This is a genomic window from Acinetobacter suaedae (assembly GCF_008630915.1).
Taxonomy (GTDB): domain Bacteria; phylum Pseudomonadota; class Gammaproteobacteria; order Pseudomonadales; family Moraxellaceae; genus Acinetobacter; species Acinetobacter suaedae.
This window is the reverse complement of the sequence record NZ_CP043909.1, coordinates 3170752-3228422: the sequence shown is the minus strand read 5'-3', so window position 1 is coordinate 3228422 and position 57671 is coordinate 3170752. Positions and strand designations below refer to the sequence as shown.

58 protein-coding genes and 2 tRNA genes (2 of these 60 only partly in view) are annotated in these 57671 nt (G+C 40.6%); 38 read left to right on the top strand and 22 right to left on the bottom strand.

What is annotated here, in order from left to right; translation table 11 throughout:
• The 3 genes from F2A31_RS15065 to F2A31_RS15055 form a co-directional block, all read left to right on the top strand.
• A protein-coding gene (locus F2A31_RS15065; protein WP_150027365.1) for an enoyl-CoA hydratase/isomerase family protein crosses the window boundary here: on the top strand, positions 1-548 show its 3' portion. 478 nt of this gene lie to the left of the window's left edge; 548 of the gene's 1026 nt are visible here — the last part of the coding sequence; its start codon lies off the left edge, out of view; it ends in the stop codon at positions 546-548.
• Between the two features lie 118 nt (positions 549-666).
• A complete protein-coding gene (locus tag F2A31_RS15060) occupies positions 667-2019 on the top strand; it encodes an MFS transporter (protein ID WP_150027363.1) in 1353 nt (450 codons plus the stop codon).
• A gap of 146 nt (positions 2020-2165) precedes the next feature.
• Positions 2166-2630, top strand: a complete 465-nt coding sequence (locus F2A31_RS15055; protein ID WP_150027361.1) for a GNAT family N-acetyltransferase — start codon at positions 2166-2168, stop codon at positions 2628-2630.
• Between the two features lie 46 nt (positions 2631-2676).
• Here the strand turns inward: F2A31_RS15055 and F2A31_RS15050 are convergent.
• Positions 2677-2752: transfer RNA gene (locus F2A31_RS15050), tRNA-Gly, on the bottom strand.
• A 45-nt stretch (positions 2753-2797) separates the two neighbouring features.
• A tRNA-Gly gene (locus F2A31_RS15045) sits at positions 2798-2873 on the bottom strand.
• Between the two features lie 190 nt (positions 2874-3063).
• Between F2A31_RS15045 and F2A31_RS15040 the strand changes: the two genes are divergently transcribed.
• The 5 genes from F2A31_RS15040 (at position 3064) to F2A31_RS15020 (ending at position 5897) form a co-directional block, all read left to right on the top strand.
• The gene (locus tag F2A31_RS15040) at positions 3064-3372 is read left to right on the top strand and encodes a BolA family protein (protein WP_017395392.1); all 309 of its coding nucleotides are present in this window, start codon (positions 3064-3066) and stop codon (positions 3370-3372) included.
• Between the two features lie 9 nt (positions 3373-3381).
• A complete protein-coding gene (locus F2A31_RS15035) occupies positions 3382-3774 on the top strand; it encodes a SirB2 family protein (protein WP_017395391.1) in 393 nt (130 codons plus the stop codon).
• A gap of 81 nt (positions 3775-3855) precedes the next feature.
• A complete protein-coding gene (locus F2A31_RS15030; protein ID WP_150027359.1) occupies positions 3856-4698 on the top strand; it encodes a ParA family protein in 843 nt (280 codons plus the stop codon).
• 9 nt (positions 4699-4707) lie between these two features.
• The gene (locus F2A31_RS15025) at positions 4708-5094 is read left to right on the top strand and encodes a hypothetical protein (RefSeq protein WP_150027357.1); all 387 of its coding nucleotides are present in this window, start codon (positions 4708-4710) and stop codon (positions 5092-5094) included.
• A 212-nt stretch (positions 5095-5306) separates the two neighbouring features.
• Entirely contained in the window at positions 5307-5897 is a 591-nt protein-coding gene (locus tag F2A31_RS15020; protein ID WP_150027355.1) for a LysE family translocator, read from the top strand.
• A gap of 30 nt (positions 5898-5927) precedes the next feature.
• Here the strand turns inward: F2A31_RS15020 and F2A31_RS15015 are convergent, their stop codons facing one another.
• On the bottom strand, positions 5928-6566 hold the full coding sequence (locus F2A31_RS15015; RefSeq protein WP_150027353.1) for a DedA family protein: 639 nt from the start codon (positions 6564-6566) through the stop codon (positions 5928-5930).
• A gap of 233 nt (positions 6567-6799) precedes the next feature.
• Here F2A31_RS15015 and F2A31_RS15010 point away from each other — a divergent pair, with 233 nt between their 5' ends.
• Entirely contained in the window at positions 6800-7222 is a 423-nt protein-coding gene (locus F2A31_RS15010; protein ID WP_150027351.1) for a DoxX family protein, read from the top strand.
• Between the two features lie 69 nt (positions 7223-7291).
• Here F2A31_RS15010 and F2A31_RS15005 read toward each other — a convergent pair whose 3' ends face one another.
• The gene (locus F2A31_RS15005) at positions 7292-8518 is read right to left on the bottom strand and encodes a DUF445 family protein (RefSeq protein WP_171490687.1); all 1227 of its coding nucleotides are present in this window, start codon (positions 8516-8518) and stop codon (positions 7292-7294) included.
• Positions 8519-8965: 447 nt separating this feature from the next.
• Here F2A31_RS15005 and guaA point away from each other — a divergent pair, with 447 nt between their 5' ends.
• Positions 8966-10534: a glutamine-hydrolyzing GMP synthase gene (guaA, locus tag F2A31_RS14995; protein WP_150027347.1), complete on the top strand. Its 1569-nt coding sequence runs from the start codon at positions 8966-8968 to the stop codon at positions 10532-10534.
• 218 nt (positions 10535-10752) lie between these two features.
• Here the strand turns inward: guaA and leuA are convergent, their stop codons facing one another.
• Entirely contained in the window at positions 10753-12447 is a 1695-nt protein-coding gene (gene leuA / locus F2A31_RS14990) for a 2-isopropylmalate synthase (RefSeq protein ID WP_150027346.1), read from the bottom strand.
• 96 nt (positions 12448-12543) lie between these two features.
• Positions 12544-13308: an AraC family transcriptional regulator gene (locus F2A31_RS14985; protein WP_150027344.1), complete on the bottom strand. Its 765-nt coding sequence runs from the start codon at positions 13306-13308 to the stop codon at positions 12544-12546.
• Between the two features lie 276 nt (positions 13309-13584).
• On the opposite strand from F2A31_RS14985, the gene F2A31_RS14980 reads away from it, so the two are divergent.
• From F2A31_RS14980 to F2A31_RS14950, 7 genes are all read left to right on the top strand, one after another.
• On the top strand, positions 13585-14568 hold the full coding sequence (locus F2A31_RS14980; protein WP_150027342.1) for a DUF1852 domain-containing protein: 984 nt from the start codon (positions 13585-13587) through the stop codon (positions 14566-14568).
• A gap of 27 nt (positions 14569-14595) precedes the next feature.
• The gene (locus tag F2A31_RS14975; RefSeq protein WP_150027340.1) at positions 14596-15639 is read left to right on the top strand and encodes a methionine synthase; all 1044 of its coding nucleotides are present in this window, start codon (positions 14596-14598) and stop codon (positions 15637-15639) included.
• A gap of 183 nt (positions 15640-15822) precedes the next feature.
• Positions 15823-16314 carry a flavin reductase gene (locus F2A31_RS14970; RefSeq protein WP_150027338.1) on the top strand — a complete coding sequence of 164 codons (492 nt, stop codon included), beginning with the start codon at positions 15823-15825 and terminating at the stop codon, positions 16312-16314.
• 183 nt (positions 16315-16497) lie between these two features.
• Entirely contained in the window at positions 16498-16743 is a 246-nt protein-coding gene (locus tag F2A31_RS14965) for a DUF2798 domain-containing protein (protein ID WP_228715635.1), read from the top strand.
• A 152-nt stretch (positions 16744-16895) separates the two neighbouring features.
• On the top strand, positions 16896-17843 hold the full coding sequence (locus tag F2A31_RS14960) for a pirin family protein (protein WP_150027336.1): 948 nt from the start codon (positions 16896-16898) through the stop codon (positions 17841-17843).
• Entirely contained in the window at positions 17840-18238 is a 399-nt protein-coding gene (locus tag F2A31_RS14955; protein ID WP_150027334.1) for an OsmC family protein, read from the top strand. Before F2A31_RS14960 ends, F2A31_RS14955 begins: the two co-directional genes overlap by 4 nt.
• Before the next feature lie 96 nt (positions 18239-18334).
• Positions 18335-18988 (top strand): glutathione S-transferase family protein, encoded by a 654-nt coding sequence (locus F2A31_RS14950; protein ID WP_150027830.1) that lies wholly within the window; start codon positions 18335-18337, stop codon positions 18986-18988.
• A 60-nt stretch (positions 18989-19048) separates the two neighbouring features.
• Here the strand turns inward: F2A31_RS14950 and F2A31_RS14945 are convergent, their stop codons facing one another.
• The 3 genes from F2A31_RS14945 to F2A31_RS14935 form a co-directional block, all read right to left on the bottom strand.
• Positions 19049-19660 carry an SPOR domain-containing protein gene (locus tag F2A31_RS14945; RefSeq protein WP_150027332.1) on the bottom strand — a complete coding sequence of 204 codons (612 nt, stop codon included), beginning with the start codon at positions 19658-19660 and terminating at the stop codon, positions 19049-19051.
• Between the two features lie 284 nt (positions 19661-19944).
• Positions 19945-21744, bottom strand: coding sequence for an arginine--tRNA ligase (argS, locus tag F2A31_RS14940; protein WP_150027331.1), 1800 nt, complete (start codon positions 21742-21744; stop codon positions 19945-19947).
• Between the two features lie 171 nt (positions 21745-21915).
• A complete protein-coding gene (locus F2A31_RS14935; RefSeq protein ID WP_150027329.1) occupies positions 21916-22836 on the bottom strand; it encodes a Dyp-type peroxidase in 921 nt (306 codons plus the stop codon).
• 159 nt (positions 22837-22995) lie between these two features.
• On the opposite strand from F2A31_RS14935, the gene F2A31_RS14930 reads away from it, so the two are divergent.
• Positions 22996-23622 carry a LysE family transporter gene (locus F2A31_RS14930; protein ID WP_004637473.1) on the top strand — a complete coding sequence of 209 codons (627 nt, stop codon included), beginning with the start codon at positions 22996-22998 and terminating at the stop codon, positions 23620-23622.
• Positions 23623-23632: 10 nt separating this feature from the next.
• Here F2A31_RS14930 and znuB read toward each other — a convergent pair whose 3' ends face one another.
• Genes znuB through F2A31_RS14915 form a run of 3 tightly spaced genes read right to left on the bottom strand, consistent with a single transcriptional unit; the run spans position 23633 to position 25704 of the window.
• The gene (znuB, locus tag F2A31_RS14925; RefSeq protein ID WP_125502719.1) at positions 23633-24442 is read right to left on the bottom strand and encodes a zinc ABC transporter permease subunit ZnuB; all 810 of its coding nucleotides are present in this window, start codon (positions 24440-24442) and stop codon (positions 23633-23635) included.
• Between the two features lie 3 nt (positions 24443-24445).
• Positions 24446-25234, bottom strand: coding sequence for a zinc ABC transporter ATP-binding protein ZnuC (gene znuC / locus F2A31_RS14920; RefSeq protein ID WP_150027327.1), 789 nt, complete (start codon positions 25232-25234; stop codon positions 24446-24448).
• Entirely contained in the window at positions 25207-25704 is a 498-nt protein-coding gene (locus F2A31_RS14915; RefSeq protein WP_150027325.1) for a transcriptional repressor, read from the bottom strand. Before F2A31_RS14915 ends, znuC begins: the two co-directional genes overlap by 28 nt.
• A 270-nt stretch (positions 25705-25974) precedes the next feature.
• Here F2A31_RS14915 and F2A31_RS14910 point away from each other — a divergent pair, with 270 nt between their 5' ends.
• The 12 genes from F2A31_RS14910 (at position 25975) to F2A31_RS14855 (ending at position 37102) form a co-directional block, all read left to right on the top strand.
• Complete coding sequence (locus F2A31_RS14910) at positions 25975-26814, top strand: metal ABC transporter substrate-binding protein (RefSeq protein ID WP_150027323.1); 840 nt, start codon at positions 25975-25977, stop codon at positions 26812-26814.
• A gap of 170 nt (positions 26815-26984) precedes the next feature.
• Positions 26985-27383: an ATP synthase subunit I gene (locus F2A31_RS14905; protein WP_150027321.1), complete on the top strand. Its 399-nt coding sequence runs from the start codon at positions 26985-26987 to the stop codon at positions 27381-27383.
• Between the two features lie 99 nt (positions 27384-27482).
• Positions 27483-28358 (top strand): F0F1 ATP synthase subunit A, encoded by an 876-nt coding sequence (gene atpB / locus F2A31_RS14900; protein WP_004637481.1) that lies wholly within the window; start codon positions 27483-27485, stop codon positions 28356-28358.
• Between the two features lie 83 nt (positions 28359-28441).
• Positions 28442-28687, top strand: coding sequence for a F0F1 ATP synthase subunit C (atpE, locus tag F2A31_RS14895; RefSeq protein WP_000424060.1), 246 nt, complete (start codon positions 28442-28444; stop codon positions 28685-28687).
• 39 nt (positions 28688-28726) lie between these two features.
• Complete coding sequence (locus F2A31_RS14890; RefSeq protein WP_004637483.1) at positions 28727-29197, top strand: F0F1 ATP synthase subunit B; 471 nt, start codon at positions 28727-28729, stop codon at positions 29195-29197.
• A gap of 11 nt (positions 29198-29208) precedes the next feature.
• Entirely contained in the window at positions 29209-29745 is a 537-nt protein-coding gene (locus tag F2A31_RS14885) for a F0F1 ATP synthase subunit delta (protein WP_150027319.1), read from the top strand.
• Positions 29746-29787: 42 nt separating this feature from the next.
• The gene (gene atpA, locus F2A31_RS14880; RefSeq protein ID WP_004637486.1) at positions 29788-31332 is read left to right on the top strand and encodes a F0F1 ATP synthase subunit alpha; all 1545 of its coding nucleotides are present in this window, start codon (positions 29788-29790) and stop codon (positions 31330-31332) included.
• Positions 31333-31409: 77 nt separating this feature from the next.
• On the top strand, positions 31410-32279 hold the full coding sequence (gene atpG / locus F2A31_RS14875; RefSeq protein ID WP_150027317.1) for a F0F1 ATP synthase subunit gamma: 870 nt from the start codon (positions 31410-31412) through the stop codon (positions 32277-32279).
• A gap of 30 nt (positions 32280-32309) precedes the next feature.
• Positions 32310-33704 (top strand): F0F1 ATP synthase subunit beta, encoded by a 1395-nt coding sequence (gene atpD, locus F2A31_RS14870; RefSeq protein ID WP_004637488.1) that lies wholly within the window; start codon positions 32310-32312, stop codon positions 33702-33704.
• Positions 33705-33731: 27 nt separating this feature from the next.
• Positions 33732-34151, top strand: coding sequence for a F0F1 ATP synthase subunit epsilon (locus tag F2A31_RS14865; protein WP_150027315.1), 420 nt, complete (start codon positions 33732-33734; stop codon positions 34149-34151).
• A 139-nt stretch (positions 34152-34290) separates the two neighbouring features.
• Positions 34291-34770, top strand: a complete 480-nt coding sequence (locus F2A31_RS14860; RefSeq protein WP_150027313.1) for a DUF2846 domain-containing protein — start codon at positions 34291-34293, stop codon at positions 34768-34770.
• 178 nt (positions 34771-34948) lie between these two features.
• Positions 34949-37102 (top strand): hypothetical protein, encoded by a 2154-nt coding sequence (locus F2A31_RS14855; protein WP_150027311.1) that lies wholly within the window; start codon positions 34949-34951, stop codon positions 37100-37102.
• 26 nt (positions 37103-37128) lie between these two features.
• On the opposite strand, the gene F2A31_RS14850 is transcribed toward F2A31_RS14855, so the two are convergent.
• The 4 genes from F2A31_RS14850 to F2A31_RS14835 form a co-directional block, all read right to left on the bottom strand.
• Entirely contained in the window at positions 37129-37731 is a 603-nt protein-coding gene (locus tag F2A31_RS14850) for a hypothetical protein (protein ID WP_150027309.1), read from the bottom strand.
• 165 nt (positions 37732-37896) lie between these two features.
• Complete coding sequence (locus F2A31_RS14845) at positions 37897-38442, bottom strand: glutathione peroxidase (protein ID WP_150027307.1); 546 nt, start codon at positions 38440-38442, stop codon at positions 37897-37899.
• 115 nt (positions 38443-38557) lie between these two features.
• Positions 38558-39331, bottom strand: coding sequence for a helix-turn-helix transcriptional regulator (locus F2A31_RS14840; protein WP_150027305.1), 774 nt, complete (start codon positions 39329-39331; stop codon positions 38558-38560).
• 11 nt (positions 39332-39342) lie between these two features.
• Positions 39343-40566: an MFS transporter gene (locus F2A31_RS14835; protein WP_150027303.1), complete on the bottom strand. Its 1224-nt coding sequence runs from the start codon at positions 40564-40566 to the stop codon at positions 39343-39345.
• 146 nt (positions 40567-40712) lie between these two features.
• Between F2A31_RS14835 and F2A31_RS14830 the strand changes: the two genes are divergently transcribed.
• Together F2A31_RS14830 and F2A31_RS14825 are read left to right on the top strand one after the other, a co-directional pair.
• The gene (locus F2A31_RS14830) at positions 40713-41360 is read left to right on the top strand and encodes a TetR/AcrR family transcriptional regulator (protein WP_150027301.1); all 648 of its coding nucleotides are present in this window, start codon (positions 40713-40715) and stop codon (positions 41358-41360) included.
• 102 nt (positions 41361-41462) lie between these two features.
• Positions 41463-42383: a DMT family transporter gene (locus F2A31_RS14825; protein WP_150027300.1), complete on the top strand. Its 921-nt coding sequence runs from the start codon at positions 41463-41465 to the stop codon at positions 42381-42383.
• A gap of 376 nt (positions 42384-42759) precedes the next feature.
• On the opposite strand, the gene F2A31_RS14820 is transcribed toward F2A31_RS14825, so the two are convergent.
• Genes F2A31_RS14820 through F2A31_RS14810 form a run of 3 tightly spaced genes read right to left on the bottom strand, consistent with a single transcriptional unit; the run spans position 42760 to position 45659 of the window.
• Positions 42760-43329, bottom strand: a complete 570-nt coding sequence (locus tag F2A31_RS14820; protein ID WP_150027298.1) for a Sua5/YciO/YrdC/YwlC family protein — start codon at positions 43327-43329, stop codon at positions 42760-42762.
• Between the two features lie 36 nt (positions 43330-43365).
• Positions 43366-44496 (bottom strand): DNA-processing protein DprA, encoded by a 1131-nt coding sequence (gene dprA, locus F2A31_RS14815; protein ID WP_150027296.1) that lies wholly within the window; start codon positions 44494-44496, stop codon positions 43366-43368.
• A gap of 11 nt (positions 44497-44507) precedes the next feature.
• A complete protein-coding gene (locus F2A31_RS14810) occupies positions 44508-45659 on the bottom strand; it encodes a LysM peptidoglycan-binding domain-containing protein (RefSeq protein ID WP_150027294.1) in 1152 nt (383 codons plus the stop codon).
• Positions 45660-45785: 126 nt separating this feature from the next.
• Here F2A31_RS14810 and def point away from each other — a divergent pair, with 126 nt between their 5' ends.
• The 3 genes from def (at position 45786) to F2A31_RS14795 (ending at position 48943) form a co-directional block, all read left to right on the top strand.
• Positions 45786-46316: a peptide deformylase gene (gene def / locus F2A31_RS14805; RefSeq protein ID WP_150027292.1), complete on the top strand. Its 531-nt coding sequence runs from the start codon at positions 45786-45788 to the stop codon at positions 46314-46316.
• A 20-nt stretch (positions 46317-46336) separates the two neighbouring features.
• Positions 46337-46774: a DUF2946 family protein gene (locus F2A31_RS14800; protein WP_150027290.1), complete on the top strand. Its 438-nt coding sequence runs from the start codon at positions 46337-46339 to the stop codon at positions 46772-46774.
• Between the two features lie 72 nt (positions 46775-46846).
• Positions 46847-48943 carry a TonB-dependent copper receptor gene (locus F2A31_RS14795; protein ID WP_150027288.1) on the top strand — a complete coding sequence of 699 codons (2097 nt, stop codon included), beginning with the start codon at positions 46847-46849 and terminating at the stop codon, positions 48941-48943.
• A gap of 43 nt (positions 48944-48986) precedes the next feature.
• Here F2A31_RS14795 and F2A31_RS14790 read toward each other — a convergent pair whose 3' ends face one another.
• Entirely contained in the window at positions 48987-49745 is a 759-nt protein-coding gene (locus F2A31_RS14790; RefSeq protein ID WP_150027286.1) for a hypothetical protein, read from the bottom strand.
• A gap of 371 nt (positions 49746-50116) precedes the next feature.
• Entirely contained in the window at positions 50117-53608 is a 3492-nt protein-coding gene (locus F2A31_RS14785) for a hybrid sensor histidine kinase/response regulator (protein WP_171490607.1), read from the bottom strand.
• 186 nt (positions 53609-53794) lie between these two features.
• Between F2A31_RS14785 and F2A31_RS14780 the strand changes: the two genes are divergently transcribed.
• Both F2A31_RS14780 and F2A31_RS14775 read left to right on the top strand, forming a co-directional pair.
• Positions 53795-54127 carry a DUF485 domain-containing protein gene (locus tag F2A31_RS14780; protein WP_004637510.1) on the top strand — a complete coding sequence of 111 codons (333 nt, stop codon included), beginning with the start codon at positions 53795-53797 and terminating at the stop codon, positions 54125-54127.
• A gap of 1 nt (position 54128) precedes the next feature.
• Positions 54129-55844, top strand: coding sequence for a cation acetate symporter (locus tag F2A31_RS14775; RefSeq protein ID WP_150027282.1), 1716 nt, complete (start codon positions 54129-54131; stop codon positions 55842-55844).
• 55 nt (positions 55845-55899) lie between these two features.
• Here F2A31_RS14775 and F2A31_RS14770 read toward each other — a convergent pair whose 3' ends face one another.
• Positions 55900-57108, bottom strand: coding sequence for an oxygenase MpaB family protein (locus F2A31_RS14770; RefSeq protein WP_150027280.1), 1209 nt, complete (start codon positions 57106-57108; stop codon positions 55900-55902).
• A gap of 85 nt (positions 57109-57193) precedes the next feature.
• Between F2A31_RS14770 and F2A31_RS14765 the strand changes: the two genes are divergently transcribed.
• A protein-coding gene (locus F2A31_RS14765; protein WP_150027278.1) for a TetR/AcrR family transcriptional regulator crosses the window boundary here: on the top strand, positions 57194-57671 show its 5' portion. It continues 119 nt past the right edge of the window; only the first 478 of its 597 coding nucleotides appear in the window; it begins with the start codon at positions 57194-57196; the stop codon falls past the right edge of the window.

The window sequence follows — 57671 nt, the reverse complement described above, 5'->3', positions numbered from 1 at the left end:
GTGTGTATATGGCGATTACAGGTGAGCAAATCAGTAGCAGTGATGCACTCTATCTAGATTTGATTGACTACCATGTGCCGAGCGAAAAGCTTCAAGCTTTGCAAGAAGCTTTGGTTGAGGCGTCAAGTTTAAGCAAAGAAGAAATTGAACACGTTATTGCTCAATTTATTACTCGTCCTGCTGAAAGTGAATTAAAGCAATTGGCTGAAGCGATTCGTAAACATTTTGGTTTCCAACATTTAGATGAGATTGAGCAGAGTCTTGCAAATGAACAAGATGAGCATTTAAAAGCATGGGCGGACAAGATGCTCAACATTTTGCAACAGCGTTCATTCAGCGCGAAACAAACCAGTTTGAAACTACAATATTTAGGTCGTGGACTTTCCTTGCAACAGTGTATGCAACTTGAGCGCGATCTACAGGATATTTGGTTTGAGCATGGTGACTTTATTGAAGGCGTGCGTGCACTGATTGTCGATAAAGATAAACAACCACAATGGAAACAAGCCAATCCAGAACTGGAGCAAATATTAGAAAAGCTGAGCTAAATTCACCTGATAAAAATAACAAAAGCTCACAGAACTATAGAGCGTTAAAACGCTTATGGTCAGGGTTGTCCATAAGCGTCAAAGTTAAAACAAAAAGATCTAAATAAGGATAATTGTGATGCAAGCAACAGATGGAAACGGTTCGTCCCCTAAAAAGTCGTCACATCGATTGGCAGGGATTTCTAGCATGGTTGGTACCACCATCGAGTGGTATGACTTTTTTATTTATGGTGCGGCAGCAGCACTGATTTTCAACAAATTGTTTTTTCCTAATCTTGATCCACTGACAGGTGTACTTGCTGCATTTGGTACTTATGCAGTGGGTTTCATCGGACGACCTTTAGGTGGCCTAGTATTTGGTCACTTTGGTGACAAGATCGGGCGTAAGTCCATGTTGTTACTGACTCTAATGTTGATGGGTATTCCCACCGTATTGATTGGATTGTTACCCACTTATGAAACAATCGGCTATTGGGCTGCGATTTGTTTAGTGATCTTGCGCTTTATTCAGGGTATGGCAATGGGTGGTGAGTGGGGCGGCGCAGTGCTGATGGCGGTTGAACATGCACCTGACGGCAAAAAAGGGTTTTGGGGCAGCTTGCCTCAAGCCAGTACCGGTGGTGGTTTAATGTTGGCCTCAATAGCGCTTGGCTTGGTGTCCTTACTGCCCGAACAAGCATTGTTTAGTTGGGGCTGGCGTATTCCATTCCTCGCAAGTATCGTTTTACTGGGTGTAGGATGGTATATCCGTGTCAAAGTGCCTGAATCTCCTGACTTTGAGAAGGTTAAGCAACACGCTGAAAATATTAAAGTTCCTGCTTTAAAAGTCTTTAAACAACATCCAAAACAGCTGATTACGATTATTGTGGCACGTGCTGCTGAAAACGCATGGTTTTATATTGCATCAACATTTACCTTGGCTTATACCACGACCCAATTGGGTATTCCGCGACAAGATATTTTGTTTGCTACCATTTGTGGTGCAGCCGTGATTTTGTTTATGACACCTTTATGTGGACATCTGTCCGATCGGGTTGGTCAACGCAATATGTTTATGTTTGGCTTATGTGTGCTGGCACTGTTTAGCTATCCATTCTTTAGTATGCTCAATACCAAAGACCCCGTACTGGTATGGACTGCGATTGTATTGGCAATTGGTGTGGTGTTCCCGATTATGTATGCGCCACAAGCTCAACTGTTTGCACGTCAGTTCCCTGCTGAAATTCGTTATAGTGGCATCTCGATCTCAGTGCAGTTGGCAGGCGTATTGGGTGGTGGTATTGCACCATTGATTGCAACCAAGTTATTGAGTGTCGGCGGTGGTAATCCATATTTGATTATGATTTATATTGGTTCGATGGCGATGGTTGCAATTATTGCGACAACTTTTATGCCACGCGATCGAATTGCGCAAACTTATCAGCAATCAAATGAACTAGATTTAAAAACGAAGATTACTGATCAATCCTAGTTGTGAAATCTATAGATAAGAAAAAAGCCCTAATCTTTCGACTAGGGCTTTTTAAATTTGACGTCGTAAACGTAATTTGAACTCATGATTACAAGTATGATTTATTGAATTAAACTTTAGTACTAAGAATTGTTTGAGTTTCAAATATGATCGAGATTGCTCAACAGCAAGATTCAAAAGAAATTTTAAATGTTATCAAGCAAAGTATAGAATCTTGCTCTTTAGATCATGATAATAATCAAAATGTTATTGATGAATGGTTATCGAATAAAACTGAAGAAAATATAATTAATTGGATAAACAACTCTTATTCGTATGTGTACAAAAAGGACAATAAGATTGTAGGTTTTATTTTGATGTCTAAAGGTGGAGTCATCCTTCTAAATTATGTTTTACCTGATTATCAAGGCGATGGTATAGGAAGTGCAATGGTTGATTTTATCATTTCTCTTTCTAGTTCTTATCAGATTGATAAAATTAAGCTTGAATCAACGCTCACCGCTAGGAAATTTTATGAAAGCAAAGAGTTTGTGATATTGGAAGAAACATATGAACATGAAAAATTGATAGGTTTTAAAATGGAACGAAGACTCAGTGAGAATTCAATTTAAACAATAAAAAAAAAGCCCTAATCTTTCGACTAGGGCTTTTTAAATTTGGAGCGGGAAACGAGACTCGAACTCGCGACCCCAACCTTGGCAAGGTTATGCTCTACCAACTGAGCTATTCCCGCATATTGAGCAGTTTTTACGAAAACTTACACTTAAAAAAACCAATCTGGAGCGGGAAACGAGACTCGAACTCGCGACCCCAACCTTGGCAAGGTTATGCTCTACCAACTGAGCTATTCCCGCGTGCCAGCTATAATACATTAAGCAAAATAAGGGTCAACAACTTTATGCAGAGAATTGGCTTAATTGCATAAAATAAAAGCATTTTCGTGATCAAAAATAGAAAAAAGCAAAATTTTGCACAAAAGTTTAACCAATCTATGGGTGATGTATACTAATGGGCAATCTAGATCTGACCTTAATAGAGTGACTGATGAACTTAGAACAACAATTGATTGAACGCTTACAAAGCCTTGCCCCAAGTCATCTTGAGGTAATCAATGAATCGGCTGGGCATGGAGGGTATTTTCCAGGGAAAGAGTCCCACTTTAAAGTGATTGTGGTGAGTGAAGCATTTCAAGGCTTACGTTTAGTTCAACGTCATCAGAAAATTTATGCGGTTGCTGCAGAATTAATGAGTCCTGGAAAAATACATGCACTTGCAATTCATGCCTATGTACCAAGTGAGTGGCAAGGACAAGCACCTGCAAGCCCAGACTGTGCACATGCACCTAAACAATAAGGATTGATCATGGACGCACATTTACTGACTAAAATTATTCATATGTCGGCAGTGAGTTTGTTAATCATTGCATTCGTGGCACGTGCTGCTACTTTATTTGTCGGTGTTAAAGACGAACAGCCGAATCCAATAGCACGTAAAAGTTTAGTGGCGATGCAGCATTTATCCTTGACTGTAATTTTGATTACGGGAGTGATTTTATTGGTAATGAAAAACTTTGATGTGCAACCTTGGTTTTATGCCAAAGTTATTTTATTCATCGTGTTATGTTCATCCTTGATCAAAGCTTTTCGTAAAGACGACAGTATTTTACTGGTACAACGCCGTGCAGGTATTATCATCGGTGCAGTTGCTTTGATAGGTACTTTAGGTTTAGTCATGATCAAACCTGTTTTTGCGTAATTGTTGGACATTGTTTTAGTAATTGTTTTGGCTCTAGGTTAAACTGCGTGCAGTTTACAAAAAATATTGTAGAGGGAAATCATGTTAACGCGTGTGGTATTTAACCAAAAAGGTGGTGTGGGGAAATCAAGTATTACAATCAATCTAGCTGCAATTAGCGCTCAACAAGGGCTTAGAACGCTGGTTATTGATCTTGATCCACAAGCAAACTCAAGCCAATACCTTTTGGGTGAAGATGCAACATATTCTGCAGATAAAGCAGCGCTAGAGCCAAATATTGAAAACTTCTTTGAAGATATATTGGGTGCAACCCAACAAAAAAGCTTGATTGGCAATGCCTTAGGTTCAATTCTGAAAGTGCCTCGTGGCAAAGGTCTAGACAGTTATGTACATCGTACATCCTTTGCAAATTTAGATGTGATTCCAGCAAGCCCAAGTTTGGGCACACTAGAACATGCACTAGAAAGTAAACACAAAATCTATAAATTGCGTGATTCGATTCAATCACTGAGCGCGCGTTATGATCGTATTTTTATCGATACTCCACCGGCATTCAATTTCTTTACTTTATCGGCATTGATTGCGGCCGATCGCGTGTTGATTCCATTTGATTGTGATGTATTTTCTAAACGTGCGTTACAAACTTTGATTGAAAATGTGATCGAAACCCAAGATGATCATAATGATCGCCTAGAGATTGAAGGGATTGTGGTCAATCAATATCAATCTCAAGCAAAATTACCACGTGAAGTGGTTCAACAGTTAAAAGATGATGGTTTGCCTGTACTTGAAAGTATGTTGCCACCATCTGTATTGATGAAAGAATCACATCAAAAGAATTTACCGTTGATTCATTTGGCATCTGAACACAAATTGACCCTTGCTTATGTCACTTTGTTCAATGAAATTGAATCGAAGCAATAAGAGAATATTATGAAACGCTTATATTGGATGCCAGTTTTGGCTGTCAGTTTGTTATTGGGTGCTTGTGCATCGACGGTTAAACCCGCTTATGTTTCTCCTACTCAATATCAAGCTTTGAACTGCCAACAATTGCAAGCTGAGTACAATCGTATCCAACACTATATTGATAATGGTGTGCAGACACCAAAACGTACAGGTGTTGGGGTTGGCGTTGGCCTTGGCGGTGGTTGGGGCAAAGGCGGTTGGGGCTTTGGTCCTTCTGTTTCTGTGAATATGGGGCAGTCAATGAATACCAAGAACACTGAATTGGCGAAAGTACTGGGTCAACAAGATGCAATCGTACAAGCCGCCCAATTTAAAGGTTGTCCGATTATTGTGAAACAACGCACAAATTAATTGGTTTTCGTCTATTTATCGCCATGGATGACTGTGGCGATAAAACTAAATATTAGCAAAATGTTTCATATAAAAATAATAAAAATCAAATGTTTATTGTTTATTTAATCCATTGTTTTCTCTTTCAGCCTTTATTGCCCATTGCTTAGCGCTTGTTTGTTAGCCCTAAATTCGTTTATCGTGGCGCCCATGTATGGCTGTTCGGTATATCTATGATTGAGAGTTGGTTTTTTGTTTTGGCGATGCTGGCGGTATTACTTATCCCTGGTCCAACCAATGCTATGCTTGCCAGTGCAACCCACCAACAAGGTGTTCCAAAGACGCTTGTTTTTATCCCCGTGGAATGGTTGGGGTATATTTACGGCATCAGTTTATGGGCGCTATTTATTCATCTCTTTGAACCGATTTGGCCTGCTTTTGATGTGATGCTGCATATTGGCAGCTTATTATATGTACTGTGGATGGCATTTCATCTTTGGAAAAGCTCTCATCTACAGAAACATGATCAACGCCACCAACACATTCGTCCTACTCAACTGTTTGTATCAACCTTAAAAAATCCAAAAACAGTATTGCTCGCTGCAGGAATTTTTCCAACAGAAGCATGGAGCTCTGTTCAAAATGCGGCTATCGTATTTGCGATCTTTAGTTTAATTCTCATTCCGGTTTCAATATTTTGGATGGTGTTTGGACGTGCTTTGTTGACCGGAAGTTTTGCTGGAATTAAAGCCGATCATTTATATAAAGGATCGGCGATGTTATTGATTATTTGTATGTTGCCTATGGTTTTCCGCGTATTTTAAACGCAAAGTGTAGTCATATGCATGATGGCATTAAGGGGTCTTACGTTGGCTTAGCTTTTGACGCACAAAGCCAATTACTCCAGGCAAAATACTAATAATGATGATACCAAAAATTAAATGGGTGAAATTATCTTTGACGATCGGCATGTTGCCAAATAAATAACCTAATGTGATAAATGAAGTAATCCAGCAGAACGCCCCAATCACATTGTAGGTCAGAAAATATTTATAATTCATACTTCCTGCACCTGCTACAAACGGAGCGAAGGTACGTGCAAAAGGCACAAAGCGAGCGAAAATAATGGTTTTTCCGCCATGACGTTCAAAGAACTGTTGGGTTTTCAGTAGGTGTTGTTTGTTAATAAATCTGGAATTGGTTTCAAATACTTTAGGACCAATATAGTGCCCAATATGATAATTAACAGTATCACCTAATACGGCTGCGATAAATAATAAAATACCAAGTACCCATGGATCCATTACACCCGTTGATGCGGCTAATGCACCCGCAGCGAAAAGGAGGCTATCCCCAGGCAAAAAAGGCATGACCACGAAGCCTGTTTCAACGAAGATAATTAAAAATAAAATGGCATATATCCATACGCCATAATTATTAATAAATTCGAGCAAGTGTTGGTCAACGTGTAGAATAAAATCAATGAGTTCCATGAAAATGTTAACGCTATAAATTTGAGCTAAATCCTAGCAGTGCGTAGGTGGAATGTCAGTATAAAAAGCAAGTTAATTGGTAACAGGGGTTGACGTAAAAGAAGGGAGTAGGAGTTGATTTCACTCTTTTGTTTCAAATATAGAACGATGCATTAACTAATATTATGTTTATTGCAAAATTAAACGTATATACACTGTTGCAATGTTAAAAAATAAACAGTGTGGAACCAATTATGTTTAATCCAAATGTTGTTGTCAAAAATATCGTGATGCAAACTGGTGTCGAGAATGTCGTGACTTTGATTGCGCGAATTCTCATGGCATATATCTTTATTGTTGCTGGCTGGGGCAAGCTTACTGCATATAGCGCGACAGCAGGTTATATGGAAGCAATGGGTGTACCTGCTGCCTTATTACCGTTGACCATTCTTGTTGAATTTGGTGGTGGTTTAGCGTTGTTATTTGGTTTCCAAGCGCGCTTTGCTGCCTTTGGTTTAGGTGTATTTAGTATTCTGACCGCTTTTATCTTTCATGGTGCAGATGATCAGGCACAACAAATCAACTTTATGAAGAATTTAGCGATGGCTGGTGGTTTATTTTATTTGATGTTGTATGGTGCTGGGCGTTTGAGCTTAGATCATAAAATAGAAAATTAATCTGTAACCCGCTTAAAATACAAAAAAGGAAGCAAAGCTTCCTTTTTTGTATTGCTTGGGTTTTTATGTTTAAAGCATAAACAAAATTTGCATTTCACCCACCATAAAGCCGAGTACTGCACCGACGACGATTAGTGCCCACTCATCTTCTTTAAAGGCAGGGCGGAGCATGCCTTCAAACTCTTCAGGACTGAGCTTTTGCATACGTTCAACCAAGGTATTCCGTACATTCATAGCATCTTCAGCATAAGATTCTACATAACGCATCGTTTCTGGTAGTTGTTGCAAAATACGTTCAGCAACGTCTGCTTTCAGGTTTTGATATTTCTCACCGCCAATTGCATACACCACTAGTGGGCGAACCACACCAGCTTGTAAATCAATTTCTTGTTTCACATGGCGGCTGACCAATTCAATCACTTTATCAGAATGTGTACCTGAAAAAAGCTCTTCCATCATGTTACGAGAGGTAAGTAATTGTTTAGAAATCAAGGCAGCATAATCTGCAGCAACTTCATTTTGGCGTTTAATGAATAAACCTTGCCATGTAAAGCCCATCACCTTCTTTGGGTGTAGGGGTCTAAACATCATTTGCAAAGCAATCCAATCACTAAAGAAACCGACGAATCCACCAAACAGTGGTAGCATCCAAGGATATTGACCTTGCGTTACGACCCAACAGAACATTTGGATTACACCAATCCCGAAACCAAAAATAAAGCCGACATTGCTAAAGAATTTAAATTCTTGTTTGCCGACTTTCTTAAAGATTTCGTTGAGTAAGCGTTTATCTTTGAGCAGGTTGTTGACCACCATATGTTTAATATCAAAGTACTTAGCCACATCTTTTTGTACTTCGCCCATAATATGTTCAACAATCTCAGGCGCTTTGGCTTGTACACGTTTAATGAGCTTTTGACGCGCAAACTCTGGCATACCTTCCCATAAACCAGGTTGGTATTGTTGTGCAACTTCACGGGTAATGTCTTCTGCCGCCGCCATGAGCGGTTTTTCAATTTCTTGTGCGATGCGTTTTGGATCGAGCCGAGCAAAAATCTCTTCTGGTTTGATCAGCTTTGAGGTCATTAGCTCAACAGCTGTGGTCGCCATTTTTTCAGCTTTGCGTGGAACAATCCCTTGCCACCCAATAGGTAAACCAAGTAATTTAAAGCCTTTAAATTCAAGTGGTGAAAACATCATTTGAACAGCAACGACTTTCGTCACATAGCCAATTAAACCACTGATAAATGGGATGGAAATATATAACCAGAAATTCTGTTGAAAATCCGCAATCATTTCTTGAAACATTATTTTATTGGTCCTTCAAGTCCTAATTGTTGCTTGTCATGAAGCAAGCCATAGATGATAGTGAATATGGTTGGGGTATTGGTCATTCACCAATAATAAAGTTAGGCTTTCAGTCCCCTTTAGTTTCCTTTTTCTCAAGGACATCGAAATCCGTTATTTAGAAGGAAACGATGACGATAATTGAGTACCTTTCCTTGGTAATGCAAATTTTCGCCACATCATCTTAGCACCAATTTTTGTTTTGTGTTGAGCAGAATTCGCTAGAAATGTTGATTTGGCTCTCTTTTTATCGGTTGGCTTGCAAATTTTTAACTTAAATATCAGGGCTAACAGTACGCAATAACTAAAAAAGCAGATAGGTGATGAATTGCGATGCGCCAAAGCGTGAAAAATGTTAGAATATGGCGCTTATTTCATTTGCCATTCTGATTAGCCATGACGACCAATACTCAAATTACTGAAGATCGTATCCTTATCTTGGATTTCGGCTCTCAATATAGCCAGCTCATTGCACGTCGAGTACGTGAAGCAGGTGTCTATTCTGAAATGTATGCATATGATATGTCTGAAGAAGACATCCGTGCATTTAATCCAAACGGGATTATTTTATCAGGTGGACCTGAGAGTGTGCATGAAGAAGGCAGTCCACGTGCACCACAGATCGTATTTGAATTAGGCGTGCCTGTTTTAGGTATTTGCTATGGTTTACAAACCATGTCTGAACAACTGGGCGGAAAAGTAGAGCCGGGTACAGTACATGAGTTTGGTTATGCAGAAGTCGATATTTTGGTGCGTGACCAATTAATCGGAAAATTACAAGATCGTGAGAACCAACTTCATGTATGGATGAGCCATGGCGATAAAGTCAGCGCGATTCCAGAAGGTTTCCAAGTAACAGCAAGTACACCAAGCTGCCCATTTGCTGCGGTGAGCGATGAAAAACGTCGTTTCTACGGCGTGCAGTTCCACCCAGAAGTGACGCATACAGCGAAAGGTGCAGAATTACTTTCGAACTTCGTTCATCAAATCTGTGGTTGTCGTGGTCTTTGGACACCTGAACATATTATCGATTTACGTGTAGAACAGTTACGTGAGCAAATCGGTAATGAAAAAGTTTTATTAGGTTTATCGGGTGGTGTGGACTCATCTGTGGTTGCTGCACTGTTGCATAAAGCGATTGGCGACCAGTTGACTTGTGTATTTGTAGACAATGGTTTACTTCGTTTAAATGAAGGCGATCAAGTGATGCAGATGTTCGCAGATAACATGGGGATCCGTGTGATTCGTGCGGATGCCGAGCAACGTTTCTTGACGGCTTTGGCGGGTGAGGTTGATCCTGAGAAAAAACGTAAAATCATTGGTCGTGAGTTTATCGAAGTATTTGCTGAAGAAGCACGCAAATTAGATGGCGTAAAATTCTTGGCACAAGGTACGATTTACCCTGACGTGATCGAATCTGCTGCAAGCAAACAAGGTAAAGCGCACGTCATCAAATCACACCACAACGTGGGTGGTTTACCAGAAGACTTAGCTTTTGACCTTGTTGAACCATTACGTGACTTGTTCAAAGATGAAGTACGTAAATTGGGTACAACATTAGGCTTGCCGCATAGCATGATTTATCGTCATCCATTCCCAGGTCCAGGTTTGGGCGTGCGTATCTTGGGTGAAGTGAAGAAAGAATATGCTGATATTCTTCGTCTTGCAGATGACATCTTTATGCAAGAGCTTCGTGCAAGCGGTTGGTATGACAAGACTGCACAAGCATTTGCTGTATTCCAACCTGTGAAATCAGTGGGTGTTGTGGGTGACGGTCGCCGTTATGCATGGGTGATTGCACTTCGTGCCGTTGAGACTGTTGACTTTATGACAGCGCGTTTCGCTCACTTGCCATACGAGTTGGTTGATAAGATCTCTACCCGTATCATGAATGAAATCAAAGATGTTTCACGTGTGGTATATGACGTATCATCTAAGCCACCAGCGACGATTGAATGGGAGTGATTCAGGGATTGCCTGAATTACGCCAAGAGCTATGCACGCGGTAGTAGAATTTCAAAATGCAACGCATATTGCCGATTTTACGCCATTAATGAGTTTTAAAGTGAAACTTTAAAACGAAGTGCAAGACGCTCGTGGTAGTAGAGATTGCTAATTCTCATCAAGAAAAGCCGACTTTTCCAAGTCGGCTTTTCAGTATCTATAAATAAATTTTGAAGTATTCAATGAGTTTTAATTTTCTGATAATTCAAATTATGAAACTTTAAGAAAGCATTCAGTAGTGCTTGCATTGATGCTGCTGCAATATCTGTATCAATTGAAACTCCCCAATATGCTTTTCCCGTAGAGTCTATACAATGAATATAGCTAATTGATCGGCTATTGGTATGTTTACCTAGAGTATGTTCATAATATTCGGCAATTGTAATTTGATAGGGCCATTCCAGATTTAAAGCTTTGACCGACGCAGATAGTAATCCATTCCCATATCCTGAAATCTGTAAAAGTTCTCCTTCTACGTCAATAGACATTTCGATCTTATACACATCCTCTAGTTTATATGATTGATAATTTATGAGTTTAAATTCCCTTTGATTCGAGCTGACGCCATATTCCTCGCGAAATAAAGCCCATATTTCAGCATGAGTTAGTTCTCTATTATTTTTATCAGTTACCTTTTGTACAATCTGACTAAAATCTTTTTGCAAGTTTTTCGGTAAATTTATACCGTGATTTTGCTGTAGTATCCAAGCCGCCCCACTTTTTCCAGACTGGCTATTGACACGGATAACAGCTTCATAATTAGACCCTAAATCAGCTGGATCTATAGGCAAATAAGGAATCTCCCAGAAAGGATGATCTTGAGTATCTCTGGCTTTAAAACCTTTTTTAATTGCATCTTGATGACTTCCTGAAAAAGCTGTAAACACTAATTCACCAACATAAGGATGGCGGGGATGTATCGGCAATTCATTACATTCCTTGACAACTTCTGCAACGTTTTTGATATCAGAAAAATCAAGTTCAGGAGAAATTCCTTGTGTATACATATTTAAAGCTATATTAACGAGATCAACATTACCTGTACGTTCACCATTACCAAATAAACAGCCTTCCACTCGATCTGCCCCTGCGAGTAAAGCCAATTCAGCCGTTGCCACACCTGTGCCTCGATCATTGTGTGGATGAATACTGATACAAACGAGCTCTCGCTTAGAAAAGTGTTTACAGAAATATTCAACTTGATCTGCAAAAATATTTGGCATACTTACTTCCACTGTTGTGGGTAAGTTAATAATCATAGGGTTTTGGGGGGTAGGATCCCAAGCTTCAGCAACAGCTTCACAAATCTCCAGAGCAAACTCAATTTCTGTAAAGCAAAAGGTTTCTGGAGAATATTGATAGGTCCATTTTGTTTCTGGATACTTTAGACATAAAGACTTAATTTGTTTTGTTGAACTAACGGCTAGCTCAATAATTTCCTGTTTAGATTTTTGGAAAACTATTCTCCGAAATACTTCGGCGGTTGCATTGTAAATATGAATAATCGCTTGCTTCACCCCAATTAAAGACTCAAAAGTTCTTTCAATTAAATCTGATCTGGCTTGGGTCATAACTTGAATAGAAACATCATTTGGAATCATATTTTGTTCAATAAGATATCGAACAAAATTAAAATCAGTTTCTGAAGCAGCGGGAAATGCTACTTCTATTTGCTTAAAGCCGCTTTCAATTAGTAATTTAAAGAATTTTAGCTTTCTATCATGATCCATTGGGTTGGCTAATGCTTGATTGCCATCTCTTAAATCTGTAGAGCACCAAATTGGTGGATGAGTAATTTTGCTACTGGGCCAAGTTCTTTCAGGAAAATCTAAAAATTTAAAGGCACGATATTTATTTTGAGGATGACTTAACATGATGCTTTCTCTATATTTCACTGCTATCATCATGAGTCATTGATTTGTGGTGTTCCTTCGACTAAAAGACAAATACTATCGAGGAAGAGACAATATTCATTTGGATTTTTTCTTTAAATATTCTGTTGGTGTCATTCCCATTTCTCTTTTGAACATATAGGAAAAGGCACTAGGACTTTCATAACCTAGATCTAAGGCAGTATTTAATATAGGTTTTTTCATTTCTAAATCAGTCAATGCTTGTAATAATTTTGCCTGCCGAAGCCATACACTAAAACTCATGTTTAACTCTTTTTGAAATAGTCTTGAAAGTGTTTTGGTGCTTAAATGGTATTGTAATGCAATATTTTTTAAATTATTTACAATAGACAGATCTGCTTTAATATTCTGACAAATTTCTTTGAGTACCTGAGATTGTGCTTCTGGTAACTGAAAGGGGATTTCTTCTAGAAATCTTAATTCATCTAAAATGAGTTCTAAAAGCCGTTCATTTCTTGTATGAGGTAAGATGTCATCCTTAATCTCTACAGCTTGATTAATCAATTCTGAAAGTAGTCTTGGGATAGCCACAACGCAGCATTGAGTGTTGAAGTCTGCACGAGCAAAGGGATCTACGAATATTCCTCTCGCTTCAACTTCACCAAATATAGTAATTGAATGCTCTTTGTTTTCAGGAATCCAAATTCCTTTAGATGGTGGAATTACCCAAATACCTTCAGCCGTTTGAACATGAATGACCCCAGAAAGTGTATGCAATAATTGGATGCGATCATGTTGGTGAGTTACCTCCATATGCCCATCGGCGTATGACTGTGCATATGCGTAAATAGAATAATTTAATTGACCATGGGAATAATGCACTGTGTTTTTATTCCTTTAAGTATTAAAAAAGTTTTTTTATATTCTGCATGATTATGAATATTTAATAATACAAAAAGTTATATGTTTAATTGTTATTCATTAAGTCTTAAGAAGAGGATATTAAAATAACTCATTGTTAATAAATATAAATTTTAAAAGATGAATTTTACTCACTTTTCTATGAAACTAAATCATTTTTATTCATGTTGTGAATCAGGTATAAATCTCCTCATAAAGAAATTCAAGTTTTATCTCGGAATTAGGGTGCAGATCACAATGAGTAAAGAATTTAAATTTACGATTAAAAGTATTCGTTTCGATGAAAACTATCGTCCTTCAGACAATACACGCATTACCACCAACTTTGCGAATTTGGCTAGAGGACAAGGTCGTCAAGAGAACTTACGCAACACGTTAAAAATGATTGATAATCGTTTTAATGCCCTAGCTCATTGGGATAACCCGAATAGTGATCGCTATTCTGTGGAACTCGAAATCATTTCTGTTGAGATGAATCTTGATGCTGAAAGTCGTACCAATGCACTACCTTTAATTGAAATATTGAAAACCAATATTGTCGATAAAACGACAAATGAACGTATTGAAGGTATTGTTGGGAATAATTTTTCTTCTTACGTACGCGATTATGACTTTAGTGTGTTGTTATTAGATCACAATAAAAATCAGTCTGAATTTAGTACACCAGAAAACTTTGGTGAGTTGCATGGCAATCTCTTCAAAAGTTTCGTCAACTCAGAAGTTTACCGAGCTAGCTTTAAAAAAGCGCCAGTGATTTGTTTAAGTGTTTCAACAAGTAAAGTCTATCATCGTACTGAGAATCAGCATCCGATTTTAGGTGTGGAATACAAGCAAGAGGAATACTCGTTAACCGATGAGTATTTCCAAAAAATGGGCTTAAAAGTTCGTTATTTTATGCCACCAAATAGTGTTGCACCTTTGGCATTCTATTTTACAGGTGATTTACTAGGTGATTATACCAATCTTGAATTGATCAGCACGATTAGCACGATGGAAACCTTCCAAAAGATTTATCGTCCTGAAATTTACAATGCCAATTCTGCAGCAGGCAAATTTTATCAACCTAGCTTAAAGCATCAAGATTATTCACTCACTCGAATCGTGTATGACCGAGAAGAGCGTAGCCGACTTGCGATTGAACAAGGGAAATTTGTTGAAGAACAATTTATCAAGCCATACCAAACAATTCTTGAGCAGTGGTCTGCAAATTACGCACTTTAATTTAACAAAGATATAAGGTCATTTACGATGAAAAGATTATTACCAACCTCAACTGCAGGCAGCTTACCTAAACCGTCTTGGCTTGCAGAGCCTGAAAAGCTTTGGTCGCCTTGGAAATTAGAAAATGAAGGATTGCTTGAAGGCAAAAAAGATGCGCTACGCTTATCTTTGCATGAACAACAACTTGCTGGCATTGATATTGTCAGCGATGGTGAACAAACTCGCCAACATTTTGTGACCACATTTATTGAACACTTAAATGGTGTAGATTTTGAGAAACGCGAAACTGTTCGAATTCGTGATCGTTATGATGCAAGCGTACCATCTGTTGTCGGCGCAGTGTCTCGTCAAAAGCCAGTATTTGTTGAAGATGCCAAATTCCTTCGTCAGCAAACTGATCAACCGATTAAATGGGCGTTACCAGGCCCAATGACCATGATTGATACACTATATGATGGTCACTACAAGAGCCGTGAAAAACTTGCTTGGGAATTTGCCAAGATTCTGAACCAAGAAGCGAGAGAGCTAGAGGCTGCAGGTGTTGATATCATTCAGTTTGACGAGCCAGCATTTAATGTCTTCTTCGATGAAGTAAATGACTGGGGTATTGCGACTTTAGAACGTGCCATTGAAGGTCTAAAATGTGAAACTGCGGTCCACATTTGCTATGGTTATGGCATTAAAGCCAATACCGACTGGAAAAAAACATTGGGATCAGAATGGCGTCAATATGAAGAGACCTTTCCAAAACTGCAAGCCTCTAATATTGATCTCATCTCGCTAGAGTGTCATAACTCTCGTGTGCCAATCGATTTACTTGAATTGATTCGCGGTAAAAAAGTTATGGTTGGAGCGATTGATGTAGCAACTAACCAGATTGAAACACCTGAAGAAGTTGCTGATACGCTCCGTAAAGCGTTGCAGTTTGTTGATTCTGATAAGCTTTATCCTTGCACAAACTGTGGTATGGCACCTCTTTCTCGTGAAGTTGCGCGCGGCAAGTTAAATGCTTTAAGTGCAGGTGCAGAAATTGTTCGTAGAGAACTCACGGGTTTTGATCTTACTGCCTAATATTTATCAGTAGAGTGAGTAAAGGGTTACTTTTGAAGGTCGTTGATCATCAATAGGTAACCCTCATTTTACTTAATATCTAGTTCATTTAGAGCGAATCTCGATATAGTCCCTTCCTGATGGATTTGGGGGGGGAGAGCAAAACGAATTGGAAAAGGTACGGTTCAATTTAGGAATAATGTCATGGTTCAAGCAACAGACTTTAGAAATGCAATGTCGTTACTCACAAGTGCAGTCAGTGTAGTGACTACGGCAGGTTTGTCTGGTCGATATGGCTTCACAGCATCTGCTGTATGTAGTGTTACGGATACACCACCGACATTATTGGTTTGCATGAATCAAGCATCGAGTTCGCACGTGCATTTTGTGGAAAATAAAATTCTTACCGTAAATGTTTTAGGGGCACAACATGAGCATATTTCCAAAGTATTTTCGTCTAAGTTGAGTCCAGAAGAGCGTTTTAAGCATGGTATTTGGACCGAGTTAGAAACAGGTGCACCTGTGCTCAATGATGCTTTGGTAAGTTTTGATTGTGAATTGGATCAAGTGCAACAAGTTGGAACACATACGATTTTTATTTGCCGTATTGTGGCGATTCAGCAAAGTCAGCAGGATCAAAGTTTGGTTTATTTTAATCGTGCTTATCATCAAGTTGGGCAGATGGAGGTTGTGTAAAACAGCAGCTGAATGATCATCTTACTCATTTTAATTTTGTGATTCTTTCTTCAGATAAAAATTCTTCTATGCTAAAAAAATACTAAAAACAGCATGTCAAACCAGTGAGTTTATGAAAAACTTAAAGCAATATGTGAAGAAAACAGTGTGATCTTCATCAACATGGAACTGAGAAGTTAAAAATTGAAATTCAAAAAGCTACCTGCTAAATATGCGGTGTGGATCGTACCTTTTTTATTATCGGCTTTAATGAGTGGAACCATATCATTCATTAACTTGTCGATGAATTTGGGCTTTCCACCTGGATTTATTGCAAAATGGTTGACCACGTGGATGTTATCTTGGGCGATTGCCTATCCAACAGTATTGGTATTTTTGCCACTGGTTCGACGTTTAACTGCATTATTTGTTGATATTCCGCCACACTAACTGCAATGGCGTAAATCATAGTGAAAACAGATCATGATTGTCTCATGAATAGCACTCAGCGTATTACCAAAAGACTATATTGAGTTGTGTGTGTATTGCTAAGATCAATAAAACAACTCATTGCAATAGCATAGGTAAAAGAGAGCGAAATCATGAGCAATAATAACGATTATGATATTTCTGATTCAAAAGACTGTGAAACTTATATCAATCAATTTATCCAAGAATTTACGATTCGATCAGCAGAAATTGGCAAGGGAACGATTATTAAGCGTGCGTTACCCAGTCGTCAAAAGCGTTTAGTTGGTGCGTGGTGTTTTCTTGATCACGCGGGTCCTGTGAGCTTTCCAGCAGGTGATGGTTTAGATGTGGGGCCACATCCGCATATTGGTTTGCAGACGTTTACATGGATGATTGAAGGCACCATGATGCATACCGATAGTCTGGGTTCTAAGCAACTGATTCGTCCCAAGCAAGTCAACTTAATGACGGCTGGACGTGGTATTTCTCATACTGAAGTTGCACCGGCAACCGAAACTAAAATGCATGCAGCACAGTTATGGATTGCTTTGCCTGATGATAAGCGCAATATGGAGCCTAATTTTCAGCACTATCCAGAGTTGCCTATCGTTGTTCAAGATCAGGTTGAGTTTACGGTATTGGTGGGTGAGTTCCTGAATACACTTTCACCTGTTGAGGTACATACACCTTTGGTTGGCGTGGATTTAACGGCTCAGGCAAATACCAAAACCCGAATTCCGCTCAATCCAAATTTTGAATATGCCTTTATGGCACTAGAAGGTACAGCCAGAGTCAATGGACATGAGCTAAACACAGATAACATGGTGGTGTTAGAAACAGGATTAACTGAAATAGAAGTTGAGTTAACCCAAGGTCATCGTGTTCTGTTAATTGGTGGAGAGCCATTTGAGTCGCCAATTTTGTTATGGTGGAATTTTGTCGGACGTACCATGGATGATCTAAAGCAAGCGCGTGAAGATTGGGTAAATCATCATACTCGTTTTGGTGAAATCCCTGACTATCAAGGTAAGCGTTTAGAGGCACCAGCATTACCAGATCAAATGAGGGCTTCGAAATGAGTGTGATTGCAACCGCAAAAGTACAGGCTTTGGCTACGCCATGGCAAGGTCAGGTAAGTAGCGGAACACATCAATTTCTTACCGATAAACCTGAAACCGCAGGTGGGCATGATACTGGGCCTGCACCGTATGATTTTCTGACAGCTAGTTTGGCATCATGTACGATGATTACTTTGCGGATGTATGCCAATCACAAGGGAATTGAACTCGGTGACTTTTCGGTTGAAGTTGATTTTCATACCAATCGTGAGCAACAGGAGAGGATTGAGCGTCGGGTAATATTTACCCAGTCGGTTTCACATGATTTAAAAGAAAAGATTTTGAATGTTTGTAGTAAAACACCAGTGACTAAAACTTTGTTACGCAGTTTAGACATACAGACCGTGATTCTTTAACATGATAATGCTATTGTGCTTGGGCAAAATATAATTCTAAACGCAACCGTGAGAGGGATTAATAATAGCGGTTGCGTACACATGGCAGGCATAAAAATGATCACCTTACATTATCTGCAATGCTCACGTTCATTTCGAATACTCTGGGCATTAGAGGAGCTTGGTATGGATTACCAAGTTGAATATTATCAAAGGTCTTCTAACTACACCGCTCCAGAGAGCCTTAAGCAGATTCATCCGTTAGGTAAGGCTCCGATTTTGGTTGATGGTACACAGGTCATTGTGGAGTCTGCCGTGATTTTGGAGTATTTACAGCAATCTTATGACAAGCAGCAACAGTTTAAGCCACAACAGAGTCGAGATCAGCACCAATATTTGTATTGGATGCATTATGCTGAAGGTTCTTTGATGCCTTTATTGGTGATGACTTTGGTCATGAATAATGTCAGTAAACATGTCCCTTGGGTGATTAGACCACTTGCAGAGAAAATCACGGATGGTATTAAAGCGGGCTTTGTGCGTCCACGTGTCAAAGAGCATATCCTTTATCTAGAGGATTATTTGGCAGAGCATGATTATTTTGCAGGAGCGTTTTCTTTTGTTGATATTCAAATGGCATTTCCATTAATGGCACTACAAAAGCGTTTACACGGTAAATATCCAAATATACAAGCTTTTGTTCAACGGGTTCAGGAGCGTGCAGCTTTTCAGCGCGCTGAGCAGAAAAGTTTAGATTCCGAATGTGTTTAAGAGACATCCATTAAAAAAAGGAACGAGTTATCGTTCCTTTTTTGTGTTGAATGTATCGAATTAACGTTTAATGACGATAGAGTCAATCCCACTGTGTTGCAAGGTTTGTTGTGCGGCAAGAGCAGCTTCTTGACTATCATAAGGACCTGAAATGACCCGATACCACGTTTGACCATTTTCAACACTTCTCACCACATCCGCAGATAAACCATTCAGAATGATCTCTGCACGACGGGCATCTGCACTGTCAGGATCTGGATAGCTACGAACCTGTAGAATGTAGGTCGGTGCAGTAGGTTGAGTTTGTTCACTGGCAATGATACCGCCCTCGGTTTCCTCTGTTGTGGTCGCTTCAACTCGAGGTGATTCGATAATCACAACATTACCTTGCTGTTTGGTTTCTGGTACAGCTTGTTCAGGAATAGGAGTGACTTGCTGTTGTGGAAGTAAGTCGTAAAAGCGGTAGTCTTTATTGGTATTTTCTTCTTGATAATGTTCAGATGTGATCTGATTTTTAGCTGGAACGGGTTGCCATGGTTTCCACAACATCAGCATGACGATCACACATAAGATTGCAAGAATTGCAACAAGCATACCCAACCACTTTGGAATCAGTGGCTTTTTAGGTTTGTTTGGTCGTTCAGATACACCACGTTGCGTTTTTCCAAACACCGGAGATTCCTCTTAATCTTAAGGGGCTGTTTATATTCAGCCATGCTTTGTGTTATTGGCTAGAACTACTCAAACGATATGGAGCACCAAGAATAGCGATCCATTGTCGAGCTTATATATTTGTAGCTTGAATCTTGAAAGAAACAAAGCATTATCTTTAAAAATAATGCTTTGTTTGTCCGATATCAATCAAGGTTTTGTCATTATTTTGCTTACATCTTTGCTGCGAGCATATGAGCCATATCGGGCACAAGGTCTTGCGACAATGCAAAGTGTTACTTTGCTTACATTGCCTCAGGAGCGGACACACCCAATAATTCTAAACCATTACGCAATACTTGCTGTACGTTGATTGAAAGTAATAAACGTGCTTGAGATAGTGGAATATTTGCTTCATCAACAAATTTAACGCCATCTTGTGCATACCATCCATGAAACAGCGCAGCAAGATCTTTTAAGTAGTTGCCAATTTGATGTGGTTCACAGACATTCGCAGCACGAATTACGATTTCAGGGTAAGCTGCTAATTTAGCTAAAATTTCTGTTTCAGCATCCAATGTTAATAGGTTAGCAACTTGGCGTGCAGATGCGACGTCAAATGTAATGCCTTTCTCTTTAGCACGGTTCACAATACTGTTTACACGCGCATGCGCATATTGAATGTAATACACCGCATTGTCTTTGCTTTGCGAAACAGCAAGATCTAAATCAAAGTCGATATGTTGCTCAGATTTACGCATGACATAGTAGAAACGAGCTGCATCGTTACCAACTTCCTTGCGTAAGTCACGTAAGGTTACGAACTGGCCTGAACGAGATGACATTTGTACCATTTCACCACCGCGCCATAAACTCACGAACTGAACCAAAAGTACGGTCAGTTTCTTCGAGTCATAACCCATCGCATCAATTGCTGCTTTCACACGTGAAATATAGCCGTGGTGGTCAGAACCCCAGATATCGATCAGGTCGGTATAGCCACGTTGTAACTTATTCAGATGGTAAGCAATGTCCGAGGCAAAATAAGTGGTTTGACCATTACGACGTTTTACAACACGATCTTTTTCATCGCCAAATTCAGTCGATTTAAACCAGATATTACCTTCTTTTTCATAGAGGTAGCCGCGCTGATCAAGAGTTGCTAATGCTTCATCAATTTTTTCTGTTAAAGATGCTTCACTGAACCACTCATCAAAAGTCACACCAAAATCAGCAAGGTCATCTTTAATGTCGTCTAAAATGGCATGTAGCGCTGCTTGATGGAAAACGCGATAGCCTTCGCCTAATTGTTGTTGTGAGTTGGCAATTAGCCCATCGATATGTTTTTCTTTGTCGCCAGATAGCACAACCTTATTGCCCTCGGCATCTAATGCTTCAGCGTATTGTACGTCTTCTGGCACATCTTTATAGATGTCTGCTACTTCACGAACATAGGCATTGCCATCTTTATTAATAATTTCTTGTGCAATTTCTTTGACATAGTCGCCTTGATAGGCATTTTTAGGGAATACCAGTGTTTGTCCCGTCAATTCTAAATAACGGAGATAGGTTGAAGTCGCCAAAATATCCATTTGACGACCAGCGTCGTTGACGTAGTATTCGCGATCAACTTTTGCCCCAGTTGCTTCCAATAAGTTCGCAACAGTCATGCCATAGGCAGCTCCACGTCCATGGCCGACATGTAAGCTTGACGTTGGATTAGCAGAGACGAATTCAACCTGAATTTTCTTGGCTGCATTGACTTGGCTACGTCCATATTGATCTTTTTGCGCTTCAATCTGATCAAGTACAGCAAAACGTTGATCTGCGTTTAAGAAAAAGTTAATAAAACCAGGACCTGCAATTTCTGCTTTGCTGATGTCTGCAACCTCAGGTAGTGCTGCTAATATCTTTTCAGCAAGATCACGAGGCTTCATGCCTGCTGCTTTAGAGCCGATCATCGCAATATTCGAAGCAAAGTCTCCGTGACTTCGGTCTTTAGTACGGGTTAAATGGCTCGTGTTGGTCCAATCTGAAGGAAGTACGCCTTGTTGTTGCAGGGTGTGTACCGCATGATCGAGAGCTGCTTGTATTGCCGTATTCATAGTTACCGAAATAAATGTCGCGGAAAAACGCTAAATATAGCAAATTTTGCAGCTTTAAGGGGAGAGGGATTTGTGAGGATTTAAGATATTCCTATAAATCTTTTTTTGTTCGGATTTCATCACATGAGAAAAAAGATGCTATGTCACTGCATTGACATAGCATCTGGTCATTCAGACTTCTAGAATTTCAGCTAACAGTTCATCACTAGGTGCAAAATAATAAGCACCATCTACCGCAGTGGTGAAGTGTAATAGACGATCATGGATACCATCTCCAGTGGTACCAAACATGCGTTTTAACATTTCATCAATGATGTTTAAGTTGTTGGTATATGCGACGAAGAAAAGGCCTTGTTCACCCTTGCCATCACCATAAGGTAGGCTATGACGTAAAATTTCCATTTCTTCGCCAGCATCATCTTCGACAACAGTACGAGCAACATGTGCATTTTCAGGCTTTACATCGTCATCAAGTTCGATTGATTCGAGTTTCGTCCGCCCAATCACATGTTCTTGTGCATCAACTTTGAGTTGGTGCCATTTGGCTAAATCGTGGACATAGCGTTGTGCAAAAATAAAACTACCATCCGCAAATACACCTGCTGAATCTGGGATGAGGGTTGCTTCTGCACGGTCTTCGGGGAATTGTGGGTTTTCCGTGCCATCAATAAAGCCAGTCAAATCACGACCATCAAATTGGCGGAAACAAGCGCGCTCATCGAGGACCTCAACTTTATCTTGTATACCTGTAAAGAAGGCTTGGCTCATTGCAAAGCATAGATCCGCACGGGCGCTGGCAATATGAATAAATACATCCGCAGGCACGACAGGCATATTAAATGCCCCTTGTTCAGGATTAAGTTGTTTAAAACCTGCGGGTGTTTCTGCGTAGAGTTTTGCCCAAAGTTCAGGACCAAAGGCAATTGCTGTTTTAATTTGACCATTTGGATGTTGGCTAATCAGGCGATCACGAGTTGAAAGTAGAGCATCAATCTGTTGTTTTAATTCAAGAATAGTTAAATCTTTTAAGCGCAAAACAATAAAACGGGCATGATCAGATGGTAGTGGAAGAATGACAGATTGAGCAGTCATTAAAAACTCCTTCATTATTTTTAAAGGTCGGAAAATAAATCATTGTGCCTGATGTTGATTGAGCTTAAAAGTTTATTTGCTCAGTTTTATGGTCTTACCACATAAGATCATGGCAAAATAAAAACGGTATAATTCCACTTTTTATGTTGCCGTGTTGCTATGTCTTTACAAGTCTGGTTTGCGTTTATGTTGGCCTGTTGGGTGATTAGTATTTCACCTGGTGCGGGAGCAATTGTCTCCATGTCGAGTGGCTTAAATCATGGGTTTAAGCACGGGTATTGGAATGTGATAGGGTTGCAAATTGCATTGCTGCTTCAAATTATGATTGTTGCTGCGGGTGTCGGTGTATTGTTTGCGACAACACCTTGGGCGTTTCAGATGGTGAAATGGTTCGGCGTAGCCTACTTACTTTACTTGGCGTATCAACAGTGGACAGCACCCATTCAAGCCATTGAGATTGAAAAAGAATACATCCACAAATCTGCTTCTGCTTTGATGTTTAAAGGATTTGTGGTCAATATGAGTAATCCCAAAGCGATTGTATTTTTATTGGCGGTGTTGCCGCAGTTTTTGGACTTAGGGCGACCACAGTGGTTGCAATATTTGATTATGGCGATCACCATGGTGACAATCGATTTGATTGTGATGGCGGGTTATACAGGGTTAGCTTCAAAAGTATTGAGATTATTGCGATCGCCAAAACAGCAGAAATATTTAAATCGAAGCTTCGCGATGATGTTTAGCTGTGCTGCATTGCTACTTGGCGCAATCCAGCAATCCAATTAAAAAATGCGGATTAGCTTGTCTGTGACGATCTATTAAATTTTTGAAGCATAAAAATCACGGCGAAGATCAGCGCCATAAATAAGACAATACTTAAGCCGGTCGCGATATTTAATGCTGCACTTGACCATAAGCCAACTGTAATACCCAATTGTGCGAGCAAGAATGCCCAAAGCACCATTTGTTTAGGCGAGTGAGCAAGAAGACGTGCGCTCAATGCTGGGATGACCAATAACGCACCCATGAGTAATGAGCCTACAGCGCGCAGCGCTAAGACCGTAAACAAAGCCAGAAGCAACATAAAAATTAGGCGTTGCCAATTGGCATTGATTCCTTCGCTCATCGCGATATCTGGATCAATTGCGATTTGGATTTGTGCAGACCATGAACGATATAAGACCACCAACGCGATCATAATGACTACCGCAAAAATAGGTAAGTCTGACCATTCAATACTGAGTAGATCGCCAAACAAATAGCTTAATAACTCTGGTCTTAGGCTTGGGACTTGTTGAATAAGTAGTAAGCCAGCACAGAGAAGTGTGGCTGAACACAACGCCAGCAATGCATCATTAGGTAGCCGAGAATCATGAAGAACCCATAAGATGGCAACTAACAATAGCGCTAAAAAACCAACGCCTAACCAAAAAGGAAGACCCAAAATTCCTGCGATTGCGACCCCAAGCAACGTACCGTGAGCCATCGTATCTGCAAAGAAAGACATTCTGCGCCATAGCATCAGACAGCCAAGAGGTGCGGTCAAGAACACCAGTAATGTTCCCATAATCCAAGCGGGTAATAGCAGTTGTAACCATTCCATCATGGCTTAGACCTTTGGTTCAGGATGAATATGGGGGCGAGGGTCATGCGCACATGGCTCAGCATGATCACTATGCACACAGTGGTTATGGTGGTGCTGGTAAAACATTCGCTGCGTCCCAAATATAGCTTGATACTCAGGATGTTGTTGGATACTTTCAGGTAAGCCACTACAACAAATATGTTTATTTAAACAAACCACACGATGTGTTCCTTGCATCACCCATTGTAAGTCATGTGAAACCATCAGTACTGCACAGTCGTAGCGTTCAGGTAGGCTGCGAACATATTCATACAACTCTGCTTCGGATTGGATATCCAAACCTTGCATTGGCTCATCTAGAATGAGAATGTCAGGTTGACGTAATAATGCACGAGCAAGCAGAACACGCTGACGCTCACCTCCAGACAATTGTTGGACTCTAGATTCTTGTAATTTCGAGATGCCAGTATCGTGGATAATTTCTTGACGAAGACGTTTCTCACAAAACTCTAAATCTAATAGGTCTTGGACGCGAAGCGGCAAGCTCGCAGATGGATTGAATTTTTGTGGGACATAAGCCATTTTTAATTTTTTTGAAAAACGAACTTTGCCTTGATTGGGAGACATGATGCCCAGTAGCACTTTAATGAGCGTTGATTTGCCTGCGCCATTTGGACCAATAAGCGTGACAATCTCTTTGGCATTTAAGTCAAAATCAACATTTCTCAGAATCTCTCGTTCATCACGCTGAACAGAGATATTCTCCAGCTGGATGAGTGGAGTTGTTAGGGTGCTGTGCTGCACTGATGACATTTCCCAGAAATTTCAATGATACTGTGCTGAGCTGTAAATTGATCAGAAGCTGCCAATTGATCAAGTTGTTGTATTAGTCCTTGAGCAGATGCTTCTTTGACCATGTGACATTCTGTACAGATCAGGAATGCGGCTTGATGTCCTTCACGTGGATGGCAACAAGGTATGTAGGCATTAATTGAGGTGAGACGGTGAATTAAGCCTTTTTCCAACAAAAAGTCGAGTGTGCGATATACCGTTGGGGGAGCAGCGGGGCGATCCGCTTGACCTTTTAATTTTGCCAATAAGTCGTAGGCACCCATTGGCGCAGATGCATTTAAAATGAGTTCAAGGACTTCTTTGCGTAAAGGTGTGAGTCGTGCGCCAGCTGCAGTGCATAGTAACTCTGCTTCAACAAGTCGCGCTTTAATATCATGATGACCATGGACACCGTGTAAAGCATTGTCATGTTCATGTGAACAAGAACTCATAAATGGACCTCGTTATTTGCCTAGGGTCAATTAATACTTATTCAAAATCTGAACGAATGGCAAAATTTTGCTACATTCATACTATATCTAGTCGAGTAGATATTTGAGGGAAGTATCAATAGACTCTACATCATACCATGCAATTCATTGAGAACTAACTATATAAGTCATACTTACGATGGAAGCAGGTATGAATATAGAAAATAGACATAGGCATTTTTGAACTTTTGTTATATTATAACATGCTTTGCTAGGTTGAGTAGTGTTGTAATGTTGCGCCTTATTTTATTCGTCACGTTTTCCTTAATAAGTACATGGGGCTGGACGCAAAGTTTGGTGGTGTCAACACAGCCAATTTATTTGATTGCAAAAGAAGTAACCAATGGTGTTGAATCGCCTGTTCTTTTATTAAGTGATCAAACGGGACATGATGTCCACTTGACTCCTGCGCATCGTAAAATTATTCAGGATGCATCTTTGGTGGTGTGGTTGGGTAAGGCACATGAAGCACCATTAGATAAGTTACTAAGTCAAAATAGAAAAGCCATTTCACTTTTAGATGCTGGTATTTTGACAATTTTGCCACAACGTAGTCTTCGTGGCACGTCACTTGAAAACACAATAGATAGTCATGTTTGGTTGGAGCCTAATAACGCCGTTCGAATTGCGTTTTTCATTGCTGCATTACGCTCGCAACAGTATCCAGAAAACAAGGCAAAATATACGGCTAATGCAAGAGAGTTCGCACAGCAAATGCGACAAACAGCGCAACAATATGAAAGTAGTCATAAGTCAAAACCATATTGGTCTTATCATGATGCATATCAGTATTTAGAGAGAGCACTGAATTTGAAATTTGCAGGTGCTTTGACTGATGATCCACACATTGCACCTACCGCCGCGCAGATTAAGTATTTGAATGACAATCGTCCAAAAACACAGATGTGTTTGTTGGCTGAAATTTCAGCGAATCAAAATGTCTATCGCAGATTAAATCCTGTCATTTTTGAAACTGTGGATGAAAGCATGAACGGTGAGGACAATTTTATTACTGCTTGGAAAAAATTGGCTTCAAAAACTGATAAATGCGTGATAAGTGTTCAAAATTGATTAAAAAAATAAAAATGCGTTGACTCTATCGTCAGAAAATATGGTAACGAAAAAAGCAGACTTAGGTCGATAAAAGATTGCATGTTCAGGGGTGTAACTCTATAATGCCAGCGATTCGAAACGATCATGATTAAAACTTGTCAAGCAGTTATGCTGTGAGTGGGTAAAAAATGAGCCGAACTAGTCGCTTGATTGACCGACGATTAGCAAAAGCTTTGGTCTTCTTACAAGCATGTATGATTCCTGTCGCCGCTTTGTTGGCCTGGATGATAAAAGATAAAACTGCTGCTTTGAGTGCTGCGCTTGGGGCCTCGGTTTGTTGGTTAGCATATTGTTATTTTGCGTGGCAGTCGTTTAGAACGGCAGGAGCCAGAGCATCAAAACAAGTCATGCTCAACATGTATCGAGGAATGCTCGGTAAGTTTGCGATTGTGATCGTGGGTTTTATTTTAATTTTGAGCAATGTTAAACCGCTGTCACCGGTAGCATTGTTGGGTGGATTTATTCTTGTTCAAGCGATGTCGTGGGTCGCGCCATTTTGGGTGTCACGATTGCAACAACGAGAGTAGGGCACATTTAAAGATTTTTGGAGGGTAGAGTGAGATATTTGCAGTCCGCAATATTCATTTTTCCTCTTTTTAATGATTGACATTGACCAGGTGTGATTTATGGCTGCTGAAGAACATGCCCTGACTTCGACCGAGTATATCAAGCATCACTTGACCAATATGACCTATGGCAAAATGCCAGATGGGACATGGAAATTGGCTGAGTCTGCTGAAGAAGCTCAATCGATGGGGTTCACTGCAATTCACTTGGATTCAATGGGTTGGTCTATCGGACTTGGTATTATTTTCTGTTTGATGTTCTGGATTGTTGCGAAAGCTGCTAACGCAGGTGTTCCAACTAAGTTCCAGTCAGCAATTGAGATGATTATCGAGTTTGTGGACTCAAGTGTCCGTGACACCTTTCATGGCAAATCGCGTTTAATTGCACCATTAGCATTAACCATCTTTGTGTGGATCTTCCTCATGAACTTGATGGACTTAGTGCCTGTTGACTGGATTCCTGTTCTAGCTCAACAAATTGGTGCCCACGTATTTGGTATGGACCCACATCATGTTTACTTCAAGATTGTACCGACTACAGATCCGAACATTACCTTAGGTATGTCGTTATCTGTGTTCGCCTTAATCTTGTTCTATAGTATTCGTGAAAAGGGTGTAGGTGGTTTTGTTGGTGAATTGGCACTTAACCCATTTAACCCAAGTAATAAATTTGCAAAAGCGTTATTGATTCCAGTGAACCTTGTATTGGAGTTAGTAACTTTCCTTGCTCGTCCAGTTTCGTTGGCTCTTCGACTGTTCGGTAACTTATATGCGGGTGAGTTGATCTTCATCTTGATCGCATTATTGCCGTTCTGGATCCAGTGGGCGTTATCTGTGCCTTGGGCTATTTTCCACATTCTTGTAATCACGTTGCAAGCATTTATCTTTATGATGCTGACCATCGTTTACTTGAGCATGGCAAGCGAAAAGCATTAATGGTATTGCCTAACTATCAATTGATGGTTGGGCTTAAATTTTTAGTTTAATTTGGTAATAACCTAACCTCTGAGGAATTTTTCATGGAACTCACTTTAGGTCTAGTTGCAATTGCATCTGCTATCTTGATCGCTTTCGGTGCTTTAGGTACTGCGATTGGTTTTGGTCTTTTGGGTGGTCGCTTTTTAGAAGCTGTTGCTCGTCAACCAGAATTGGCTCCACAACTTCAAACTCGTATGTTCTTAATCGCGGGTCTTCTTGATGCTGTGCCTATGATCGGTGTTGGTATTGGCTTGTTCTTCATCTTCGCTAATCCATTTGTAGGTTAATAGCTTAATTCCTAAATCCACATATTGAGGAATAGCGAAATGAATATCAACCTCACATTGATTGGCCAAGCGATTGCATTTGCGGTTTTTGTCGCATTCTGTATGAAGTTTGTTTGGCCACCACTAATCAATGCGATTAGTGAGCGTCAGCGTAAAATTGCTGATGGCTTAAATGCTGCTGAAAAAGCGAAAGCTGACTTAGCTGATGCGCAAGCACAAGTAAAGGCAGAAATCGATGCAGCAAAAGCACAAGCGGCTCAATTGATCGAACAAGCGAACCGTCGTGCAGCACAATTAGTCGAAGAAGCGCGTACCCAAGCTGCGGCTGAAGGTGAGCGTATTCGTCAACAGGCGAAAGAAACTGTTGATCAAGACATCAATGCTGCTCGCGAAGAATTACGTCAACAAGTTGCTGCTTTGGCAGTTGATGGCGCAGAAAAAATTCTGAACCAACAAGTTGACGCAGAAGCTCATAATGCCATGCTGACTCAGCTGGCTGCTAAACTTTAAGCGAGGGAAATATGGCTGAACTCTTGACGTTGGCACGCCCATACGCTAAAGCAGCATTTGCTTATGCATCTGAGCAGAATGCAACTGACGCTTGGTCAAATGCGTTACAACTGCTCAGTGCTGCGGTGCAAGATGAAGCATTTTCCGCTTATTTAAATCGCCCTGAGCTGACTCCTGCGGAGCAAGTAGGTCTTTTTGCAAAGATTTTAGGTGAAGATCAATCTCAATCAGTGTCAAATTTTCTGACATTGCTTGCCGATAATGATCGTTTAACATTGTTACCTGAAATCGCAGCAGAATATGAATTACTTAAATCGCAGAACAACAACACCTTGGACGTAGAGATTGAATCTGCGTTCCCAATGGATGCGAAACAAGAGCATATTTTAGCTCATGCGCTAGAAAAACGTTTTAACAAAACAGTTCAAATGACTGTGAAAGTTAATCCAGCGTTGATCGCAGGTGTTGTGATTCGTGCAGGCGACCAAGTGATAGATGATTCTGCGCTTAACAAGCTTGAAAAAATGCGGACTCGTCTTCTTGCGTAATAGCAAAAAGACTGAACTTAAAAAAGATTGAGGAATAGCGCAATGCAACAACTGAATCCATCCGAGATCAGTGCGCTCATTAAACAGCGTATCGGCGATCTGGACACCAGCGCGACCGCAAAAAATGAGGGTACCATTGTTATGGTATCTGACGGTATCGTGCGTATTCACGGTCTTGCGGATGCCATGTACGGCGAAATGATCGAATTCGACGGCGGCTTATTCGGTATGGCACTGAACCTAGAACAGGATTCAGTGGGTGCCGTTGTTTTAGGTAACTACCTAAGCCTGCAAGAGGGTCAAAAAGCTCGTTGTACTGGTCGTGTATTAGAAGTTCCAGTAGGTCCTGAACTTCTTGGCCGTGTAGTAGATGCTTTGGGTAACCCAATTGATGGGAAAGGCCCTATTGATGCAAAACTAACTGATGCTGTTGAAAAAGTAGCACCAGGTGTAATTTGGCGTCAATCAGTAGACGAACCTGTTCAAACTGGTTATAAATCAGTTGATACCATGATCCCTGTAGGTCGTGGTCAGCGTGAGTTGATTATTGGTGACCGTCAAACTGGTAAAACAGCAATGGCGATCGATGCGATCATCGCTCAGAAAAACTCTGGCATTAAGTGTGTATATGTTGCGATTGGTCAAAAACAATCAACAATTGCAAACGTTGTACGTAAGCTAGAAGAAACTGGCGCTATGGCATATACAACTGTTGTCGCAGCTGCGGCCGCTGATCCTGCAGCAATGCAGTATTTAGCTCCGTACTCTGGCTGTACAATGGGTGAATACTTCCGTGATCGCGGTGAAGATGCGTTAATCATTTATGATGATTTGTCTAAGCAAGCTGTTGCTTATCGTCAAATTTCATTGTTATTACGTCGTCCACCAGGTCGTGAAGCGTATCCAGGTGACGTATTCTATCTTCACTCGCGTCTTCTTGAACGTGCTTCTCGCGTTTCTGCTGACTATGTTGAGAAATTCACAAACGGTGAAGTTAAAGGTCAAACTGGTTCTTTAACTGCATTACCGATCATTGAAACTCAAGCTGGTGACGTATCTGCATTCGTACCAACCAACGTAATTTCGATTACTGACGGTCAGATCTTCTTAGAAACATCATTATTCAATGCAGGTATTCGTCCTGCTGTGAACGCGGGTATCTCAGTATCTCGTGTTGGTGGTTCTGCTCAAACTAAGATCATCAAAAAATTGTCTGGCGGTATCCGTACTGCTTTAGCGCAATACCGTGAATTGGCTGCGTTTGCTCAGTTTGCTTCTGACCTTGATGAAGCGACTCGTAAGCAACTTGAGCATGGTCAACGCGTAACTGAGTTAATGAAGCAAAAACAATATGCTCCTTACTCAATTGCTGACCAAGCTATTTCTGTATATGCATCTAACGAAGGCTACATGGCTGACGTAGAAGTGAAGAAAATCGTAGACTTTGATGCTGCGTTAGTTTCTTACTTCCGCTCTGAACATGCTGCGTTAATGCAACAGATCGATGAAACTGGTGATTACAACAAAGACATCGAAGCTGCAATCAAAGCAGGTATTGAGAGCTTCAAAGCGACTCAAACTTACTAAGTTAAGCTTTAGTTAAGTTTGGTTCACGGATCAACCTTCGGAAGCTCGAAAGGGCTTTCGACTACTAGGTTAAGCGTATGGCAAATTTAAAAGAAATTCGCGCCAAAGTAGCTAGTATCAAGAGCACGCAAAAAATTACTCGCGCGATGCAAATGGTAGCTGCTTCTAAAATGCGTCGTGCGCAAGAGCGCATGGCTCAAGGCCGTCCGTATGCCGATAATATGCGCCGTGTAATTGCTCACTTGGTACAAGCAAACCCTGAATATAAACACCGTTATATGGTTGAGCGCCCAGTTAAGCGTGTTGGCTATATCGTGGTGTCTTCAGATCGTGGTTTGGCAGGTGGCTTGAACATTAACTTGTTCAAGAAGGTTGTGCAGCATGTCAAAGCACAACAAGAGCAGTCAATTGAAGTTGAATTTGCTTTGATTGGTCAAAAAGCGGTTTCGTTTTTTAAAAGTTACGGCGGTAAAGTGCTTGGTGCAACTACCCAGCTTGGTGATTCACCGAGTTTGGAACAGTTGACAGGTTCAATTCAGGTGATGCTTGATGCATTTGATAAGGGCGAGTTAGATCGTATTTATCTCGTATCAAATGGTTTCGTCAATGCGATGACCCAACAACCTAAAGTTGAACAACTTGTTCCTTTGGCACCAGCAGAAGAAGGCGAAGATCTTAACCGTACTTATGGTTGGGATTATATCTACGAACCAGAAGCAGAAGAGCTGTTAAATGGTTTGTTGGTTCGCTATATCGAGTCGATGGTTTATCAAGGTGTGATTGAAAACGTTGCATGTGAGCAATCTGCTCGTATGGTCGCAATGAAAGCAGCGACAGACAACGCAGGACAATTGATTAAAGACCTACAACTCATTTACAACAAGCTGCGTCAAGCCGCGATTACTCAGGAAATTTCCGAGATCGTTGGCGGTGCCGCTGCCGTTTAACATTATTAAGTTTGAATTGAGGAGACAGCAATGAGTAGCGGTCGTATCATTCAGATCATCGGCGCGGTTATCGACGTCGAGTTTGAGCGCAATAGCGTTCCTAAGATCTATGACGCTCTCCAAGTTGACGGTACTGAAACTACATTAGAAGTTCAGCAACAGCTTGGCGATGGTGTTGTTCGTACCATCGCAATGGGTTCTACAGAAGGTCTTAAACGTGGCCTGAATGTAACCAGTACAAATGCACCGATTTCTGTTCCAGTAGGTCCAGCAACGCTTGGCCGTATCATGGACGTTTTAGGTCGCCCGATTGACGAAGCAGGTCCAGTAGCGACTGAAGAGCGTTTGCCAATTCACCGTGAAGCACCTTCTTATGCTGAACAAGCAGCTTCTACCGATCTTTTAGAAACTGGTATTAAAGTCATTGACTTACTATGCCCGTTTGCAAAAGGTGGTAAAGTTGGTTTATTCGGTGGTGCTGGTGTTGGTAAAACCGTTAACATGATGGAGTTGATCAACAACATCGCAAAAGCGCACTCAGGTTTATCTGTATTCGCTGGTGTTGGTGAGCGTACTCGTGAAGGTAACGACTTCTATCACGAAATGAAAGATTCTAACGTTCTTGACAAAGTAGCAATGGTCTACGGTCAGATGAACGAGCCACCTGGTAACCGTTTACGCGTAGCGTTAACTGGTTTGACAATGGCTGAATATTTCCGTGATCAGAAAGATGAAAATGGTAAAGGTCGTGACGTATTGTTGTTCGTTGACAACATTTATCGTTATACACTTGCAGGTACTGAAGTATCAGCATTGTTAGGCCGTATGCCATCTGCTGTAGGTTACCAACCAACACTTGCAGAGGAAATGGGTGTTCTTCAAGAGCGTATTACGTCGACTAAATCTGGTTCGATCACGTCGATCCAAGCAGTATACGTACCTGCCGATGACTTAACAGACCCATCACCTGCAACAACGTTCGCTCACTTAGATGCAACAGTTGTATTGAGCCGTGACATCGCATCACAAGGTATTTACCCTGCGATCGATCCACTTGACTCAACTTCGCGTCAGTTAGATCCATTGGTTGTTGGTCAAGAGCATTATGAGATCGCTCGTTCAGTTCAAAACGTGTTACAACGTTATAAAGAATTGAAGGACATTATCGCAATTCTTGGTATGGATGAATTGTCAGAAGAAGATAAATTGGTTGTTTACCGTGCGCGTAAAATCCAACGTTTCTTCTCACAACCATTCCACGTAGCTGAAGTATTTACTGGCGCGCCTGGTAAATTAGTACCGCTTAAAGAAACTATCCGTGGCTTTAAAGGTCTGTTAGCTGGTGAATACGATCACATCCCAGAACAAGCGTTCTATATGGTTGGTGGTATTGACGAAGTGATTGCTAAAGCCGAGAAACTTTAATTAGCAACTCTAATTTAGGAGGTTCTCATGGCGACGATGCAATGTGACGTTGTAAGTGTTAAAGAGTCAATTTACTCTGGACAAGTTACGATGTTAATCGCTAAAGGGGCAGGTGGTGAGCTTGGTATTTTACCGGGACATGCGCCACTTGTAACTTTACTCCAACCAGGACCGATCCGTGTTCAGTTGGAAAATGGTACAGAAGAAATCGTTTATGTATCAGGCGGTGTTTTAGAAGTTCAACCTCATGTTGTTACGGTACTTGCTGATACAGCAATTCGTGCAGACAACTTAGATGAAGCAGCAATTTTGGAAGCTCGTAAACAAGCTGAACAATTGCTCGCAAATCAAAAGAGTGATTTGGACTCTGCAGCTGCACTTGCTGCACTTGCTGAGACAGCTGCACAGCTTGAAACGATTCGTAAAATCAAAAATCGTGCACTGTAATTAGTGCCGATTTTCGATTGGGAAAAGTCACCGTAAGGTGGCTTTTTTATTGAAAAATAAAATAAAAATTAGATTTAAATAATTATCATTTTCATATAAAGTACTGCTCGCAATATATAACTTCATGAGAATTACCATAATGAAAATTTTACTTCCAGCCATTCTTGCATTTACATTTGTTGGTTGTGCTTCCGTACCGCAAGCGACACCACAATTGTCTCAACAAATAAAAAAACTCGATGCGCCCGTAGATGGGAACGCTGCAATTTATGTTTATCGCTCAAATAGTGTGGTAGGGGGCGCTCTTAAAAAAGATGTTTGGATTGATGGCGAATGTTTAGGAGAAACTGCACGTGGAACGTTCTTTGTAAAAGAGGTGACTGGTAATCAAAAACATACGGTTTCGACTGAATCAGAGTTTTCACCGAATCATTTGACTTTGAATACTGAAGCAGGAAAACAATATTTTATTCAGCAATATATCAAATCGGGTGTAATCACTGGCGGTGCTAATCTTAAACAAGTTGATTTGGAGAAGGGCAAAAAAGCGATTGCAGAATATAAACTTGCACAAGCTGGAAAATGCAGCAAGCCAACTATTAATTTAGATAAAAAGTAAATCAGCGATTTTTTATAACAATAAGAACTATAAATTCAGTTTGTAGCACCTTCAAGATTGTTTTGAAGGTGCTTTTTTATTATCTCGAAACATAATATGATGAATGCTTAACGATGAATGGATGACATCGTTGTAAGCGAGAAAGAATGCGTATATTAAATAAAAAATTAGGAAAAGTATGTTAGCAAGTAATGTCTTAAAGTTGCGCTTGGATCGTATTGAACAACAAGGACATCATTTGTCTGTCAAAGATCAGATAAAACTCGTGACATTAATACAGCCGGATTTAACGGCTAACCTCTATACGCAGTTATTTAATTTAACTCTACCTAAGATTTGGTATTTCCGACACAGTACAGTCGATGAAATTCATTGTTCATTACGTTTAATTCAGCTCATCAATCGAGTTTTTATTCCTGCTTATCCACAACATGCCTATCGATATGCTTGGTTTGAGCAAGGACTGATGTTCAGACTGCAATATACTCAGCAACCGCTCGCATTATCTGAACGTGCTGCGGTATTAACTCAGTTACTCGCTTGCCAAGATAGTGATCTCAAACTGAGTATTCTTAACCAGTTACAAGATAAATATAATGATGCTCCCGTTAAGTTAGCATTAGCCGAGTTATATACCCGTTTAGCGGATTGGTCAGCCGCAATTAAAAGCTACCGTATACTATTTCAACAGCAAGCCACTCAGCCAGAAAGTGTGCATTATGATTTTATACGCTGTTTATTGAGTCGAAATGATTATTGCAATGAGCAAGGACAGCGTGATGCGGTTGAGGCTTTAGAATGTTTGACCAATCTTGATTATATTCAGCAACCGCATTTACATGAGCAATTAACACAAAGGGCAGTTGCTTTGTTATTGCCAGAAAATTTGCAATCACAGCCTAGCGAATTACCTAAATCATTGCTTGGTATCCAGCATAAATTAAAATTTGTTGGGTATTCCATAAATTATTGGCTAACAATGGATGAATTCACAGTTCCCTATTACAGGAATGTAGTAGAGGATGCGCCTAAGCTGTTAAGTAACCAAGAAATTGTGATGAGTTTGGATCGTCATAAAGCAGCAAATACAGCCTTACAAAAAATTCTAGCAGGGCGTGATCTGAAGTTAGTCAGTGGAATTAATGCGATCAATCATCGCATGGGATTTATTTGGAACTACTTACAAATTAATCCACTAGTACTTGATGCCTTGGTAACGACCGCTCATCGTGAACCTGATGCATTTTATAATTTAAAGCAAATCTCCGCACCTGATTACCAGCATGATGCAGCGTTGTTACAAGTGTCATCTTATCTTGCTAAACAGCAGGTTGCATATAATCTAAGTCAACAAGGACATTGCATCGAATTTGTTGAGCACACTGATGTTGCAAGTTTTGATTTGATTGTTGATGGTACGCCGATGCAGGTAAAATGTAGCTTAGTTGCAGAGCGAATTGAGGCATTTGCAAGACAGCATCCGCATATTGCGATTATTGTTAATATTGAACTAGCGCATTTACAAGAAAAATATCCTTCAGTTTTTGCTGATTTTGCTTTGAGTTATGCTTCAGTACAGCGCTCAGCTGTTGTGTGTTTGCAGCATTCAACTGGCAATGAAGAGTTTTTACCGATTCCATTGATGAATACCGGTTTTGCAGTATATCGTAATTTTAATACAACGATAAATTCACCGATATTGGGGATGTATTCGCAAGATAAATATTCGAGTTCAATACCAAAAAATGGCTTGGCCATTGGGACTAGCGTCGGTAGTGTGGTTTCGGATTCAATTGGTGCTTTCTTTGTTGGAGGGCTTACAGTATATCGAAATTGGCGAATACAGAAGATCGAGCAACGTCGACCTGTTTCAGAGAAAGTAGCGATAAAAGCTCAATCTGATTTGGTCATTGATTTGTTAATCCGCTTTGCTGAATGGTTTAATCAAAATTTATTAAAATATCGTGTTGATTTATATGCATTTCAACTGAGACAGATTGAAACAAAGCTGATGGGTAAGCTTCCAGATGCTGTTATTTCAACAACCTTATATGCTTATAAGTTTGAGGCTTATCAACGTGCACTCAGGTTGTATGTATGGATACAAAAACAATTAGCGCATGATCATCCTAAACGCAGAGCTCAGGCAGGCTGGGTTGCATTAGCACAGGCAGACCAATTTATGTCGATTGAGTTGAAGCAACGTATGACACAGCTAAATACTGAACTACAAAAATATAAGCAAATGTCTCAACATGTTGTTAAGTTGCCAGATTTGGAACAACAAGCCCCCAACGATGCCAATCCACCTTATTCAATGCAAGCCATCTAAGATTTAGAAATCAGAAAATTTATGGATTAGCTTGAATGATCTGCCTCTGAGGTTGAACTCCCTAAAACAAGGGTTGCAAGTTTTAACATATCGACTTGAATTTTATTAAACTGTGCTGCGATTTTTTCAAAATCTAATTGGCTAATGTCTTGTTGACCATGTAAAAGAGGTAGATTGAGTAACTGTTGATTTGCACTCAGCAGACTTTGGCGGATTTGGTCTACTTCGGTGCTTTTGAGTTGCAAAGACAACAAAACATCATGTAATGCATGAAGCTCTTGTTTAAGTTTTGCAGTACTTTCTTTGAGTTGTTGAACATTCTGGTTTTGAATCGCCTGTTCGAGTTGGCTCTGTGAGTTCTGGAGCAATGCTGTATAGTCATCTGTTTTGAGTTGCAATTGCGCAACATCACGGATGATATTAAACATATTGCCATGACTTAGACTCTGTTCTTCTACTATATTCGAAAGGGGCTTTTGTTCTGTGCTCGAAGAAATATTTTGTTCTAGTTCAGTAGATTGCTGAGTTTGTTCATTCTTTTGAGGTGATTGGTCACAACCTACCAGCGCAATCGTGCTAATGAGTGCCGTTGCAGAGAGAATCGCAGAGATAGAACGGTGTTTAAGCATGACAGAACTTCATCAAAATCTGAAAAGAGCGTCACTATAATCAGAAAGTGTGAAGAAAAATGTGATTTTTGCAATTCGTTAACATTTTCACGCAATAAGATAATACAGGTTGGTTCGAGCTGAGGTGTGAGAAGAATAAAATTATTCTTCTCAACGATGATGAAACTATTTTGCCAATTCCGCTTCAATCGCAGTCACAATGCGTTCGTCATCTGCAGTGATATCAGGTGCAAAGCGTGCAACGATTTCGCCTTGTTTATTGACGAGGAATTTCTCAAAATTCCAAAGTACTTCTGGTGGGTTATTAGGTGTTAAACCATAATCTACAAGGTCTTTCCACCAAGGCCCTTCTCCAATACGCTCTGGAATCGCTTGGGTCAATGTCTGGTAAAGTGGATGCTTATCATCACCCGCGACAGAAATTTTGGCGAAAAGCGGGAAATGTACATCATAATTGAGTGAACAGAATTGCTCGATTTCTTCATTTGAACCCGGTTCTTGTTCTAAGAAGTTATTGGCAGGGAAGCCGAGAATTTCCAAGCCTTGATCTTTTTTCGCTTGATATAGTTTTTCTAAACCTTCGTATTGAGGGGTCAATCCACATTTTGAGGCAACATTCACCAGTAGTAAAACTTTGCCTTTATATTGTTCTAGATCAATTTCTTGACCTTTAATGTCTTTAACTGGAATGTGATAAACCGATTGGCTCATGGAGGGTGTCCTAATTTGTTGTTGTGAAATCACTTGTTTGTTTTAACTGCTAATCTTTTAGAGTGCAATGCTATTGATATGAATACATACAAAATATGATGAAAAATGTATAACTTTAAAGCGTTGCATTTTTAAGTTGTATGGGGGTTTGTCCCGTGTAGCGTTTAAAAAACTCGATGAAACTTGAACTATGATGATAGCCAAGTGCAAATGCCAATTGTTTAATGGTCATTCCTTCGCGAATTTGATTAATCGAAAAAATAATTTTTGCTCGATTGCGCCATTCTGAGAGTGTGAGTTGTAACTCTTGTTGACTCAGTCGCAATACATGTCGTTCGCTCACGTTAAAATGATGAAGAACTTGCTGTAAGCTCAAATGAAATAACTCAGGATCAGCAAGCTTTTCTAAAATTGGAGATAAAATAGGATGATTGCTTTGAGGGAGATAATGTGAATACGTTGGTGCTTGTTTGAGTTGATCGAACAATACTTGGAGTAGATGTTCCAAATACTCTGGTGAATGGTTTTGCTTTTGTTGTTCTAAGATTTGAATGACCAATGCGCGGAAAAAAGGTTGGATACTGAAACAACGACAACTATTTCCTAAAAATTGCCCAAATTTAGGGTGTAGACGAATACAAATATAATGAATCTCATGCTCTACGGGCAGCGATTGATGTTCAGTACGCGGTGGTAACCACAGTCCATAGCTGGGTGGAGATAGGTAATATTTTCCTTCAATATCAAACTCTAAAGTCCCATTAAGGCTAAAGTTGAAGTCTCCCCAAAGTGAAGAATGTGGGCTAACAACATCGTCTTTTTGATAGAGAAACTCATGCACTTCAATACCATGTAAAAAAGGAAATTGTTCAGCCACATCATGCTTCATGGGGGACACCTTTATTCACTTTTACAGCTAAGCTGAGGGTTATTTAAACCGCGTGCAAAGGTGAAAATCAATACCAGAGAACAAAGTACCAGCGGAAGCATGGCAAAGAATAAAATGGTTCCATCAAAATGATCGACAATAATTCCGCCAAACATACTGCCTAAGGCAATTAAAATGAGGAAGGTCAATGTCACCATTGGCATGCCTTTTTCTACTGCTTCTGGTGCGTGAGTAAACATCCAGATATTCACTGCCGTTGGTATGATGCCATAAGCGAAGCCCCATAAAGCCGTCAACACAATAGCGGTCATGATATGTGCACCAAACATTGGCAGGCTTAGAAATGCCAAAAAGAATGCAAAACCACTGACTGCAAAAGTATAGCGAATATTGATTTGCCCGAGATAACCGGCAAAGATATTTCCAAAAATCCCCGCAATTCCATATACCAAAAGTAAACGGCTAATCAGCCCATCAGAGAAATCAATCTGATGTTTAAAAAAGGCTGAAAAATAACTATAAACTGCGAAGTGTGCAAATCCCATAAAGATAAAAATAATCAGCCCCTTACGAGCAGCGGGATGTTGCACAAGAATTGGAAGTTCTTTCCAACGCAGCGAAGACGATGGTTTTAATTGGGGTAAATAGAGGTATTGGAAGATAAAAAGCAAGATTCCCATGAGTGATATGACGGTGAAAGAGGTGCGCCAGCCGTTATACTGTGCCAACCACGTGCCCATAGGTACACCGAGTACACTTGCTAAGGTTACCCCGAAAGCGACCCAAGCCGTTGCTTTGGCAATCGGTAAATGCGGTGGAGCTAAGCGACCACTGAGAGCAACTGCTGTTGCCCAAAAGCCACCAATCGCAATCCCTAAAATAATACGTCCAAACAGTAATAATGCAAAGTTGGACGCAAAAGCTGTAATGAAATTGGCCAAAATCATGAGCAAGGTTAACAGTAGTAATAGTGTCCGGCGATCCAGTGTTTTGGCCGATATCGGGATCAATACTGCGGCAAACATCCCGACGATGGCCGTTAACGAAACAGTTAAACCTGCTGTCCCAACGGACACTTGAAAATCTCGTGCGATCTCATTAAGTACACCCACAGCAAGGAATTCGCCAGTGACCAGCGCGAAAGCACTTAATGTGACAGAGAGCAATGCAAACCAATTGCCTTGAGAAGGGTTTGACTCAATGGGTCGTATATCAGTGGGAGATGATTGTTCCATAATAATTTCCTTTATTGTTAGATAGATAACAATAAAATTGAAAAAGATTGAATTTTTATAACGATCGTTAAAAAATAAAATAGTTGATAAAAGCGATGGCGTCAATTAATTTAATAGTGATCGTTATAAAAATATTTGTGATTGCTATGACCCATGCAGATGATTCTCTAATAACATCGAGTGACGACACGCTCAAAAAAAAGCGTGGGCGGCCTAAGTGCTTTGATGAGCAACAGGCTTTAGAAAAAGCAATGTTGCTGTTTTGGGAGCATGGTTATGAAGCGACATCTGTCAGTGACTTAACACAAGCATTGGAGCTGACGGCACCAAGTTTATATAGTAGTTTTGGTGATAAAGCTGGGCTTTTTTATAAATGTATTGATTATTATTTGGCGCATGAGGCTTGTCCTATTGAAGCGATCTTCTTAGAAGCGAAGACTGCTAAAGTGGCATTCGAACTTTATCTTTATGACAATGTACAACGTTTAGCACAGCCAGATAAACCAACAGGATGTATGTTGGTGGTGGCAACCATTAACTGTTCGGATAATGCACAACAAATTCAGCATAATATTTTAGAAAAACGTTTGAAAACCAAGCAAAGGCTACTAGAGCGTCTGCAACAAGGGGTTGCTGATGGTGACTTGGCGGGAACTGTACCCGTAACGGAAATGGCTGATTTCTACGCTACGGTGTTACAAGGTTTAACCATGCAAGCACGGGATGGTGCAACGGTCTCCCAATTACATAAAGTGGTGGAACATGCGATGCGGACTTGGGAATTATTCGAATAATCGATGTCTAAAGCGCGATATAAATGTCTGATATACGATATTTCAATTATTTTAGACATCTCTCACAATATTTGCATGGTTGAAATAAGGTGAGACAAACTGATGGGTCAGTTATCTAAATATCAGAAATGGGCATTCGTATTGCCATTGATTGCGGTCTTGATTTGGTCGCTGAATATTGCTGTGACTCGCTACGTTGCTGATTATATTTCACCAGTCAGTATTAGTTTTTATCGTTGGTTGGTGGCTTTTCTGATATTAACGCCGTTTATGTTACCAAAAATTTGGCAACAACGTACTTTGATTCGCCCTCTGATTCCTAAATTGGCGGTATTAAGTGCTTTTGGTATGGTGTTGTACCAAGGCTTATCCTATGCGGCAGCACACTATACTACTGCCACTAATATGGGAATCGTCAATGCTTTTGTTCCTATCTTTACCATTTTTATCTCCTATCTGATTTTAAAAGATCGCCCAAATCGATTCGCAATTTTAGGAAGTGTGCTGTCATTTGCTGGATTGCTTTATGTCATGGGTCAAGGGCATATTTCGAGCTTATTTATGCAAGGTGGGCATTGGGGTGATGCTGTGATGGTACTTGCTGTTGGGTTTTATGCTTTTTATGGTGTATTTCTTAAAAAGTGGCAATTACAATTGCCCCTCATGACTAGTCTATATGTTCAAATTGGATTCGCTTTGTTATACCACCTGCCATTTTTACTCTGGTTAGGGCTGGACTGGATCAATGCTGAAAATGCAGCAAGTGTAATTTATGCGGGGGTCTTCCCATCCTTAATCGCACCATTGTTATGGATGTTGGCTGTTCAGACAATAGGTCCAAATCGAACCAGTATTTTCATGAATTTAATGCCGGTGTTTACAGCAATCATTGCAAGTTTTTGGTTGATGGAAAGCTGGACAATTTATCATACCCTTGGTGGTTTTATGATCTTAGTTGGGATCATTATGGCGCAGAAGAAAACTGTGAAATTGTCTTCACGCGCATTAAAACCAACAGGATAAGGTGACCATTGAATGTGCGTTTGGCTAAAAAATAGACAAACGCACAAAAATATGAGTATGAAGACTATTCTTTCTATTTGATATTGAAGGCATATTTTTAAGAATAGCTAAAATTATCATCAAAAAAAAGCTTAATAAAAATAAAAATATAATTTTATTGAAAATCCAAAGATGACAAAAATGGTATGCTTTTCACATTTTTTGTTAGGGGAATAATATATTTGTATAAATGAGATGATTCCGCCATAATATCCACTGAAGCAAATTGATACATTTTTTCACTTGCTGACCGAATTTTCGAACCCTCTGGATGTGATTATACACATCCTTTTTATGCTCAGTTATCCCTATATAACTGAGCTTTTTTTTGCCTATTTTAGGCGCGAACAATTTCACCTGTTAATGCATTGAGAATCCGACTCGGTTCTTGGCTCAGTCCTAGATTGCCTGCTAAGTAATGCAGGGAATGACCAAAGTAATTTTGTGCTTCCTCTAAGCTGCGGGCTGGTGCTAACCCAGCAGGATTAGCGCTCGTAGACACAATAAAGCCATTAAAATGATGACAAAGTTCGACACATAATGGATGTGTAGTGACGCGTACTGCCACTAAAGGATGTTGTCCTTTGATCCATGTTGGAATATGTTGGTCTGCAGGCAGGAGCCATGTTGTTGCACGCTCTGTTTCAAGGCGATTTGACCAACTGGTAATCACTTGATCCCGAATTGTGGCTTCAAGATCTTGTAATAAATGCTCTACTTGCTCAATACAGCCGGCTAATAAAATGACACCTTTTTCAATTGGACGATGTTTGCATTCAAGGATATTTTGAAATGCCTGTTGATTGAATGGATCACAACCTAGCCCCCAAACGGCTTCAGTAGGATACGCGAGTACTTGTCCTTGTTTTAAAAGTTGAGCGGCATCAGCAACAGAGGAAGTAATCATGTGATGTATACGAAAAAGGAGAAGACAAAGCTTAGTTTAAAGCATTGGACGGCAACGTAAATAGCGTCCGCCTTGTTGTGTGCATAAACCTAATAATTCAAGCTCCATGAGTTGTGAGGTAAGCTCAGCAATATTATTTTGCTGTTGTTGCGACAGTTGATCTATGTCTTGTCCAACCCAGTCTAAACACTGATATAGCCCAACCAAGTGTGGAGGAAGACTTGGAGTGGTAGTTGGGGACTTTTCTGATGGCTGCTGTTTGGATTGCCACTGGGTGGGTAAGGCTAAATCTTCAATTACTTGGTCTGGGTGGTCGACTAAAATTGCACCTTCTCGAATGAGTTGGTGACAGCCTTGATGATATTCACTATAGATATGTCCAGGAATTGCGAATACCATTTTCCCTTGGTTCGCTGCTTGATTGGCAGTAATGAGGGAACCGCTTTTGATTGCGGCTTCAACCACAACTACACCAAGACTTAAACCACTGACAATCCGGTTACGGCGAGGAAAATGTTGCTGTAAAGGCATAGTGGAGGGAAGGAACTCAGAGATGACAGCACCCGACTGTGCAATTTGCTGGGCTAGCTGTACATGTTGAGTTGGATAGACACGGTCTAATCCAGTCCCTACAACAGCAATGGTTCGTTGGTGAGCTAATCCACCTTGATGAGCTGCATGATCTATACCATGTGCTAGACCACTACTAATATAAAAACCTTTTTCACTTAAATAATACGCAAAATCATAAGCGACTTGTCGTCCGTGTGGGCTAGGCTTACGACTCCCCACCATTGCAATTTGTGGTTGCAATAAAGCGTGCGGATTCCCTTGTCCAAACAGTATTGGAGGACGATCTGGATAGGGGAGAAGCTGTGTCGGATAGCCAATATCTTGAGGGGTTAAAATGAAATCACTATGTTGGCAGATCAGTTTTACCAATTGTGTAAACTGTAGTTGTCCTTCGGATGTTTGAAAATCAGCCAAACGTTTTAAATGATTGGCATGTAAGCCCAATTGTTGCCATTCAGAAAAACGGTTGGTTTGGGTTGCTTGTTCGCAATCGCCAAAATAGTCGACAATTTTTTGAAAACTGGAAAGCGAATGTTGAACCAAATACCACACCAGTACGACTGGGTAGTGGTGTGGTAATAATTGATTCAACATAAGATATCTACTTAGTTATCTAAACGAGGTGGTTTGATACTTGAGCCCACCTTAATTGGTAACTCACTTTCAAGTACATAGGCATAGCTGATACGGTCAAAGCTCTTAAAGACCATCACACTGCCGACATATTGCCCTGGTAGTTTGACATTTTCTTTGGTCTTAGGGTCTTTAACCGTTTCGCCGTCTTGATAAGCATTAAATACTTGTCCGATTTCAATCCCATCAGCTGTGCCACGATCAACAGTGACAACACCATTTTTAGCGGCTGTGCCAATTGAACCCATGACACGGATGATTTTACCGCCATCTTTAACTTGGTTTGCATCGGTTGGGTAGAATAATGTTGGTAACATAGCGTCGTGTTCTGGCATGACACGATCGCCACGACGGACTTCACCATTATAACTATCGGTGAGTTCGACGGTTGTAATATCCTTTTCATTGCTAATGGTCACACCTGAAGCAACTTGGGTCAATTCAATGCCAAGAATTTGCTTTTTACCATGCTCATCAAGAATGGTGTAAGGTTCCCCTTCACGGAAAATACCATAGCGTTGACCATTCTCGATACCATTACCACGAACATATACGCGTTGACCTTTGCCAGCAAGTACTCTTTGATCAGCAGTGCCGAGAATGTATGGGGTATGTGTAATGGCATCAGCTGGAAGAATGGTTGTCCGTTCGAGCCATTGCTGAATATGGGTTAATGGAATAACTGGAATGCTATTGTTGAGTGCTTCGACACGCACCTGTGGGCGTAATGTTGAAGTGTTGCCTGTATAACGACGAATAATACCCGCACAGCCATCTCCCTCATCTTTGCCCACCAATGGCTTACCGTTCAGACTACAAAGCAGTAAGCGATCGCCGGGATAGATCCAATGTGGGTTTTTAACGTGCTTATTGCTTGCCCAAATCTCAGGCCAACGCCAAGGTTTGCTTAAAAACTTACCTGAAATATCCCAAAGTGTATCGCCTTTTTTGACCACATAAACATGTGGTGCACCCACTTTTACTGAAGGTGGGCTAACGTTTGGGCTTGCAGCATGTGCAAGATTGGCATTCATGCCCAGTCCTGCACAAATTGCAGCGGCAATCAGTTGTTTTTTTAACCCCAAGGCATGAAATGATTGTATGCCGTTTAAAACCTTTTTCATTATCATAATTCCTAAAAATTATGTGTGTAGTTGCGTTATAATAACGACTTTACACACAATTTTTTTTTGATCAAGCATTCCCTTCAGTCGGTTTTTTGATCAACGGCATAAGTTGAGGATGTCAGTATGGCCTTATTACCTATTCTAAGTTTCCCTGATCCCCGCCTTCGTACCATTGCCAAGCCAGTCGAAGAAGTCACTGATGAGATTCGTCAGCTTGCAGCAGATATGCTTGAAACCATGTACGAGGCACCGGGTATAGGTTTAGCGGCAACTCAGGTTGATCATCATATTCAGCTTATTGTTATGGATCTCTCTGAAGAGAAAAACCAACCGATGGTGTTCATTAACCCCAAAGTCACTCCGCTGACTGAAGAAACGCAGCCTTATGAAGAAGGCTGTCTCTCTGTGCCTCAAATATACGATAAAGTTGAGCGTCCGTCACGCGTAAAAATCGAAGCAATTAACCTTGAAGGTCAAGCATTTGAGGTAGAAGCTGACGAACTTCTCGCTGTTTGTATTCAACATGAAATGGATCACTTAAATGGTAAACTTTTTGTTGATTATTTATCACCACTAAAACGCCAACGTGCGCGTGAAAAGGTCGAAAAAGTGGTTCGTCAGCGCGAAAAAGAAAAAGTTGCAGTTAAACGTTAAGCTGTGAAAATTATTTGAAGATGTTTTCTTTGTTTCGTTGTGGTTTATTGCTTGCGTTTACCGCGGTCTGTTTACAGATTGCGGTATTCTTGCAGCCATTACTGCCGAAGCAATATCAGATTGCACCGGTCTGTGAAACGATTACACAGGCGTTGCTGCTACCAAAAGTCATAACAGCGCATAATCAACATGTGCAACACTCCTCGCATCATGGTTACCAGCTTGATCAGACTCAAGCATCGGTGACACAGCATGATCACCACGATCCCAATCATCAATGCCAATATTGTACCGTCTATGCCAATTTGATTTTGCCACCTGAACTGGGGATCAAAGAAGTTTTAGTTCGGATTCAAGTGCGGTTAGTTGCGTATCAGCAAGCTTTCAAGCATGTTTATTTTGCACTGCAACGACTGTTCTTATTGCCCCAAGGGCGGGCTCCACCTCTTTCTGCATAAATTAAAACTTTAATTTATTAGGGTTTACGTAACTCTAGCCCAGTTTTACTTATGTTTTAAGAGAGACCAATCATGGCTCAACCTAAATTTTTATTACAACCGTTAACGGTTGCGATTCTTGCTGCCTCAAATACTGCGATGGTATGGGCAAATACTGAAGTTCAACCACAATCTCAAACGGCTCAAGTGATACTTACACCGATTGTCGTCACCGCACAACAACCAAATGAGAGCAATGGTTTAGTGGTGCAGGCTGACCCGAAGAAGCCCATCCAACCCGTGCCAGCAACGGATGGAGCAGACTATTTACAGAGTATTATGGGCTTTAATGCGATTAAAAATGGGGGAACCAATGGTGATGTGACATTCCGTGGAATGTTTGGTTCACGGATTAAAATGCTCGTTGATGGTAGTGAAAATCTGGGGGCATGTCCGAGTCGTATGGATGCCCCAACATCTTATATTCAGCCTGAAAGCTTTGACAAAATTACCGTGATTAAAGGACCACAAACGGTACGGTATGCAACACCAGGTTCGGCTGCCACGGTGATTTTTGAGCGTCAACCAGAGAGTCTCAGCAAAGATCAGCCTTATCGTGGGCAGGCGAGTGTGGTGACAGGGTCATATGGACGTTTAGATCACAATGTCGAAGCCGCAATTGGGGATGAGACGAAATATGCACGTTTGAATGCCAATCGCTCCGTAGCAGACAACTATAAAGATGGTGATGATCAAACCGTTCATTCTAACTGGGAGCGTTGGAATGCTGATCTCGCCTTAGGTTGGAAACCGACACAGGATTCATGGTTGGAACTGCGTGCTGGTAAGGGCGATGGCGAAGCAGCCTATGCTGGTCGTAGTATGGATGGTTCGCAATTTAAACGAGAAAGCCTTGGTTTACATGCTGAACAAAAGAATCTAAATGAGGTGATTAAAAAGATCGAAGCCCAAGTGGATTATAGTTATAACGATCACATCATGGATAATTTTAGCTTGCGTACACCACCCATGACGACGATGAAAATGCATGGTATGGACATGACTATACCTAATAAAATGTCGATGCGTGTTGATCGCCGGACCTTAAATACGCGTTTCGCCGTAACAACTGATTGGGATAAGTTTAGTGTCATTTCAGGCGTAGACACACAGCATAATAAGCATGGTGGGGACATGGTGATGTATGCCATGCCATCAATGAATTCACCTTATGCTGAAGATTTAAAATTCCAGTCTTATGGTGGGTTTAGCGAGTGGACCTACAATGTTGATTCTGACCAAAAGCTAGTTGCAGGCGCACGTATTGATCAAGTCAAAATTGATAACTTGAAAAATGGTAAAGATCGCCGTGATACATTGGCAAGTGGTTTCATCCGTATCGAAAAAACTATACCTGAACATGGTGTAAAAACCTATGCAGGTCTGGGTTATGTTGAACGCAGCCCTGATTTCTGGGAGCTGTATAGTACTTCAACAAATCGTGGGGTTGGAGCAACAGATATGATGGGGAAAACTACCTATCGTATGCTTGATAATTTAAACAATCTCAAAAATGAACGTACAGCACAACTGGATGTTGGTTTTCAAACAGAACATGGTGCATGGAACACTTGGGCTTCTGCTTATGCCGGCTTAATCAAAGACTTTATTTTGTTGGAATATAATACACCGGCTAAGAGACAGCCTTTGGCGCGTAATGTGGATGCAACGATTGCCGGGGCAGAAGCGGGTGTAGGTTACCAATTTAATGATCAGATCCAAGCGGATGTATCCACCATGTATGCTTGGGGGAAAAATACCTCTGATGATCGTGCCTTGCCACAAATCGCACCTTTAGAAGGACGTATTAATCTTCGTTATGTCGAGGATAAGTATAGCTTGGGGCTATTGTGGCGTGTGGTCGCTAAGCAGAATCGTATCAGCCTAAATGAAGGGAATGTGGTGGGTTATGATATGAATGAAAGCAAGTCGTTTAATACATTAGCAGTGAACGGTAGTTATCAATTAACCAAGGCAATGGATGTTTCGGTTGGTATTGATAACCTTCTAGATAAAACTTATACCGAGCATCTTAATAAAGCAGGCGCTTCGATGTTTGGTTATGGCGCCAGTGAACAGTTCAATAATATTGGTCGAAATTACTGGATGCGCATGAGCATGAAGTTCTAAGCAACAAAAAACAAGGTGGATACTTCCACCTTGTTTTTAAAATTTAAGCTAAACAATCTTGTTTTGGCATTAGGCTATCGCAGTACAACGGATTGAGTGCACATTGTAAGTCATCAATCTGTTCTTGAGTGACATACCCATTGGCTTTGAGATATTCGGCGACACGGTCATCACGTAGACTTAAGAATGCAGCATCATAAACGCCCAGATCAACAAACAAAGCAGCCGTTTCTAAGCTATTAAAATGATCTAGGAATACATCATTTTCATACATCAAGAAAATATGTCCGAATTCAGCTGTGCTACGAATTTTTAAATGTTGTGCCAATTGTTCAGGGCGTGTTTTGATGAACAATAAATCTGAAAGCTCATCAAATTGAGTACGATCGAGTTGGTTAGCCCCTGCTTTAACATGACCAAGCCATGCCTTAAAGACGAGTACCGCACCGCCACGTAATAACATACTCCACATCTGATATCGTGTTTCTTCATCGAGATGTGCTGATTCAGTTTCTAATGTATTTAAAAACAATTCTTCCTGTTGAGCGAGCTTTTCAAACAGTCCAAGTCCCTGAGGCTGGTATGCAGCAGGTGCAAATACATCAAAATTCAATTCATCAAAGACCTTTAAAGCCAAAGGAATTGCTGTTTGATAAAGCGTATCAAGTGCACGTATATGCGCGTCATCTAATTTATTTTGTACAAAAATCGCTTTCCAGTCCAATTCTGGTAATAACGCATTGGCACTGTATTGGCGATAAAATTGTTGTGAACGAAGTTCTGATGTAGGCTGCTGATTCATGCTCAATGTCCTTTCTGATAATAATAATGAGAAACCCAAAACATGAACCTAGGTTCCTCTTGATACGCATAAATTTATGCGTTATTCAGAAAGCAAGTAGAATACGACTAAAGTCTCATATGTCGATTTGAGATGTTAAATTTAAATAAAAACAAATAGATGTTAAATTGTAAATAAATATACAAATGTTCTGTAATGTAAGTGAACATTTTTGCCATAGTCAAAAAAGCTTTGAGCACTTTGGTCACTTTATCATCTGCTAAATCTAATTATTTTGGTGTTTTACGCCTATGTTTCAAAATATATTGCTATTTTGTTGAGACATTACGCTTTTGGCCAAAGAGAAATATCTAATCAGTTCACAGAATTGATTACATCGGCATAATTTTTAATCCTGATAGCCATGCACGTAAAGCAGCGGGTTTCAATGGTTTTCGAAGTAGCACAATATTTTGCTCTTTGAGCCGTTGTGGTAATTCAGGATCTGAATCTGCAGTGATCAGGGCAACAGGTACATGGGCAGGTCGATGCTGCTCGATAAAATCTAAACCAAGTTGATCTTGATTTAAATGCTGATCGATCAACCAGACTTGAATATCTTCTTGTTCAATCAGTTTCAGAGCTTCTTCAGGTTCAGTGGCAGTGAAAATTTTATATCCCCATTTACCTAATAAGGTGCGCATACCTTCTAGAATGGTCTCGTCATTGTCTAGGCATAGTACTTTGTAGGCAGTATGTTGCAGCGCAGTATTTTGTGTAGGTACGACATGAGGTTTTCTTGCTTCCGCCAAAGGCACTTCAATCATAAAGCAGGAACCTTTGCCTAATTCAGAGTACACATAGACTGGAAAATCCAATAAATGAGTCATGCGTTGGACAATAGCCAAGCCAAGCCCCAGTCCTTGTTCTCCCCAAGGTGAGGTATGTCCGCAGCGTTCAAACTCTTGGAAAAGTTTGATCCGTTGTTGTTCATTAATGCCTGGTCCTGTGTCCCATACACCAATCCGGATATGATTTGGACGCTGAGCTGAACGTAAAACACCCACCACCACACGGCCTTGGGCGGTATAGCGCAGTGCATTACTCACGAAGTTTTGGATAATACGTCGCATCCATTGCGGATCAGTATCGACCCAAAATTTTGTGTCGTGGACTTTGAGCTGGATATTTCTTTGAGCGGCAATCGATTTAAATTGTAGTTCAAGATCGCTGAGTAAATCATGTAGTGCGTAAGCTTGACGTTTAGGCTGAATCGTTCCGCCTTCTAATCGTGCAATATCTAGCAGTGCAGACAACATGCTCTCCGCCCCATATAAGGCGCGATCAAGTTGTTGCAGTGTTTGTTGGTCTTCGGCTGAATGTACGCTTTGTTCTAATGCGGTACTGAACAAGCGTGCAGCGTGCATGGGTTGTAGTAAGTCATGGCTGGCTGCGGCAAGGAAGCGGCTTTTAGATTGATTGGCTTTATCGGCTTGCTCGAGTGCTAATTGCTGTTCTTTCAGTGCATCTGCAAGCTGCTGGGTTCGGTCGTGCACACGTTCTTCGAGTACCGCTTCATTGGTACGGAAGGCCGTAATATCTGCAAAGGTGGTAACAAAACCACCGCCTTTAATCGGATTGCCTCGCATTTGAATGACACGCCCATCTTTACGGATTCGCTCAAACTCATGTGCACTTCCAACCTTCATCCAGTGAAGGCGTTTACGTACATGTTCTTCAACAGGACCGGGGCCACATTCACCACGTTCTGCGTTATAACGAATCAAATCTGCAATTGGGCAACCGACATAAACCAGATCTTTGGGATAATCAAACAGTTTTAAATATTGATTATTCCAAGCGACCAAACACATATTTTTATCGACCACGCTTACACCTTGTGTCATGTGATCAATCATGGTCATCAACAGGTTTTGATTAAAACGTTGCCATTGTGAGGCCTGATCCAAAATATTGGCCACTTGTCCCAAGGCCAAACCATTATTGATGAGTGCTGTGGTCAATAAAGTTCGTGCAGAGGCGGCCCCAATAATGCCAGCGAGATATTGTTCAGTGAACCGCCACCACATACCATTGGCGACATGATTTTCATTTAAAACAATGTGGTTCTGTTCGCAGAATTGTTGGAAGGCTTGGTTGGTTGGTCGTTCTCCCGTAATGCGTTTGGCAAGTGCCAATAAGTCTCCAACTTTGAGCCGAGCTGCGTTTTGATGTAAATCATTCAGATCTACAGTTGCATGCGTAGATGCTACAGGCTTGGTTTCATAATAAAAAAAGCTCTCAGCTTGAATTTGCTCGGCGATACTTGGGCGGTAAAGTCTTGAAATCCAGATATATAAAATGAGATTCAATCCTAAAGACCAAAGCACACCGTGTGTTAATGGCGCAAACGACTCAAAACCGAGTAGCGCTTCAGGACGGAGGCTATGAATGTTAAACGGCCCAAACAATAAGATATGTTGGGCAATGTTCTGATAATCTTCAGGCAGACTGCGTAATAAGGTCGGAAAAAGTAGAGTGTAACTCCACATGAAAAAACCAACGATCAATCCGACATAGACCCCTTGGCGACTCGCACCACGCCAATATAATCCGCCGATGAGAGAAGGTGCGAATTGTGCTACGGCACTAAATGCTAAAAGACCAAATACTGAAAGTTGATTAATATCATTAAAGAAATTAAAAAATAAAAAGCCAAGTAACATGACACTCAGAATACTGATACGCCGTGTTAGCTTAAGCACTTTGGGAAGCTGGGGATCATGTCGAGAAATCACTTTGAAATGCCAAAGTGCAGGCATAATCAAATCGTTACTCAGCATGATGGAAAGTGCGACTGATGCAACCAGTAACATTCCTGTGGATGCGGAAAAGCCTCCCAAGAAAGCTAAAAGCGCCAGCCAATCCTGCTGATAGCTGAGTGGTAATGCTAAAACAGCAATATCTGAGGTGCCCAATGATTCAGGAAGGGCATTTAAAGCCCAACTCGCGATAGGGATGATCGCGAGTGTTGTTAAAATTAAATAGATGGCAAACCAGAGTCGTGCGCCATGAATATGCTTTTCATCACGAAGTTCAACCACAGCAACATGAAATTGGCGTGGAAGGCAAATCATCGCAAGGGCAGCAAGTAAAGTTTGAACCCAGAAGGTTTCAGGTACGCCGAGTTGCTGTACATTATAAAAATGCTGCGATACATCATGGCTGACCTGTTTAATGTTTTCAGGGGACTGCAACAAGAAAAATCCAGCAACACAAAGTAAAGCAAATAGTTTGACAAAAGATTCAAACGCGACGGCAAGCATCAAACCACCGTGTTGTTCGGTATTTGCAATATGACGTGTTCCGAAAATCATTGCCAAAATGGCTAACAGCGCTGTAAGCATCAAGACACTGTTGGTTGTGGTATGAATTTGTGAGTTGGGCTCTAAAACTACTGCTGCACTTAAGGCAATTGCATGGAGCTGAAGGGCGAGATAAGGCACGATTGCAATTACAGCTAATATCGTGACTAAGGCTGCCAAACGACCACTTTTTCCGTAGCGAGCAGCAATGAAATCTGCAATTGATGAAATGGAATGGTATTGTCGGATACGTCCTAAACGTTTCCAGATATCATAACCAAACCAAATAAATAATAATGGACCAAGATAAATAGGTAGAAACAGGATGCCTTCACGAACAGCAGCACCTGTTGCTCCATAAAATGTCCAAGATGAACAATATACCCCTAAGGTTAAGCTGAACAGCAACATTCGACCACGCGCACTGAGGCGACTGGCGTGTTTTTCTCCAAAAAAAGCACAACCAAATAACAACGCAATATAAAGTGCGAGTACGCCAAGAATAAGCCAGCTGTTCATATTGCTCACGTAATCAAATTCCATTTTTTATCATACCCGAAGCATGGGCTTGGAGAAGTGTATCAATACGTTTGTAGAGACCAAAGTCTAAGTTACGGCATCATCATAAACTTGCTAACTTGGATAGTGAAGAATCCCGTAGAGAAAAAGGGGTCCATGGTCGGACACAAAAATAAGGAGTTGGTTATGGATGATTCACAAGTAGACCAGATTCTACGTAATCCAAAATTTAAGGAAATGGTGAGGCGGAAAAGTATCTTAAGCTGGACACTCACAGGAATTATGCTGTTTATCTATGTCGGTTTTATGCTTTTGGTCGGCTACAACAAAGAATTTTTAGGAAGCTCATTTAGCGGAGGAGTAACCACTGTAGGTATCCCCCTTGGTTTGAGCATCATCGTGTTGTCATTTTTATTATGTGGTGTGTATTCCTACATTGCCAATAATAAGCTTGATCAACTGAATGAAGAGGCACTCAAGGAAGTTGAGGCGATCACGCATGAAAAAGGGATGCATTAAGATGAAAGGAATGTCATTTACAGCAAAACTTTTCGCCGTGATCAGTTTTTGTTGTTCAAGTATTGCATTTGCAGGACCTGATTTGGGTGCGGCGGAGCAACAAGCAACCAACTGGCACGCGATTATCATGTTCGCAATTTTTGTTGGTTTAACGCTATTCATTACCAAGTGGGCCGCAAAGCAAACTCAATCTGCTAAAGACTTCTATACTGCGGGTGGCGGTATTAGCGGTTTCCAAAATGGTTTAGCGATTGCTGGTGACTACATGTCTGCCGCATCGTTTCTCGGTATTTCTGCCATGGTCTTCATGTCAGGTTTTGATGGTTTACTTTACTCACTCGGCTTTATGGTCGGTTGGCCCATCGTATTGTTCTTAATTGCCGAGCGTTTACGTAATTTAGGTAAATATAATTTATCAGATGTGGTGTCTTTCCGTCTGGAAGAGAAGCCTGTACGTACTCTTGCGGCAATGAGTTCATTGGTGGTGGTTGCATTTTATCTGATTGCACAAATGGTGGGAGCAGGTCAGTTAATTAAACTACTCTTTGGTCTGAACTATAATGTTGCGGTAGTGATCGTTGGCTTACTGATGATGGCGTATGTCATGTTCGGTGGGATGTTGGCGACAACATGGGTTCAAATCATCAAAGCAGTGATGCTACTGAGTGGTGCAACCTTCATGGCTTTCATGGTGATGAAAGGCGTTGGGTTTAGCTTTAGTAACATGTTCAATCAGGCGATTGAAGCTTATGGTCAAGCCCATCACTTAAGCTGGAATGAAGCTTTAAGAATCATGAGTCCTGGTTCATTGACAGCAAATCCAATTGATGCTGTTTCACTTGGTCTTGCACTAATGTTTGGTACGGCTGGTTTACCACATATTTTAATGCGCTTCTTTACAGTTAAAGATGCGAAAGAAGCACGTAAATCTGTTGTGGTTGCCACAGGTTTCATTGGTTACTTCTACCTTTTAACCTTTATCATTGGTTTTGGTGCAATCTTATTCGTTGCCAACAACCCACAATTCCTTGATCTTGCAAAAATGGCAGTGACAGGAAAGTTAGAATTGATGGGGGGGAATAACATGGCTGCGGTGCATCTGAGTGATGCAGTCGGTGGCGATTTATTCATGGGCTTTATCTCTGCGGTTGCCTTTGCCACAATTTTAGCGGTGGTTGCTGGATTAACTCTGTCAGGCGCATCAGCGATTTCACATGATCTTTATGCAAACGTATTCAAAAAAGGTAAAACTACGCCTGCATCTGAGCTACGTATGTCAAAAATTGCAACTTTAGGTTTAGCTGTTTTTGCGATGGTACTTGGTATTTTATTTGAAAAACAAAACGTTGCATTCATGGTTGGTTTGGCGTTCTCGGTTGCGTGTTGTGCAAACTTTCCAATCCTTGTGTTGTCTATGTTTTGGAAAGGGTTGACCACACGTGGTGCGGTCATTGGTGGTTTAGTTGGTTTGATTGGTGCGGTCAGCTTAATTATTCTTTCTAAAGCAGTTTGGGTTGATACGTTGGGTATTTCTGATACTGCACCAAACCCATTCAATGGTCCTGCATTATTTGCGATGCCATTGTCATTCTTCTGTTGTTGGTTCTTCTCTGTAACAGATAAGTCTGCACGTGCAGAAAAAGACCGTAAGGCATTTGATGCGCAATATGTGCGTTCGATGACTGGGGTGGGTGCTACAGGTGCATCTGATCACTAATCAACATATTGATATAAAGATAAAGCCCTCAATTGATTGAGGGCTTTTTCAATGGTTATTGATGCATACTGGCAAGTTGTTGCGATTGCTTTCGATATAACGACAGCCCCGTTTTCTGTAGTTGTCGTCCATTTCGTTCAAGAAATTGGTTGATTGGCGCAATATATTTGGCACTGGTATAGAGAGTGAGATTACGAAGTATCAGATAGTAAGCAAACCATGATGCAGATTGAGCATCCAAACCAAGGCGTTTCATTTTCTTACGACCAATAAAAAACTGGGTAATTTCTAAATGTTGTTTATAGGCGAGTTTTTGTTGAAAAGTGCGTAAATAACGGTATTGACGTTCAAAAGGTTCTTTGGAAAGACTGGATCCCAATGAAATGCTGCTCGCATCAGACTGGGGATGAGCAAACTGCATCCAATAAATGAGTTTCCAACCATCACGTTCTTGATCAACTAGCCATTTCTCTTCAATTCCCATCAACCAGCCAGCATATTTCCAAAAATGTAAAAAACTATCGACTTCTTGTTTATTTGGAAAAATACCGAGGGCACGAATGCCAATTAAAACCACACCACTAAATGCAATATTGGTCATTGCTTGGTCATATTGATTGATTGGAAGCCCCCACGTTTCGGCATCCCATTTTTCTGATTTATGCAGTTGATGACGAACCAGAGCGTGAATGAAACGGACATAGATCGTTGAAGTAAAACCTTTACCGAAACGTGTAAAGCCATCTGGTTCAGTGATATCCACCCACCATTTTGTGGTTTCAGCAAGTCGAGTGCCGGCTTGTTTCTTTAATGCACCTGTCAAAATCAATGGCTGATTAAATCCAGGGTACATGTAGCCTGTCATTAATGATAAATCTCTTAAAATCAAACCGTTATTAATACCTAAGCGATAGGTAAATTTGATAGCAGCATCAACTTTATGCTGCTCATACCAAACCGGTTTTTGTTCAACCAAATGGAAAAAATGAGTAAGTTCAGGAATGTTATGAGGAAGTTTGTCGAGTCCTTCATAGAGTGCGGTTTCAAAGTATTTACGGTGTTGTTTGGGATTTTGCAACATCCATTGCACCACTTGATCCATCGGCTCATCGCCACTTTGTAATGCCGTATTAAGTGCCAGATATTCGTCATAATTTGGCTGTATGTCTTGGTTAATGAAATAACTTAATACTTTACTGGTGATACTGGATTGAGCCATTTGCTCATAGGGAGCCAAACGCTTAGGTTTATTTAGATTCAGCATTGCATCACGCCTCAGATTATTATCTAATCAAAGCTTAATACGAATAAATATTCGTATTCAATTCGCATTTATATTGAGGCTGGACATGAGAAAACGCCCACAGCAACAACGTGCCAAAATGATCGTGGAAAGTATTTTAGAGGGTGCACAAAAATGCATTGCTGAGCATGGGGTGCTACAGGTCACTACGCCCAAAATTTCTGAAAAATCAGGTGTTGGTGTTGGCTCGATTTATCAATACTTCGAAAATAAAGAGCAAATTATTGCCGAGTTGCTATTACGGAAAAGTGAAAATTTGGGGCAAGCTTTAAAACAGTTAGTGGTCTTGCAAGAGCAAGCTTCTATTCAAGACATCATCACATTAAGCATAGCTTTTGGTTTTGAAACATTAAAATCTGATCAAGGCTTTTTTATTGAGATTTTAAAAAATTGGCATGCGTATAGTGATTCGGAAGCCGCACAGGTTTTGGAGCAACATTTTTTAGAAATAGGGATGTATTTATTTGGACGATATTATCCACATTGGGATTTTGAAACGTTGAAGCATAAATCTTTTGTCATCA

What these genes read in the sequence shown, in the direction of transcription:
- F2A31_RS15060 (WP_150027363.1), top strand. Translation starts at nt 667, where the DNA reads ATGCAAGCAACAGATGGAAACGGTTCGTCCCCTAAAAAGTCGTCACAT.
- F2A31_RS15055 (WP_150027361.1), top strand. Translation starts at nt 2,166, where the DNA reads ATGATCGAGATTGCTCAACAGCAAGATTCAAAAGAAATTTTAAATGTT.
- F2A31_RS15040 (WP_017395392.1), top strand. Translation starts at nt 3,064, where the DNA reads ATGAACTTAGAACAACAATTGATTGAACGCTTACAAAGCCTTGCCCCA.
- F2A31_RS15035 (WP_017395391.1), top strand. Translation starts at nt 3,382, where the DNA reads ATGGACGCACATTTACTGACTAAAATTATTCATATGTCGGCAGTGAGT.
- F2A31_RS15030 (WP_150027359.1), top strand. Translation starts at nt 3,856, where the DNA reads ATGTTAACGCGTGTGGTATTTAACCAAAAAGGTGGTGTGGGGAAATCA.
- F2A31_RS15025 (WP_150027357.1), top strand. Translation starts at nt 4,708, where the DNA reads ATGAAACGCTTATATTGGATGCCAGTTTTGGCTGTCAGTTTGTTATTG.
- F2A31_RS15020 (WP_150027355.1), top strand. Translation starts at nt 5,307, where the DNA reads ATGATTGAGAGTTGGTTTTTTGTTTTGGCGATGCTGGCGGTATTACTT.
- F2A31_RS15015 (WP_150027353.1), bottom strand. Translation starts at nt 6,566, where the DNA reads ATGGAACTCATTGATTTTATTCTACACGTTGACCAACACTTGCTCGAA.
- F2A31_RS15010 (WP_150027351.1), top strand. Translation starts at nt 6,800, where the DNA reads ATGTTTAATCCAAATGTTGTTGTCAAAAATATCGTGATGCAAACTGGT.
- F2A31_RS15005 (WP_171490687.1), bottom strand. Translation starts at nt 8,518, where the DNA reads ATGATTGCGGATTTTCAACAGAATTTCTGGTTATATATTTCCATCCCA.
- guaA (WP_150027347.1), top strand. Translation starts at nt 8,966, where the DNA reads ATGACGACCAATACTCAAATTACTGAAGATCGTATCCTTATCTTGGAT.
- leuA (WP_150027346.1), bottom strand. Translation starts at nt 12,447, where the DNA reads ATGTTAAGTCATCCTCAAAATAAATATCGTGCCTTTAAATTTTTAGAT.
- F2A31_RS14980 (WP_150027342.1), top strand. Translation starts at nt 13,585, where the DNA reads ATGAGTAAAGAATTTAAATTTACGATTAAAAGTATTCGTTTCGATGAA.
- F2A31_RS14975 (WP_150027340.1), top strand. Translation starts at nt 14,596, where the DNA reads ATGAAAAGATTATTACCAACCTCAACTGCAGGCAGCTTACCTAAACCG.
- F2A31_RS14970 (WP_150027338.1), top strand. Translation starts at nt 15,823, where the DNA reads ATGGTTCAAGCAACAGACTTTAGAAATGCAATGTCGTTACTCACAAGT.
- F2A31_RS14960 (WP_150027336.1), top strand. Translation starts at nt 16,896, where the DNA reads ATGAGCAATAATAACGATTATGATATTTCTGATTCAAAAGACTGTGAA.
- F2A31_RS14955 (WP_150027334.1), top strand. Translation starts at nt 17,840, where the DNA reads ATGAGTGTGATTGCAACCGCAAAAGTACAGGCTTTGGCTACGCCATGG.
- F2A31_RS14950 (WP_150027830.1), top strand. Translation starts at nt 18,335, where the DNA reads ATGATCACCTTACATTATCTGCAATGCTCACGTTCATTTCGAATACTC.
- argS (WP_150027331.1), bottom strand. Translation starts at nt 21,744, where the DNA reads ATGAATACGGCAATACAAGCAGCTCTCGATCATGCGGTACACACCCTG.
- F2A31_RS14935 (WP_150027329.1), bottom strand. Translation starts at nt 22,836, where the DNA reads ATGACTGCTCAATCTGTCATTCTTCCACTACCATCTGATCATGCCCGT.
- F2A31_RS14930 (WP_004637473.1), top strand. Translation starts at nt 22,996, where the DNA reads ATGTCTTTACAAGTCTGGTTTGCGTTTATGTTGGCCTGTTGGGTGATT.
- znuB (WP_125502719.1), bottom strand. Translation starts at nt 24,442, where the DNA reads ATGATGGAATGGTTACAACTGCTATTACCCGCTTGGATTATGGGAACA.
- znuC (WP_150027327.1), bottom strand. Translation starts at nt 25,234, where the DNA reads ATGTCATCAGTGCAGCACAGCACCCTAACAACTCCACTCATCCAGCTG.
- F2A31_RS14915 (WP_150027325.1), bottom strand. Translation starts at nt 25,704, where the DNA reads ATGAGTTCTTGTTCACATGAACATGACAATGCTTTACACGGTGTCCAT.
- F2A31_RS14910 (WP_150027323.1), top strand. Translation starts at nt 25,975, where the DNA reads ATGTTGCGCCTTATTTTATTCGTCACGTTTTCCTTAATAAGTACATGG.
- F2A31_RS14905 (WP_150027321.1), top strand. Translation starts at nt 26,985, where the DNA reads ATGAGCCGAACTAGTCGCTTGATTGACCGACGATTAGCAAAAGCTTTG.
- atpB (WP_004637481.1), top strand. Translation starts at nt 27,483, where the DNA reads ATGGCTGCTGAAGAACATGCCCTGACTTCGACCGAGTATATCAAGCAT.
- atpE (WP_000424060.1), top strand. Translation starts at nt 28,442, where the DNA reads ATGGAACTCACTTTAGGTCTAGTTGCAATTGCATCTGCTATCTTGATC.
- F2A31_RS14890 (WP_004637483.1), top strand. Translation starts at nt 28,727, where the DNA reads ATGAATATCAACCTCACATTGATTGGCCAAGCGATTGCATTTGCGGTT.
- F2A31_RS14885 (WP_150027319.1), top strand. Translation starts at nt 29,209, where the DNA reads ATGGCTGAACTCTTGACGTTGGCACGCCCATACGCTAAAGCAGCATTT.
- atpA (WP_004637486.1), top strand. Translation starts at nt 29,788, where the DNA reads ATGCAACAACTGAATCCATCCGAGATCAGTGCGCTCATTAAACAGCGT.
- atpG (WP_150027317.1), top strand. Translation starts at nt 31,410, where the DNA reads ATGGCAAATTTAAAAGAAATTCGCGCCAAAGTAGCTAGTATCAAGAGC.
- atpD (WP_004637488.1), top strand. Translation starts at nt 32,310, where the DNA reads ATGAGTAGCGGTCGTATCATTCAGATCATCGGCGCGGTTATCGACGTC.
- F2A31_RS14865 (WP_150027315.1), top strand. Translation starts at nt 33,732, where the DNA reads ATGGCGACGATGCAATGTGACGTTGTAAGTGTTAAAGAGTCAATTTAC.
- F2A31_RS14860 (WP_150027313.1), top strand. Translation starts at nt 34,291, where the DNA reads ATGAAAATTTTACTTCCAGCCATTCTTGCATTTACATTTGTTGGTTGT.
- F2A31_RS14855 (WP_150027311.1), top strand. Translation starts at nt 34,949, where the DNA reads ATGTTAGCAAGTAATGTCTTAAAGTTGCGCTTGGATCGTATTGAACAA.
- F2A31_RS14850 (WP_150027309.1), bottom strand. Translation starts at nt 37,731, where the DNA reads ATGCTTAAACACCGTTCTATCTCTGCGATTCTCTCTGCAACGGCACTC.
- F2A31_RS14845 (WP_150027307.1), bottom strand. Translation starts at nt 38,442, where the DNA reads ATGAGCCAATCGGTTTATCACATTCCAGTTAAAGACATTAAAGGTCAA.
- F2A31_RS14840 (WP_150027305.1), bottom strand. Translation starts at nt 39,331, where the DNA reads ATGAAGCATGATGTGGCTGAACAATTTCCTTTTTTACATGGTATTGAA.
- F2A31_RS14835 (WP_150027303.1), bottom strand. Translation starts at nt 40,566, where the DNA reads ATGGAACAATCATCTCCCACTGATATACGACCCATTGAGTCAAACCCT.
- F2A31_RS14830 (WP_150027301.1), top strand. Translation starts at nt 40,713, where the DNA reads ATGACCCATGCAGATGATTCTCTAATAACATCGAGTGACGACACGCTC.
- F2A31_RS14825 (WP_150027300.1), top strand. Translation starts at nt 41,463, where the DNA reads ATGGGTCAGTTATCTAAATATCAGAAATGGGCATTCGTATTGCCATTG.
- F2A31_RS14820 (WP_150027298.1), bottom strand. Translation starts at nt 43,329, where the DNA reads ATGATTACTTCCTCTGTTGCTGATGCCGCTCAACTTTTAAAACAAGGA.
- dprA (WP_150027296.1), bottom strand. Translation starts at nt 44,496, where the DNA reads ATGTTGAATCAATTATTACCACACCACTACCCAGTCGTACTGGTGTGG.
- F2A31_RS14810 (WP_150027294.1), bottom strand. Translation starts at nt 45,659, where the DNA reads ATGAAAAAGGTTTTAAACGGCATACAATCATTTCATGCCTTGGGGTTA.
- def (WP_150027292.1), top strand. Translation starts at nt 45,786, where the DNA reads ATGGCCTTATTACCTATTCTAAGTTTCCCTGATCCCCGCCTTCGTACC.
- F2A31_RS14800 (WP_150027290.1), top strand. Translation starts at nt 46,337, where the DNA reads ATGTTTTCTTTGTTTCGTTGTGGTTTATTGCTTGCGTTTACCGCGGTC.
- F2A31_RS14795 (WP_150027288.1), top strand. Translation starts at nt 46,847, where the DNA reads ATGGCTCAACCTAAATTTTTATTACAACCGTTAACGGTTGCGATTCTT.
- F2A31_RS14790 (WP_150027286.1), bottom strand. Translation starts at nt 49,745, where the DNA reads ATGAATCAGCAGCCTACATCAGAACTTCGTTCACAACAATTTTATCGC.
- F2A31_RS14785 (WP_171490607.1), bottom strand. Translation starts at nt 53,608, where the DNA reads ATGAACAGCTGGCTTATTCTTGGCGTACTCGCACTTTATATTGCGTTG.
- F2A31_RS14780 (WP_004637510.1), top strand. Translation starts at nt 53,795, where the DNA reads ATGGATGATTCACAAGTAGACCAGATTCTACGTAATCCAAAATTTAAG.
- F2A31_RS14775 (WP_150027282.1), top strand. Translation starts at nt 54,129, where the DNA reads ATGAAAGGAATGTCATTTACAGCAAAACTTTTCGCCGTGATCAGTTTT.
- F2A31_RS14770 (WP_150027280.1), bottom strand. Translation starts at nt 57,108, where the DNA reads ATGCTGAATCTAAATAAACCTAAGCGTTTGGCTCCCTATGAGCAAATG.